This window comes from Pseudomonas sp. GW821-FHT10C09 (assembly GCF_059415465.1).
In genome coordinates this window covers 168,772-218,535 of the sequence record NZ_JBWKNG010000007.1, presented here as the reverse complement: position 1 = coordinate 218,535, position 49,764 = coordinate 168,772, and the positions used below count along the sequence as shown (strand labels likewise).

The following is a 49,764-nucleotide window of genomic DNA, read 5'->3' as shown; positions in this document are numbered from 1 at the left end:
CCTATGGAGACTGCACTTGGGCCCGTGCCATCAAAAATCTCCACCTGCTGGCCGTTGCTGGCCGTGCCCTTCAGTTTCAAGGTGGTGCTGGTTGTGGTTCCAGCGTTGGGGATTTCCTTGCCGCTGGCGTCCTGGACGTTGGTGAGCGTCGGCACAATCAACGCGATGACCGTCAAAGTTCGCACGTTCGAGTAGACCGGGTTGCTGTGATAGAGCGATTGGGCGGCGAATCGGTGTGCCCCCGCCGCTACGGTTGCGGTGAGCTCCCAGATACCTGTCGTCGCATGGGCCGTCGCTTTCCCTATGGAGACTGCACTTGGGCCCGTGCCATCAAAAATCTCCACCTGCTGGCCGTTGCTGGCCGTGCCCTTCAGTTTCAAGATGGTGCTGGTTGTGGTTCCAGCGTTGGGGATTTCCTTGCCGCTGGCGTCCTGGACGTTGGTGAGTGTCGGCACAATCACCGCGATGACCGTCAAAGTGCGCACGTTCGAAAAAACATAACCGCTGTGATAAAGCGATTGGGCATACAAACGGCGCGCGCCCACCTCGACGGTTATGCTCAGTTCCCAGTCGCCTGTCGTGGCGTGGGCAGTCGCTTTTCCTTTGGAAACGGCACTTGGGCCAGTGCCCTCAAAAATCTCGACTTGCTGGCCGTTGCTGGCCTTGCCCTTCAGTTTCAAGGTGGTGCTGGTTGTGGTTCCAGTGTTGGGAATTTCCTTGTCGCTGGCGTCCTGCACGTTGGTGAGCGTCGGTACTGTCACCGCCACGACTGTTAAAGTGCGCACGTTCGAATAGACCGGGTTGCTGTGATAGAGCGATTGGGCGGCGAAGCGATGTGCACCTATCGCTACGGTTATGGCGAGTTTCCAGATGCCTGTCGCCGTATCGGCAATCGCTTTCCCTACGGAGACTGCACTTGGGCCAGTACCGTTATAGATCTCCACCTGCTGACCTTTGCTGGCAGTGCCGGTCAGTTTCAAGGTGGTGCTGATCGTGGTTCCCGTGTTGAGAATTTCGTTGTCGCTGGCGTCCTGCACGTTGGTGATCGTTGGCACAATCGCCGCGATGACCGTCAAAGTGCGCACGTTCGAAAACACATCACCGCTGTGATAAAGCGACTTGGCGTACAAGCGGTGTGCACCCGCTGTTACGGTGATGGTGAGCTCCCAAACGCCTGTCGTTGTATCGGCGGTCGCTTTGCCCTTGGGCACCGCGCTTGGACCGCTGCCGTCATAGATCTCGACCTCTTTACCTTTGCTGGCCGTGCCCGTCAGTTTCAAGGTGGTGCTGGTCGTGGTTCCAGCGTTGGGGATTTCCTTGTCGCTGGCGTCCCGCACGTTGGTGAACGTCGGTACAGGCACAACCACGGCGAGGTGAATATCCAACCGTTTGGTCGGCGACTGAGCGGAGTTGCCCAACTGATCGAACACAACAAAATCGGCCGAGGTGCTCGGGTTATCGCCCACTTTCTGAAAGGTGTCGGTGAAGAGTTTTTGGACAACCGGCGCCGGCGCGTCGGGTACTTCCCATTGAATCGTCTCATCGCCCAATTGAAAGCGGATACGGTCGTAAGCGCGCCGGTTGGACCAGGTGAACCCGAATTCAACACCCAGCGCCGCTCGGGCGGCATCGACGCCGTTGGTGATCACGTCGGGCGGGATCACCAGATCCAGGCTATCCGGGGTGCGCAGGTGATACAGCACCAACAGATCGCGAGACGGTTCGACGTTTCCACCAGGGCGCGTGACCTTGTAATGCAGGCGATTCACACCCTGAATCAAACGGCCGTGTGGAATGTACAGACGTATGCGCTGTGTTTCTTCTCCCGGCGCAACGGTCCGTCCCGTCACTGGGGTGGGATCGTCGTTGACATACACATCCACCCGATCATCGACGGACATGGTCGAAGAGCGCATCTGCAGCTCGGTCCACGGATCGACCAGGCACTCAAGGCCTTGCGGATTGCCATCGTAAAGCGCCTTGGGAATGCCGCCGTGCGCAATATCGGCCGGTTTCACCGGGGACACCCAGCCCTGGATGATCAGGGAATAAAGCACGAATCGCTCGTTCAGCACGGATGACTGGATGTCCATCTTTCTCTCCTGGTTGTGATAAGCCTCAAGTCCTCTCGGGACAAGGGCCATCACACACGGGAATGAACGGACTGACTACTGTCAGAAATAACAGGTTGAAGCGGTTTTCAGACCAATGGTCGAAAGGTCTCACCCAGAGTACGACTCGCGAACCAGCGCACCTTCTCTGTGGAGGCGAGCCTGCTCACGATGAAGCCCGATCAATCTCCACAAAACTCTACGGCCAACCCGACCATTGTGGCGAGGGGGCTTGCCCCCTCGCCACAGGTCGGGGGCTCGCCCTAAACCGTGTTAGCTATGCGGATCGACGTTATCCAGCATCCGGTTCACCGCCATTTCCCCCAACATCACGGAGTTTTGAATGCCCAGCAGCGTGTGGCGCTGTGTGCCGTTCAACTGCCCCGCAAAATCACTCAACATGACACTCGCCGACGCCAACGTCTCACAGGCGTTCACCAGCAACGTTTCGTTATCGGTATCAGGCCCGACGAAGTAGATCGTGCTGGGTTTGCGTGGCGTGTCTTTGGGAATGACCGGTTTGAGGTAGTAGTCGAGGGCGCGGTCGGCGGCGGTGTTGAGCTTTTTGGAGTCGGTGGATTCGTAGGGGGAAACGTCGTCGGTGTCGGTTTCTGGCGGGTTGGGTGTGATTTTGAACATGGTGAAACTCCTACAGAAAATGGAGCCACCAAAACTTGTCGCTAAACAAGTGAGGGTGGCGGCTGCACGCAGGTTAGCGAACCGGGTGTAGGCGCCCGGCAGATCCGAAGATCTCCCGCGCACAGCCGCCATGACAACAATTGCAAACATGAACAGTCTGCAAGGGAGTTTGGAGCGCTGTTGCGCCTACAAAGGTTCGGGTCGCTAAACCCGATCGCTGATTTGTCAGCGACCGGGAAACAATAGAGCCCGGCCCTGAGGCGCACAAGCCGGCGGATTCTGGCGCAGTCGTAGGCAACGGCGCAAGAATATGTAGCCTGAGTGCGTGTCTGGAGGTGTCTTTTAAACACCGGTGTTTACTGCCCAATCATCGCGTCCGTCTACATCGGCTCCGGCGGCCCGATCAACCTCCCCATCACCCCAAACAACCCCAGTTCCCGAATCACCTCCAACTCCCCCTGCGTCTCCACCATCTCCGCAATCAACGGCAGATCAATGCTGTTGGTCGCCCGATAAATCGCATCTATAAACAGCCGCTTGTCAGGCTGCACATCAATGCTGCGGATGTACGCGCCATCGATTTTCAAATACGCCAACCCGAGCTGCGTCAGGTTGCCGATCTGGCTGAAGCTGCCACCAAAGTGTTGCAAGCCGATGCGATAACCGGTGTCGAGCAGGCTATGGCTCAGGCGTTGCAATTCTTCGGGTGGCGGCAATTGGCGTTCGTCGATTTCCAGGGTCAGCAGCGGTGCCAGTTCCGGCAGTGAGTCGAGCAAGTCGATGATCTGTCGCAGCTGCGCCGGATCGCGCAGGGTGCTGCCGGACAGGCTTAACGCCAGGGGCCAGCGATTGACGACGAGGTAGTCGAGGGTCGCTTCGAGCATCGCCAGATCGAATCGTGCGGACCAGCCGAGGCGCTCGATCCATGGCAGAAAATGGCCGGCGGCAATGGCTTCACCGCTCGGGTCGAGCAGACGCGCGAGGACTTTGTGGTGCAGCACCTGGCTGGTGTCGGCGCATTGCACCACGGGTTGGAAATACAGCTGCAGTTTGCCGTGGGTCAGGGCGTCGTCGATCCAGGCGCGCCAGTCATGCTGGGAGTGGTTGTTCGCGGTGCTGGTATCGGCCAGATGCACCCACGGCCGCTCGGGGTGTTGCCGGGCTTGCGTCAGCGCCTGATCGAGGCGCAACAGCACGTCGCTGGCCGGTTCGCCGGGGTGGTAGGGGACAATGCCCAAATGCGCCACCGGCATGCAATCGCTGGCACCGGTCAAGCGCAGGTTTTCCAGGGTCGCACTGATTTCCGAGGCCAGGCGTTCGGCGTCGGCGTCATCCAGGCCCGGCGTCAGCAGGCTGAACTCCCCGCCGCGGTTGCGCGCCGCCAGCCAGGTACGACGTTCTGGCAAATGCGTCAGGCGTTTGAGCAGTTCGCCGACGGCGCTGATCAACGCGTCGGTGCGCTGACCACCCAGACGCTGGTTGAGGCCGATCAGGTCGTTGACCCGCAGCATCAGCAAATGGCCGGTGCTGCTCTGTTCGCTGATCAGCAGCTGATCGGCCAGTTGTTCATCCAGCAAACGGCGATTGGCCAGACCCGTGAGGCTGTCCTGGTAGGACTCGGCCCGCAGTTTTTCACTGCGCGTGGCTTCTTCGGCGAACAGTGCCTTGAGCTTCTCGACCATCTGGTTCATGGCCAGCACCACGCGCCGCAATTCCGGGGTGCGCGGCAGTTTTGGCAGGCTCAGGAACTCGCGTTTGCTGATGGCTTCGGCCTGTTTGACCATTTTGTCGAGCGGGCGCAATTGCCGACGCAACAACCAACCGCCGAACACCGCGCTGAGCAGTCCGCAGACCAACAGCCAGAGCAGGCTGCCGAGCGTGCTGTCCCAGAGTTTGGCCAGGGCGAATTGCGGATTGCTCAACACTTCGACCCGCGCCACCTGTTCCCAGCCGCGCATGATCAGTGCGTCGCCACCTTCGGGACGCAGGTTGACGAGCCTGACGAACCAGCCCGGAACGCCGTCGATTTTTGCGGGGGCGCTGCGTTCCACCAACACCTGTTCATCGACGATATTGACCACGCGGATGCTGCGGAAATAACCGCTGTCGTAAATCGAACTGACCATCAGCTCGATCATGGCCGGGTCGTCGATTTGCGCGGTCAGCGACAAACCCAGTGCGGTGGCGGCGTCCTGGGCATGGGAGCGCAACTGGCCGAGCATCTGTTCGCGGGAGCTTTCCAGGCTGACAAAAAAACTGCCGCTGAAGGCCACCAGCAGGAACAGGCAAATGGCGAGAAACAACTGTTTGCGCAGTGACATAAATCGCTCCTTGCTATGACGGCTAGCCTTCGCCCACGGCGAATCCTTCGGCTTGCATCTTTTTCAACACGTCTTGCCAGCGCGACAGTTTTTTGGTGTCGCCGCTGCGTTTGCCGCCGTTGGCCCCGGGCAAGTACAGGCCTTCGGCGTTGAAGGCGTACACCGGCAACAGGTCTTTACGCTGGGACGCGGGGCGGATTTCGCCGATCAGGTTGTCCAGCACCAGCGGTTCGGCCGTGGGGCTGCTGTAGAAGGTCAACACCATGTGCGCCTGGTTTTGGGCAAGTGCCTTGACGTAGGTGATGCGCAGTTTTTCGCTGGGAACGCCGAGGTAACGCAGGCTGAAATATTTCGCCAGCGCGTAGTCTTCACAGTCGCCGGCGCCTTTGATCAGCGATTCTTCTGGCGTGGCCCAGTAATCGGTCTGACGCCAGATGCGCATGTCGTCCTGAAAATTCAGCTGTTGATTGAAGAACTGATTGACCGCATTCAGTTGCTCGCGCTCGGGTTGCTTGAGTTCGCTTTTGAGCATTTGACTCCAGGCCTCGATTCTTCCTTGAGCGGGGCCGAGAGGGCCGTAGCGTTTTTCGGCGGTTTGCAGAATCAGCGAAAAGTCCCAGTCGGCGAGGACACTGCCCAACCCTGTCAGCAGAAAACTGACCAACAGCAGCCACCCGCCGAGCCGAAGTCGGAGCGTTGACCATCCTGGACTACGCGGACGACGTGACATGTCTGGCTGCTCGCGTGCAGATGACTGAAGTCTAGGCGGTGTTTTCAGCGAGGGCGGACAAATTGTCGGGTGGGTACTGGCTACCTGTGGTGAGGGGGCTTTTGCAGGGTTTTTTGCTTGAGGATGTAGAACGTGACGAGCACGGCGCTGGTCAGCATGAAGCCGCGGGCCCACGGCAGGGGCACCAGGTAGCAGGAGAACAGGATGCTCGCCCACATCAGCCCGATGGCGTAGACCTTGCCCTTGAGGGGGATGCCGTTGCCGTCGAGGTAGTCACGAATCCACGGGCCCAGCCGTGGATGCTCCACCAGCCACTGATAGAAACGCGGCGAACTGCGGGCGAAGCACGCGGCGGCCAGCAACAGAAAGGGTGTGGTGGGCAATACCGGCAGGAAAATCCCGATCACCCCCAGCGCTACGCTCAGCCAGCCGATGGCCAGCAGCACGTAACGCAACATCAGGGAGCGGTTGCCTATGGGGTTGTCCATAGGCAAGACCTTAGTGGTGACGTGGCTTGAGGATCGCCGGTTTTTCGTCTGGCGCGTTGCACAGCAGGTACAGCGCGGTCAGGGCTTCCGGGATCTGCACGATCATGTCGTCCATCAGGTTGGCATCTTTGGCGATGTCTTCGAACTCTGGCTGTTCGTCGAACAGGCCCGAACCGACCATGATCGGCAGGAGCATTTCGCTGACTTCGTCTTCGGCCGTTTCGAACCAGGCGGCTTCGCGCAGGAACACGCCTTCCATGAAACCGATGCACCAGCCGCGCAGGTCGGAGTCATCCGGCTCTTCACCCAGGTCCAGGTCGCACGGCAGCTCGAACTCTTCATCGGACGCCAGTTGGCGGGCGATGTGGGCCTTGAGGGCCAGCAGGGTGGATTCGATGGCTTCACGCTCGGTGTCGTCGGCGTAGTGCGGCTCTTCGGCGAAGAGGGCGTCGATCCATTCACGGTCCGGCACTTCTTCGGAACAGATCGACAGCGCGGTGAGGTAGCCGTGGGCGGCCACGTAGTCCAGCGCCTCGTCATGCAGTTCGTCGGCGTCGAGGAAGACTTGCAAACGGGTTAGTTGCTCAGCGAAGGACATTAAAGGGCTACCTTGGGAAATAAACAGATGCGGGAATTCTAGGCCTTCTTGAGCGCTCAGGCCAGCCGCGCGGGATATTTGCAGCCATGGGAGGGATTCTCTGGTCACCCGTACTGTTCGGTCAGACTCAATCCCTGTGGGAGCGAGCCTGCTCGCGAAAGCGGTGGGTCAGTCAACATTGCAGTTGAATGTGGCGCCGCCTTCGCGAGCAGACTCGCTCCCACAGGTTCTGCGCTGAATTGGTTTTCATGTGTCTTATCAGCGGTGCCCTGCGCAGTGGAGGCCTCGGGTATACTCGCGCGTTTTGTGATGCCCTGCTGGCGTCGCGGCTGAGATGTGAAGCGTCATGCAACGCGCACTTACGATTTGTCAGTGCAGCGTGCATGGTTCTGAACCAGCCTTGCAGGGATGTTTTTGTGATTTTTGGAGTTTTTATGCTCGAACAGGCTCAACGCGTCCTCAAGGACATCTTCGGCTACGACAGTTTTCGTGGCCGTCAGGGTGCAATCATTGAGCGCGTGGCCAGCGGTGGCGACGCCCTGGTACTGATGCCTACCGGTGGCGGCAAATCCTTGTGTTTCCAGGTGCCGGCGCTGTTGCGCGAAGGCCTGGCCGTGGTGGTGTCGCCGCTGATCGCACTAATGGACGACCAGGTCGCCACCCTCGAAGAGCTCGGCGTCGCGGCCGCAGCCTTGAACTCCACGCTGAGCGCTGAACAACAGCGCGACCTGGCGGCCCGCATCAAGCGCGGCGAAGTGAAGATGCTCTACCTCGCGCCCGAACGTCTGGTCCAGCCGCGCATGCTGGCCTTCCTGCAAAGCCTTGAAATCGCCCTGTTCGCCATCGACGAAGCGCACTGCGTGTCGCAATGGGGGCATGACTTCCGTCGCGAATACCTGCAACTGGGGCAATTGGCGGAGTTATTCCCGAATGTCCCGCGTATCGCCCTGACCGCCACGGCCGACAAGCGTACCCGCGAAGAAATCGTCGACCGCCTGCATCTGCAAGACGCCGAGCGCTTCCTGTCGAGCTTCGACCGCCCGAACATTTTCTACCGCATCGTGCCCAAGGAGCAGCCGCGCAAGCAGTTGCTCGCGTTCCTCGCCGAGCGGCGCAGCGATGCCGGCATCGTTTATTGCCTGTCGCGCAAGAAAGTCGATGAAGTGGCCGTGTTCCTCAGCGAACAAGGCTTTCCAGCGCTGCCGTATCACGCGGGTTTGCCCAACGAAACCCGGGCCCATCACCAGAAGCGCTTCCTCAACGAGGAAGGCCTGATCATGGTCGCCACCGTGGCGTTCGGCATGGGCATCGACAAACCCAACGTGCGGTTTGTCGCGCACCTCGATTTGCCGAAATCCCTTGAAGCCTATTACCAGGAAACCGGTCGTGGTGGCCGTGATGGCCTGCCGGCAGACGCCTGGATGGCTTACGGCCTGCAAGACGTGGTGATGCTCAAGCAAATGTTACAGAACTCCGAAGGCGACGAGCGCCACAAGCGTCTGGAGCAGCACAAGCTCGACGCGATGCTCTCGCTCTGTGAAGAAACCCGCTGCCGTCGCCAGACGTTGCTCGCCTACTTCGACGAAGACATGCCCGAGCCATGCGGCCATTGCGACAACTGTGTTGACGGCGTGCAGACCTGGGACGCCACCGAGCCGGCCCGTCAGGCGCTCTCGGCGATTTATCGCACCGGCCAGCGTTATGGCGTCGGGCATCTGGTCGATGTGTTGCTGGGCAAGGACAACGAAAAAATCCGCAGCATTGGTCATCAGCATCTTTCAGTTTTCGGGGTCGGCAAGGCGATGGGCGAGAGCGAATGGCGCTCCCTGTTCCGACAGCTGGTTGCCCGTGGTCTGGCCGACATCGACCTCGAAGGCTACGGCGGCCTGCGCTTGAGCGACACCTGCCGGCCGCTGCTCAAGGGCGAAGTGACCCTGGAACTGCGCCGCGACCTCAAGCCGCAAACCACCGCCAAAAGCAGCAAGAGCCAGGCGAGCCAACTGGTGCGTGGCGAAGAGCGCGAGCAGTGGGAGGCGCTCCGTGCCTTGCGGCGCAAACTGGCCGAAGAACATGGCGTGCCGCCGTACGTCATCTTCCCCGACTCGACGTTGCTGGAAATGCTCCGCAGCCAGCCGACGTCGCTGGCAGAAATGGCCACGGTCAGCGGTGTGGGGGCACGCAAGCTCGAGCGTTATGGCGAGGCCTTCCTCGAAGTGCTGGGCGGTCAGGTCGAGGCACCGAAAGTGGTGGCCGACGTGCGCCACGAGCTGATCACCCTGGCTCGCGCCGGCATGACTCCAGTGCAAATCGCCGGCCAGCTGCAATGCTCGGAAAAGAACGTCTACACCATGCTCGCCGAAGCAATTGGCAAGCAGCAGCTGTCTTTGGAGCAAGCGCTGGACCTGCCGGAAGAATTGATGGGCGAAGTCCAGGATGCGTTCCTCGACGGCGAAGGTGAATTGCCAGCGGTGTCAGAGATCGCCGCACTGTTTGCCGGTCGAGTGCCGGAAGGCGTTTTGTACTGCGTGCGTGCCGCCCTGCAATCGGAATTTGAGGTTTAAGCGGGCCTGTAGGTTGATGTAACGATTCACTACAGACCAAACCTTGCCTCAAGCCAACGGCCATGCTTAGCTGACTAATAATTAGTTTTAATTAATTTCAGTCTAATCATGAGTGTTTTATGCCGTTAACCGATCAACACCGCTTTGGCATGCAACTGGCCCAGATGTCGCGTGGCTGGCGTGCCGAACTGGACCGTCGTCTCGCCGGTCTGGGGTTGTCCCAGGCGCGCTGGCTGGTGCTGCTGCATCTGGCCCGTTTCGAGGAACCCCCGACCCAACGTGAGCTGGCGCAAAGCGTCGGTGTCGAAGGGCCAACGCTGGCCCGTTTGCTCGACAGCCTTGAAAGCCAAGGCCTGGTACAGCGCCAAGCCGTGCTGGAAGACCGTCGGGCGAAAAAAATTGTCCTCTGCGCGCCGGCCCTTCCCCTGATCGAACAAATTGAAACCATTGCCACGCAATTGCGCCACGAGTTGTTCGCCGGCGTCGATGAGGCGGACCTGAAGGTGTGCATGCGGGTTCACGGGCACATTCTGGGCAACCTGGAAAAATCTTGAGGCATAACCACTCGCCAGACTTTTGAGATACCCCGTTGGGCAGACTATAAAGAACTACTAGGCAATATCGTGTTCGTACCGGATGTGCAAACACGCATAGGTTGGTTCTGTTATTTAAGGGATGCTCATGCTCGAGAGTTGGCGGTTGGTTTTACGGTGTGGCGTCAGGTCGATTCTGGTCAGTGGCGCTATCACCTACTCGACATTGGCACCTGCGCTGGGTTTGGGGGACATCACGCTCCACTCCGCGCTGAACCAGCCGTTGAGTGCCGACATCGCCCTGGTGGATGTCGGTGGCCTGGAGGAGGGCGAGTTGTCCGTCAGCCTGGCGACGGCGGATGAGTTCAGCCGTGCCGGTGTCGAGCGGGTGCTCTTCCTCAACAATCTGAAGTTCAGCCCGATCCTGCGAGGCAATCGCAACCTGATCCGGGTGACCTCCAGCAAAGCGGTCAAAGAACCTTTCCTGAATTTCGTGGTGCAGCTCAATCAGCCCAACGGGCGCTTGCTGCGCGAATACACGGTACTGATTGATCCGCCGGGTACTCCGGGGATTGAACCTGTCGCTGATGAGCCGGTTGCCGAACCTCAGCCTTCTGCGTTTCCGGCCGTCAAACCGGCCAGTGCGCCAGTAGCGCCTGCGAAGAAACCCGCACCCCCGCAACCTGCCGCCGCGCCTGTGAGTGATCCCGTTGTGGCTGAGCAACTGGCCGCCTCTGTCCTGCAAAACCAGCAACTGCAAAAAACCATCGATGAGTTGAATGCGAAGCTGGCGGCTCAGGATGAGCAGATCGCCGGTCAGAAAAAACAGATCACCGAACTGCAAACCCGATTGGCTGAAGTCAGACAAACGCCAGCCGAACCCGCTGCGCCGGTGGCGGCCGTGCCCGCGCCTGTGGTTGTCGAGGAAGCATCCAATTGGCCATTGATTATCGGGCTGCTGGCACTGGTGGCTTTGGTGCTGCTCGGGTTGTTCCTTCGTCATCGACGTCAGCAGGTCGCGGCCTTGCCCGAGGCTGCCCCCGATTTGTCGTTACGGCAGGAGCCGATGCTTGATCCTCCTGCGCAACCGTTAGTCCAAAAGACCCAGCTCAAACCCGCGTCCGATCATCGTGAAGACAGCTCAGCGGGCGATGTGCTGGAAGGGGTCGGCATCTACCTGACTTATGGCCGATTTTCCGAAGCCGCCGCCATGTTGCGAGACGCGCTGGTCAAGGAGCCTCAGCGCACGGATCTGGCGGTGCAACTGCTGGAAGTGCTCGGCAAACAGGGTGATGTGACGGCCTATGATGCGCAGGAAAGCAGCCTGCGAAACGCCGGGTTCGACCCAGAAAAACTGCAGGACATCCGCGTCAGCCATCCGAAACTGAGCAGTGCTGCACCCGCGGCGGCCGCGCCCGTAGTCGCCCCGGTTGAAGCTGTGCCCAACGATGAATTTCAGTTGAACCTGGATGAATTGTCGATGGATTCAAATTGGGATCTGGTCAGTCCTTTTGACACTCCGCCGCCCGCCGCCAAACCTTCAGACGAGCTGACCTTTACCTCGAACCTGCACGTGATGCCCGACGTGTATGAACTGCCTGACGAGTCGTCGCAGCAAGCGCCCGAACTGGAATGGGACCCCGTACCAGATACGCCATCACTGGATGACGACTTCCTGGATGAATTCAACGATGCGCCTCAATCGCTGGAACTTGAACCGCTGAGCCTGGCCCCGGCGGCGCCCTCCAATGCCGGGAAACTGGAACAGGCCCAGACCTGCATCGACGATGGCGACCTCGACCGCGCGATCAAGCTGCTCAACGAATTGCTCAAGGACGGCGACGAACCGCTCAAGCAGACTGCCCGCAGTCTGTTGGCCGGTATCGGCTGAGGCACTATGATGGCTGCGCTCCCAGACCCAGAGAATTGTCCGTCATGACCGCGCACAAACCGGAAATCGTCATCACCTATTGCACGCAATGCCAATGGCTGTTGCGTGCCGCCTGGCTGGCCCAGGAACTGCTCAGCACCTTTGGTGATGACCTGGGCAAAGTGTCGCTGGTGCCCGGCACCGGTGGGGTGTTCCATATTTTTTGTGATGACGTGCAACTCTGGGAGCGTAAGGCCGATGGCGGCTTCCCTGAAGCCAAGGTGCTCAAGCAGCGGGTCCGCGATCAGATCGACCCGGACCGCGACCTGGGCCATAACGACCGCACTCAGTGAGACGCCGCTTCAGCCGCTACAGTCTTTTTGCTTGAACCACCGGACAGCCGGCTGGAAACCACGATCGCGACGATGATCAGCGCGCCACCGATCAGCATCCGCAACGTCGGGTTTTCATTGAACAACAGCCAGGCCATGGTGATCCCGTAAACCGGTTCCAGGGCAAACACCACCGCCGCCGTGCGGGCCTTGATCACCGCCAGGCTGGCGACGAACAGACTGTGGGCGACGCCGGTGCAGAACACTCCAAGCAGGCCGATCCATAGCCAGTCGATGCCACGCACTTCACTCAATTGCGGTGCCGCCACGGGCAGCAGGCACAGCGCGACCACCACGTTTTGACACAGCGCGGCCTGTACCGGCGGGATCCGTCCGGAACTGGCCCGGTTGGTCAGCGACAGCAGGGCAAACAACAACCCGGAACCGACGGCCCAGAGCAGGCCGGTGGTGGCGCCGCTCGCCAGATCGAAGTCCGGTGTGACCAACACCAGCCCGACACTGACCAACACCACCAGCAGGATTTCATTGGCGCGAATCCGCTCGCGGAAGATCAGCCCTTCGAGGATTACGGTAAATGCCGGGAAACTGGCAAAACCCAGGGTCGCAATCGCCACGCCCGCCACCTTCACCGCAATAAAGAAACTTACCCAGTGCCCGGCCAACAGCAAACCGCTGAGCAGCAGGCGGCGCCAGTCCACGGCTTCAAGCTTCTGCCAACGGGTGTTGCTGGCGAAACGCGCAAAACCCGCGAGAGCCAGCACCGCAAACGCGGCCCGGCCAAAGACGATGACAGCAGGGGAGGCGGCGGCGAGTTTGCCGAACACACCGGTCAGGCCAAACATCAATGCGCCGATATGCAGGGCGCCAAGGGCGGTACGGGGTGTCATTGCAATCCTTGATCAATACAACCAACAGAGGGGCAGTCTAGAGCGCTGGCGGCGCACCTGTCTGTCGTCAGACTCGCCTCATTTGTCGCCAGCCTCGCGCCGCAGTTTGCCGGGGGAGGCGCCAAACTCGCGCAACACTGCGGCGGCGAAGGCGCTCTGTGAGCTGTAGCCGACCCGACTGGCAATCTCGCCGATGGGCAATGACGAATCCCGCAGCAATCCCACCGCGATATGCAGCCGCCGACTGCGGATGTAATCCATCGGCGTCTGCCCGCATTCAGCGACAAACCGTGCATGCAACCGGGCGCTGGACAACCCGGCGACACCGGCCAGGTCCGCCACTTGCAGCGGATACGCTGCATGCCGGTCGATGTGTGCATTCATCGCCGCATACGGCAGGCGTCGTCCTCCCACGCTGGCCGGTTTGGCGTTGTTGAGGCTGGCCAACAACAGCACGGCGCCTTGTTGCGCGATCAAGGGATCGTTGACCTGACTGCTCGCCAACCAACTGACCAATTGGCTCTGCCCGGCATCCAGAGGCAAGCGTCCGGCGTTGTCGAGCAGTCGGCGACTGGCCTCGGCGTGCTCGCCCAGCGACTGTGAAACCCATTGATCACTCGGCACATCCAGCACCAGGCAGCGGCTGCCATTGCTGCTGCCGCAGGCGTGATGGAAACCGGACGGCACCACCACGAAACTCTGCTGCACCACCTGACTGCCATGCCCGTCGACTTCGAAATCCAGCGCACCCGACAAGCCGAACACCAGTTGGGCGTGGTCGTGGCTGTGGACGATCAGGTCGTGGGTGTACTGGCGAAGTGTGAGGATCGGTCGCATCACCGCTCTCCTGGGCAAGATGACGCCAGTCTACACCGGCCGGTTGCTGTCACAGGAATGACTCAGCACTGTCATGGCCGATTAACCCGACCGGCGCAAGCTTGGAAAAACCATCGCAGAGGGTTGCCCATGACCAGCGCCGAGCTCGCCAAACCCAGTCGTAAGCAACGTGTGCGGACCTTGTGGATTTCTGATGTGCATCTGGGCACTCGAGACTGCCAGGCCGAGCACCTGTCGCAGTTTCTCAAGGGCTACCACGCGGACAAGATTTACCTGGTCGGCGACATCATCGATGGCTGGAAACTGCGCGGCGGCATGTACTGGCCTCAGGCGCACACCAACGTCATTCGTCGTTTGCTGACCATGAGCAAGCGCGGCACCGAAGTGATCTACGTCACCGGCAATCACGACGAGTTCCTGCGTCGTTATTCCAAGCTGATCCTGGGCAACATCCAGTTGGTCGACGAAGCCGTGCACGTCACCGCCGATGGCCGTCATCTGCTGGTGATCCACGGCGATCAGTTCGATGTCATCACCCGCTATCACCGCTGGCTGGCGTTCCTGGGGGACTCGGCCTACGAATTCACCCTGACCCTCAACCGCTGGCTCAACCACTGGCGCGCCCGTTATGGCTACGGCTATTGGTCGTTGTCGGCGTACCTCAAGCACAAGGTGAAGACCGCGGTCAGCTTCATCAGCGACTTCGAGGAAGCCATCGCCCACGAATGCGTGAAGCGCGAGTTGCATGGCGTGGTGTGCGGACACATTCACCATGCCGAGATTCGCAAGGTGGGCGAGGTGGATTACCTCAATTGCGGGGATTGGGTGGAGTCGTGTACGGCGTTGATCGAGCATTGGGACGGGTCGATCGAGCTGTATCGACTGGCGGATGCGCAGGCGCGGGAGGCGGAGTTGAAGGCGCTGAAGGTTGCTGAGCCTGCGTAGGTATGGCCTTTGTGGCGAGGGGGCTTGTCGGACCGCCGCATCGCCCCGTTCGGCGGCGAAGCCGTCGTAAACCGACGAATGAGGTCTGTCAGGAGTAACCGGCTGAATGGTTTTGGGGGGCGCTTCGCACCCCAACGGGGGCAAGCCCCCTCGCCACAGGGTCCTGTGAGGGGCATCAGGCCGGCGAATATTCTTCCATCGCCGCCCTGTAGATCGAGTTCTTCGGCTGCGCAAACAACCGTTCCATCATCGGCGTAAAGAAACTCAGTGGCAGCGTGTCATACGCCGGGTCAAAGGCCGCCGCATCGTATTTGGCACAGAACTCGATGGTCGCCTGATACTGCGGATGGTCCTTGAACTGCTCGCGCAAGTGCCGATCCATACCCAAATGATGGAAAAAGTAATAACCCTGGAAAATCCCGTGTTTCTCCACCATCCACAGATTCTCGGCACTGACAAACGGCTTGAGAATCGCCGCGGCGATGTCCGGATGGTTGTAGGAACCCAAGGTGTCGCCGATGTCATGCAGCAACGCACAGACTACATATTCCTCGTCACGGCCATCGCGCCAGGCGCGACTGGCGGTTTGCAGGGAGTGCGTGAGACGGTCCACCGGGAAGCCACCAAAATCGCCCTCCAGCAACTTCAGGTGCGCCACAATCCTGGAAGGCAATTGTTTCGCGTAGGCACTGAAATCCGCGGCGATGATCGCCCAGTCTTCCTGCGTGCCATCCTTCATGTGGGTGAAACGGGCGTTGGCATTCATCGACTATTCTCTCTTCGTGTTCTGGACGCTTGGTTAGAACGGTACGCGACCCAGAATCATGTCTCGGTACATGACAAAGTCGCCGAGCAGGCTATAAAGAGGATGCTGGAAGGTCGCAGGCCGATTCTTCTCGAAAAAGAAATGCCCGGCCCAGGCGAAGCTGTAACCCGCCAGCGGCAGGGCCCACAACAGCAGCCATGCGCCTTTGCCGATGGTCAGGGCAAGAATGAAGATGACCAGCGTCGTGCCGATGAAGTGCAGTCGTCGGCAAGTGCTGTCGCTGTGCTCGCTGAGGTAATACGGGTAGAACTCAGCAAAGCTGTTGAAACGTTTGATGTTTTCCACGACAGCGATCTCTGTGGTTATTGTTCTGATTGCAAGATGTTCTGCGGGTAGCTTATTTGAGTCTAGAGTGATCATTGGTATCAGCCAGTGACAATAGGCGCCACTTTAGTATCCTTCGAAAACTAGCCGCGTCAGACGGCTCACTGAACAGTAAGCAAACGCCATGAGCGAACGAACGACTTCTGCAAGCTGGGCGATGGGGATTGTCAAAGCACTGGAGATGGACGGCCTGGATTGCCGGGCACTGTTCAAGCAGCTAGGGCTCGACTACGCATCACTGGATGATCCGGATGCGCGATTCCCGCAAGATTCCATGACGCGGCTGTGGCAGCGCGCGGTCGAGCTGTCCGGCAACCCGGCGATCGGCCTGAACATGGGCAAGGTGGTGCGACCGGCGTCCTTCCATGTCGCCGGTTACGCCTTGATGTCCAGCCAGACCCTGGCCGAAGGCTTTCAGCGCCTGGTGCGCTATCAGCGGATCATTGCCGAAAGTGCCGACCTGAGTTTCCGTCTGCTGGATGAAGGTTATGCGCTGATTCTGACCGTCCACGGCGACCACCTGCCGCCGACCCGGCAAAGTGCCGAGGCTTCACTGGCCTGTGCGCTGGCGTTGTGCGGCTGGTTGACCGGGCGCACCTTGCAACCGCGCAAGGTGCTGATCCAGGGCGACCAACCTGTCGACCTCGAACCCTATAAACAAGCCTTTCATGCGCCGTTGCTGTTCAACGCACCTTACGACGCATTGATCTTCGAACGGGCCGACATGGAAGCGCCACTGCCGACCGCCAACGAGGCGATGGCGCTGTTGCATGACCGGTTTGCCGGTGAGTACCTGGCGCGGTTTTCCGAGAGCCGCGTGACGCACAAGGCGCGGCAGGTGTTGTGTCGTCTGCTGCCCCAAGGCGAACCCAAGCGCGATACCGTGGCGCAGACGCTGCACCTGTCGCAACGCACCTTGCAGCGACGCTTGCAGGAAGAGGGCACCAGTTTCCAGGCCTTGCTCGATGACACCCGGCGTGAATTGGCCGAGCAATACCTGGCCCAGCCGACCATGACGCTGCTGGAAACTGCCTACCTGCTGGGGTTCGCCGACCCGAGCAATTTCTTCCGCGCGTTCCGCCGCTGGTTCGATGCCACCCCCGGTGAGTACCGGGCGCACATGACCGAAGCGGCGGCGCAGGTCAGTGGCGCCAGAACGCAGGAATGCACAGAACAAACACCGTAATGATCTCCAGTCGGCCGAGCAGCATGCCGAACGAGAGAATCCACTTGGCGGCGTCCGGCAACGACGAAAAGTTACCCGACGGCCCGATGGTCGGACCCAGCCCCGGCCCGACACCCGACACGGTACTGGCCGCACCAGTCAGGGCGGTCATCCAGTCCACGCCGAGCAGTGAGAGCAGCAACGCGATGACGCAGATGGTGATGGCGAAGAAGAACGAAAAGGTCAGGATCGAACGCACGATTTCTTCGTCGAGACGGTGACCGTTGTACTTCTGCTTGATCACCGCGCGCGGGTGAATCAATTGGTTAAGGTTGGCCTTGAGCAGGATATAGGCGACCTGGAAGCGGAATATCTTGATCCCGCCCGCCGTCGAGCCCGAGCAGCCGCCGACAAAGCCCAGGTAAAAGAACAGCATCAGCGAGAAATTGCCCCACAGGCTGTAATCCCCCAGCGCAAAACCGGTGGTGGTGACCACCGATGTCACGTTAAACGCCACATGCCGCAAGGCGTCGAGCCAATGCAGTTGGGTGGTCCACCAGTACCAGGTGCCAAGCACCAGCCAGGTCACCAGCAACATGCCGAGCATCCCTTGAACCTGTTGATCCTTGATCAAGGCCCGACGGTTGCCGCGCAAGGTTGCGACGTACAGGGTGAAGGGCAGGCTGCCGAGAATCATGATGACAATCGCCACCCAGTGCACCGCCGGCTGCGTCCATTTGGCCAGCGACTGGTCCGAGGTGGAAAAGCCGCCGGTGGAGATCGCTGACATCGCGTGGTTGATTGCATCAAACAGGCTCATCCCGGCCCACCAGAGCGCCAGGCTGCCGATAATGGTGATGCCGACGTAAGCCGCCACGATCAGACGCGCCACCATGTGCGAGCGAGGCATGACCTTTTCCGAACGGTCTGAGGACTCGGTCTGAAACAGGCGCATGCCACCGATGCGCAGCAGCGGCAGAATCGCCACCGCCATGCCGATAAAACCAATGCCGCCTAGCCAGTGCAGCAGCGAGCGCCAGATCAGGATGCCGGGGGACATGGTGTCCAGGCCGCTGAGGACCGTGGAGCCGGTGGCGGTGATGCCGGACATGCTTTCGAAGATCGCGTCGGTGAAACTGACGTGTTGAGCCAGCATAAAAGGCAGCGCGGCGAAGAAGCAGACCACCAGCCAACTGCTGACGGTCAACAGATACATGTCCCGTGGCCGCAGGTGGATGTGCTCGGGACGACCGGGGATAACCATCGCCAGGCCGGCGACAAAGGTAATCATGCTCGACCACAGGAACGAGGGCAGCTCGTGGGTGCGCTCGAAGATCATCAGGGTCGCCATGGGCACGACCATGGCAATGGCCAGCGTGATCAGGAAGATGCCGATGATAAAACCAATGATCCGTAAGGTCGGCAACGCCATGAAATCCGCTCGGGCTGTGGTGGGAGTGGGCGCCATTCTACCTGCGGGGCAGGGCATGTAAACCGACGCCGCGTGCGCACTTGCAGCTAGAATAGCCAAACATTTTTCCAGGAGGTGGCCGATGCAGGCTCTCGACGCTTTGCTCAACCGTGTTTCCGTTCCACGACTGCTTGACCCGGCGCCAACTGCGGCGCAACGCGAAGTGCTGTTTGGCGCCGCCATGCGTGCCCCGGACCATGGTCATTTGCAGCCTTGGCGCTTTCTGACTGTCGAGGGCGCGGCACGTGAGCAAATGGGCGAGCTGCTGGCTGAAGCGGCGAAGCTGCAAGACAGCGAGGTGTCCGAAGCGGCACTGGACAAGGCGCGAAACGGCCCGCTGCGTGCCCCGTTGGTGGTGGTGGTGATTGCGCGGGTGCAGGATCACATCAAGTACCCGAAATCCGAGCAACTGTTGGCGGCGGGCTGTGCGGCGCACGGAATTTTGCTGGCGGCGTATGCGCAAGGGATTGGCGCGGTATGGCGCACCGGTGAACTGGCCTACTCGGCGCATGTGGCCAAAGGGCTGGGGTTGGCGGAAGGAGAAGAGGTGATTGCGTTCCTTTACCTCGGCACACCGCAGAAAGAACCGCGGGTGGCCGAGAAAGTCGACCTCGCCGAATTCGTCAGCGCGTGGCCCGGCAAGGCCTGAGTACACCCATCAAAATGTGGGAGCGAGCAGGTTCGCTCCCACAGGGGGGTTACGGTTGGACGACGACCCCCGGCACCAACGGCAATTCCAGACTGGCCACAAACCCGCCCTGGGGATGATTGGCCAGCACCAGACTACCGCCATGGCGCTCCGCCGCACGCCGCGCAATGGCCAATCCAAGGCCATGCCCGGCGGCTATCTGCCCCGGCGCTCGATAAAACGGCTCACCCAACTGATTCAAATGCTCGGCGTCCACGCCCGGCCCATGGTCACGCACGCTGACCACAATGCGCTCACCCTGACGCACGGCCTGCACTTCAATCGACTGCCCCACCGGGTTAAAGCGCTGGGCGTTGCGCAGCAGATTATCGACAGCGCGCTCGATCATCGTCGGCCAGCCCTTGAGGTTCAGTTGCGGCTCCGCCTCCAGGCGTACATTCTGTTCCGGTGAACCCAGTTGCGCATCCTTTTGCAGCGTATGAAGCAACGCGTTGAGGTCGACCTCTTCGGCACTGGCGTTGTCGGCATCGACCCGCGCCAGCACGAGGATTTCGCTGATCAACGCCTCCAGCCGGTCGCATTCGCGGGTCAGGCGCGGCCAGAGTTTTTCCCGTTCTTCAGGGTTGGCCCGTTCCGCCAATGCCAGGGCAATGCGCAGTCGGGCGAGCGGGGAGCGCAATTCATGCGACACATCGCGCAGCAACTGCCGCTGGCTGCCGATCAAGCTTTGCAGGCGTGAGCCCATGCGGTTGAAGTCATTGGCCAGCACGCCGAACTCATCGCGCCGGTTGGCCAGTTTCACCAGGCTGTTCTGCTGATATGTGGTTTGCCCCAAGTCATGCACGGCACCGCGCAAACGGCTGAGCGGGCGGGTGATCGACAGCGTGACGAACAGGCTGAACAAGGTCAGCACCACCAATGCGATGCCCAGCGCACTCAACGGCCACAGCAGGCTTTCGCGGTGCCAGGAATCCAGTTCAGGGTGCGGGATGCGATAAATCAGCAGGTAGGTGTCGCCGGTTTTTTCGCTGGTGTATTCCGCGGTCAAACGGCGCCATGGCAGACGCCGATCATCGTTGTTCTGCCGGGCTTCGAACGCGGCTGCGCGACGCGGGAAGGTGCCGCGGACGACCGGGTCGCCGCTTTCGTTCAGCACCTGAACGTCGATGTGATATTGACGTTTGCGCTGTTCCAGAATGTCCTGGGCGGCTTCTTCACCTTGGGATTCGTAGGTTTGCGTCCACTCTTGCGCCAGGGTATTGAGGCCCGGATGGCGGCTGAGGATCCACGCGTCCTGGTTGAGCATGTGCCCCAGCAGAATGGAAAGCCCTGCCACCAGAGCGATGGCCAGCCAGAAGCTGGCCAGGATACGCCAGAACAATGAACGCACAGAAAATCCTCAAGCTGACGCAAATCCCTGTGGGAGCGAGCCTGCTCGCGAAAGCGGAGGGTCATTCAACAATGATGTCGATTGACACTCCCTCTTCGCGAGCAGGTTCGCTCCCACATTAGATTGGGGGGTAACAGACCCAACGGGTTGGCCGTTGGGTCCGGGGTCAGCGCATTATTGCGCTTTTTGCGGTTGTTGCGCTTTCCAGGCCTTGAACTCGGCCCACTCGGCGCGACGCTCAGCCTGCTTTTTCTGGATCTCGTCGAATTTCTTCTGTTGATCCGGTTTCAGCACGGCGCGTACATCGGCTTCGGCTTTCTGATGCTTGGCGGTCATTTCGTCTTTCAGGGCTTTCTGGTCGGCTGGCGAGAGTTTCTCCAGGTACTTGTCGACCAGTTGCTTACGCTCGTGCATCTGCTCGCCCATGATCTTGCGGATCTGCTCGCGCTGTTCGCGGCTCAGGTCCAGCTGACTGTACGGGCCTTTGCCGTGCATGCCGTGCATCTGACCGCCGTGGCGCGAGCCGTCCATCGGCCCACCCATCGGGCCGGTGCCTTCAGGCATGGCCATGGCAACGGTCGGCAAAGCGGCGGCGAACATCAGAGCGATAAGAGTCTTGCGCATGGTGAATCTCCTTGTCTCGTTCCCGGTACGTTCCGGATGAGTACAGATTACGCAGATCAAGGTCAGCGGCAGTCAGCGGAGCGTAAAGCTTGGGTAAAGACGATTTCTCGCCAACCTGACAAAACGGCCTGCTGGACACAGGTTGCACCTGGCTAGTTACAGGCTGTAGTAGTAACCACGGCTGCGCAGCGCAACGATGCGCGGGCGGCCGTCGGGGTGCGGGCCGATTTTCTTGCGCAGGTTGCTGACGTGCATGTCCAGGCTGCGGTCGTACAGGGTCAGCTTGCGGCCGAGGGCGATCTGCGCCAGTTCCTGTTTGTCCAGCGGCTCGCCGGGCTGCTTGAGCAGGGCTTCAAGCAGACGGCTTTCGGAGACGGTGAGGGTGAATTCCTGTTCATCGATGCTGACCACGCCGCGCACCGGGCTGAAACACAGATCGCCCAGTTCCAGTTGGCTGGACACTGCCGCCGGATGGCTGCGACGCAATACGGCGCGCAGGCGGGCTGTCAGTTCACGTGGGTCGCAGGGTTTGGCCAGGTAATCGTCGGCGCCCAGTTCCAGGCCGAGGATGCGGTCCAGTGGCTCGCCGCGAGCTGACAGCATCAGCACTGGCAGGTCCGGGTGATCGCTGCGCAATTGCTTGAGCAACTCCAGACCGCTGCCGTCCGGCAGCATCACGTCCAGCACCACGGCGGCGGGAGAGGTTTCAGCCAACGCGCGGCGGGCACTCTGGCCATCGTGGCAGGCACGGACCTGAAAGCCTTCCTGGCTCAACCAACTGCTCAGGAGCTCGCACAGCTCCTGGTCATCATCAATTAGTAACAGCTCGCTCATGAATCACTCAATTTAGCCATTGCCGACGTTTTCTGGTGGCACCACTGGCGAAGATACCGCAGAGCAGGGCCAATAGCGCTACTCCACCGCCGATAACAAACCATTGCTGCTGATCAGTCAGCAGACGTGGCAACGGGCTACTGGCCTGCACTTCCTTGAGTTGCAGCTTGAGGCGCTGATTCTCTTGGCGCAACCGGCTCAGTTGAGCGCTTTCGCGTTCGGCATCGGTATTTTGCAGTTGCTTGTTCAATTCTTCCCGTTGCTGCTCGCTGACCTTCAAGCGTTGCTGCAACTCGCTAATCTGGCTGCCGGCGCTCAGGGACAGCGGCGTCGAATTACCGCCCTCGGCACCTTCTTCACCGTGGGCCGGGGCCATGATCGACAACGTCACCAACAACAGACACAACGGACCCTTGCGCATCGCGACTCCTGATTCCAATCGAGTATTGGGCAGGTTGTCGGCAGGCAAACGAGAATAATGAGCGTTGAGAGCGCGATGAACCGACAAGGTTCACCGCGCGGGGGCATTTTGGGGGGAAAGTTATGGCAGGACTTGCTTGAACGGCTTGACCGAAACGTTGGCGTAGACGCCTGCGGCGATATACGGATCAGCGTCGGCCCAGGCCTGTGCGGCGCTCAGGGAATCGAATTCGGCGACGATCAGGCTGCCGGTGAAACCCGCGGCGCCCGGATCATTGCTGTCGACTGCCGGGTTCGGACCGGCCAATACGATGCGGCCTTCGCCCTTGAGCACTTGCAGGCGCTCAAGGTGGGCAGGGCGCGCGGCCAGTCGGGCTTCCAGCGAGTTGGCGACGTCTGTGGCAACGATTGCGTAGAGCATGTCAGTCCTCGGTTTTTGGCGTAGTGGTGTCGGTATCGTGCAGGTGGCGGGACAGGTAGATGCCCTGGCCGACCAGGAACAGCAGCGTCATGCCCAGGCTGCCGAAGACTTTGAAGTCGACCCAGTAGTCCTGGAAGGTGAACGCGACGAACAGGTTGGCGGCGCCGCAAAACAGGAAGAAAGCGATCCAGGCGATGTTCAGGCGCGTCCAGACGGGCTCCGGCAGGGTCAGCGCGTGACCCATGATGCGCTTGATCAGCAGGCTGTCACCGACGAAGTGGCTGCCAATGAATGCCAGGGCGAACAACCAGTTCACCACCGGCGCTTTCCACTTGAGGAAGGTTTCGCTGTGGAACGCCAGGGTCAGGCTACCGAAGACCAGGCAGGCAATGAGGGTCAGCCACTGGCTCTTCTCAAGCTTGCGCTGCTTGAAGAACAATGTGCCGTAAACCACCAGCGAACTGATGATCAACATCGCGGTGGCGCTGTAGATACCGCCTACAGTCAACTCATGACCGCCGATGTCGACGACCCGTGGGTCAAGTTTGAAGACGATGAAAAACAACAGGAGCGGGATGAAATCGATGAATTGTTTCACAGTGGCAGCCAGAAGCAGGATGTGGCGGCATAATAACAAACATATGGGCGCGCGATAGCGCCAGCTGATTTGAGGTAACAAAGTCCCGTGAATGTTGATTTGCACTGCCATAGCACGGCCTCCGATGGCGCCCTGGCGCCTGCGGTACTGGTTGCGCGTGCGTTCGAGAAAGGCGTGCGAGTCCTGGCCTTGACCGATCACGACACCCTCGAGGGCCTCGATGAGGCCCGCACAGCCGCGACGGCGCTGGGGATGCAACTGGTCAACGGCGTCGAATTGTCCTGCACCTGGGGCGGCGCGACCATTCACGTTTTGGGTTATGGATTTGATGTCACGGCGCCGCCGTTGGTCGAGGCGATTGCAAAATTGCACGATGGCCGTTGGCTACGGTCCGAAGAAATAAGCCGCAAGCTGGCGTTGAAAGGCATGCCGGGGGCGCTGGAAGGGGCCCGTGCCCTGCAGCAGGAACTGGGCGACAGCGGCAACGCGCCGGCCCGCCCGCACTTCGCCGACTGGATGGTGCGTGAAGGGTTTGTAAAGGATCGCGCCGAAGCCTTCCGCAAATGGCTGGGCGCCGGCAAGCTGGGCGACGTCAAGCAACACTGGCCGACCCTGGAAGAGACCGTCGAAACCCTGCGCGCGGCGAAGGCCTGGGTCAGCCTGGCGCATCCCTGGCACTACGATTTCACTCGCAGCAAGCGTCGCCGCCTGATTTCTGACTATATTCAAGCCGGGGGCCACGCGATTGAAGTGGTCAATGGCCATCAGCCCGCCGAACAAGTGGGCAGCCTGGCGATTCTTGCTCGTGAGTTCGGTCTGCTGGTCAGCGCCGGCAGTGATTTTCATGGCCCTGGAGGCTGGTCCGAGATTGGCGAATATCGCCCGCTCCCGGAGGATCTGCCACCACTGTGGTGTCGATTCAAACATGACCCAATTATTGCCGCCGTCTGAACAGGTAGAGAATGTGAGTCAATTTTTCCAGATTCATCCGGAAAACCCGCAAGCGCGCCTGATCAAACAGGCAGTCGAGATCATCCGCAAAGGCGGGGTGGTGATTTATCCCACAGACTCGTCCTACGCCATTGGTTGCCAGATCGGCGACAAGAATGCCGTGGAGCGCGTGCGCCGGTTGCGTGGGCTGGATGACAAACACAACTTCGCGCTGATTTGCAGCGACCTGTCGCAGCTGGGGGTGTTTGCCAAGATCGATACAGGCACGTTCCGCCTGCTCAAGGCGCACCTGCCAGGGCCGTACACCTTCATTCTCAACGCCACCCGCGAAGTCCCGCGGCTGTTGTTGCACCCGAAAAAACGCACCATCGGCCTGCGGGTCCCGAGCCATCCAATCGCCCTGGCGCTGTTGGAAGAGCTCGGTGAGCCGCTGATGAGCGTGACCCTGATCATGCCGGGCGACACCGACCCGCTGACCGACCCGTTCGAAATGCGTCAGTTGCTTGAACATCAAGTCGACCTGATCATCGATGGCGGATTCGGCGGGATCAAGGCCTCCACCGTAATCAATCTCGCCGACGGCGAGCCGGAAGTGATCCGTGTCGGTTGCGGCGACCCTGCGCCGTTCATGGCCGAGGCATAGATGTCCGCAGTAGAACCCGCAGTCGACAGTCAGGCCGGAGCCCAGCAAGAGCTGCCCTTCGCGATGGTGTATGGCCAGGCGGTACTGGAAATGCCGCTGGACCTGTACATCCCGCCGGATGCGCTGGAGGTGTTTCTCGAGGCCTTCGAAGGTCCGCTCGACCTGTTGCTGTACCTGATCCGCAAACAGAACATCAACATCCTCGACATCCCGGTGGCGGAAATTACCCGCCAGTACATGGGCTATGTCGAGTTGATGCAATCGGTGCGCCTGGAGCTGGCCGCCGAGTACCTGGTGATGGCCGCGATGCTGGCCGAGATCAAGTCGCGGATGCTGTTGCCCCGCGCCGAAACCATCGAAGACGAAGAAGATGACCCGCGCGCCGAGCTGATCCGGCGCTTGCAGGAATACGAACGCTTCAAGGCGGCCGCTGAAGGCATCGACGGCCTGACCCGTGTCGGTCGTGACGTCGTGGTACCCAAGCTGGATGCCCCGGAAGCCCGGGCGCGCAAACTGTTGCCGGACGTGCGCCTGTCTGAGTTGCTGTTGTCCATGGCCGAGGTCCTGCGCCGTGGCGACATGTTCGAAAGTCACCAGGTCAGTCGCGAGGCGCTGTCTACCCGCGAACGCATGAGCGATGTGCTGGATCGGCTCAAGGGCGGCGGTTTTGTGCCCTTTGTCGAGCTGTTCACCGCCGAAGAGGGGCGACTCGGGGTGGTGGTGACCTTTATGGCCATCCTCGAACTGGTCAAGGAATCCTTGGTCGAGCTGGTGCAGAATGAGCCGTTCGCAGCGATCCACGTGCGGGCCCGAGCCGAATAACGAGTTGAATCATGAACCTGACTGAACCCCGCGAGCTGGCGCCATTGCTTGAAGCCTTTTTGTTGGCCTCGGGAAAGCCGCAATCGCTTGAACGCCTGTTCGAACTCTTCGAAGAGGGCGAGCGGCCGGAGCCGCCGGTTTTCAAGAAAGCGCTGACGATCCTGGCCAAGTCCTGTGACGGGCGCGCTTTCGAGCTGAAAGAAGTTGCCTCCGGCTACCGCCTGCAAATCCGCGAAAAGTTTTCGCCGTGGGTCGGGCGTTTGTGGGAAGAGCGGCCGCAGCGATATTCCCGCGCCATGCTCGAAACCATTGCGCTGATCGCCTATCGCCAGCCGATCACCCGGGGCGAGATCGAAGACGTGCGGGGCGTGGCGGTCAACAGTCAGATCGTCAAGACGCTGATGGAGCGTGAGTGGATCCGCATCGTCGGTTACCGCGATGTGCCCGGCAAACCGGCGATGTTCGCGACCACCAAGGCGTTTCTCGATCACTTCAACCTGAAAAACCTCGACGACCTGCCGCCGCTGGCTGAACTGCGCGAGCTGGAACCGGACCCCGTGCTCGATTTCGACGACGCGCCCGTGCCTGCCAGCCTGCAAGAGTTGGCGGACGCCAGCGCCGAGCCGGAAGAACCCAAGGAAGAAACCAGTTTCCACACGTTGTTGCTGGAGCTGGACACCATGGAGGAGGGGCTCAAGACCGACTTCGACGATTTGTTACGCGATGGCGAGATGACCGCGTTTGAACCTGAAGTCGGCGGTGAACTTCAGGTTGAGCCCGAGGCAACAGCCGAAGCAGAGCCGGAACCGGAGCTCGAAGACGACGTTCTGGGCGTCGCCGAGGCTCGCGAAAAACTATTGGCCGCCGTTGCCGCCCTCGAACAACCGAAACCCGAGCCCGAGCCCGAGCCCGAATTGAGCGACGAAGAAGCCGAAGCCCGGGCGCTGGCCGAAGCCATCGAAGCCGAACGCCGCGAGTTCGACGACTGACCCGGATTTTGTAGACACTACAACCCCCTGTGGGAGCGAGCAGGCTCACTCCTACAAAAGGGGGCTTGTGATGCCACCGGTCGGCGGAAAAACAGGTAACTCTGTGTTCATCAGCTAGTCTCTGATGCGCAAATGCCCACATGAGCGTATGATTCGCGACCCTTCGGCGATCCCTTCGCCCAAGTTGAACAGATTTACATCGCTTCAGGCCCCTCACTCAGAGCTGCCTGAACAGACCACACCGGGAGGTGCCCAGATGAGTATCAACGACCAGAAAGACGACCAGGAAATCGGCCCAGCAGGCGAAAAACTGCAGAAAGTCCTCGCCCGTATCGGCGTCGGCTCTCGCCGTGACGTAGAAGCCTGGATCAGCCACGGCCGCATCAAGGTCAATGGCAAAGACGCCACGCTCGGTCAGCGTGTCGACATGCATGACGCCATCACCATCGATGGCCGCGTGATCAAGCGCGAAGAAGCCGCCGAGTCGGTACGCCGCGTGATCATGTACAACAAGCCCGACGGTGAAATCTGCACCCGCCTCGACCCGGAAGGCCGTCCGACCGTATTCGACAAGATGCCGAAACCGAAAGAAGGTCGCTGGATCAACATCGGCCGTCTGGACATCAACACCACCGGCCTGCTGATGTTCACCACCGACGGTGAACTGGCTAACCGCCTGATGCACCCTTCCTACGAAATGGACCGTGAATACGCGGTACGTGTGCGTGGCGAAGTCGACGACGAGATGATCGAGCGTCTGAAAGCAGGCGTCGTCCTCGAAGACGGCCCGGCCAAGTTCACCGACATCAAGCAGGCACCAGGCGGCGAAGGTTTCAACCACTGGTACCACTGCGTGGTAATGGAAGGTCGCAACCGCGAAGTTCGTCGTCTGTGGGAATCCCAGGGCCTGGTGGTCAGCCGTCTGAAGCGCGTGCGTTTCGGTCCGGTGTTCCTCAACTCCGACCTGCCGATGGGTCGCTGGCGCGAAATGAGCCAGTACGAAGTCGACATTCTGAGTGCTGAAGTTGGCCTGACGCCGGTTGCCATGCCGCAAATGAACGCGAAGAGCAAAGACAAGCTCGACCGTATGCAGCGTAAATCGTCGCGTCCGATGGGCAAGACCGAGCGCGTGCGTTCGTTGCGTCCAGCCATCGGTAACCAGACCGCTGCTACGCCGCGTGATACCCGCGAGCCGCATTTCGAAGGCGAGCGTCCAGCCCGCAAGCCAGCAGCACCTCGTGCTGATGGCGAGCGCGGTCCACGCACGCCACGTCCGGCCAACGGTCGCACCGAGCGCGGCGAAGGCCGTGGTGCGCCAAGCGGCGGTCGCAGTGATCGCGGTGCTCCGGCAGGTCGTGGTGAGTCGGGTCGCGGTACGCCAGTGGCCGACCGTCCTGGCGATACCAAGCGCCCGGCCAAGCCAGCGCCGAAGAAACGCCCAGGTATCGTCCTGGTCGACAAGGACGCGCCATCGGGCAAGCGCCGCGGTGCGCCAGCCGGTTCGGGCCAGCGTCCGGGCTTTGGTCGTCGCAAGCCTGAGTAATCGGTAAGCGCCACATAAAAAACGCCATCCCTCGGGATGGCGTTTTTTTTGGCTTGGCTTAAGTGCGGGGTTGAATGACCGGGCGTCTTCGCGAGCAGGCTCGCTCCCACATTTGATCGCATTTCCCCGAGAGAACTCGGTCACCTGTGGGAGCGAGCCTGCTCGCGAAGACGCCAGTTGCAGCACCTCCTTTTCAACGGCTAGAACACAAACCGCCCATCAAACACCGGCTCGTCATCCAGCGCCAACACGCCACCGGAGAAGATCAAATCCAGATGATGGCTACCCTTGGCGCCACCGCCCAACCCAAGGTGCAGCCCGCAATGGCGCTCCTCGAACCCGGCATTGCGCGCATACAAGGCTTTCACGCCCTCATTGGTGCCAATCCCCAGTTCTTCAATCCGTCGATTCGACGGATTGGCCTCCAGGTATTTATTGAAGTCATGTTCCAGCCCCGGCACCTCGGTGGCGATTTTGCGGATGGTCGAGTTCTCGATCCATAACTCCAGCGGTGATTCCAATACTCCGTATTTGCGGGCAAACGGAATCGTACTGAGAAAAGTCCCCATGAACTTCACCTGCCCATTAATCGCTTCGCTGTGCGTGGCGATTTCACCGGGTGCCAAATCAAAGTTGCCGATGCCATTGATGTCAGTCCACTTTTTAATGCTGTTCAGCGGAGCGTCAAACCAGGAGCCGTGTTCATCTTTGAAGCTTAACGTCGTGGCCTGGGACAGGCGCTGGATCAAATGGCTGTTCAACCCGGCAATGCGTTGCGGGGTGACGCTGAAGGTGTCGTAGAAGTAATCGCCGTAATCCTTGAATAGCAGCGACTTCTTCCAGTTCTCGGCCATCACGCCATGCAGTGCGCGGACAAACTCCGGGCCTTCGGGGCGTGGGTTGGGCAGGGTGGAAGAGTCGTAGAAAAAAATGTACAGATCGCAGTCGGCGATGGCCTGGGCCAGTAAAGCCGGGGGCTCCAGATCAAGGCGTAGCGTGTTGAAGCGCAAGGGGTGGCGGTCACCGGCGTGTTCGGCAATAGCGCCGGTCAGCGCCTCGTAATCGGCGGTGTGGCCAAGCAAGACCTTCGCCGGGTTGATGCCGGCAAGGGCTGGGTGCTGTTCGAGGTAGTAGAGAAAATGCGTAATGGCGCGATGCTTATCCATGCTGTCCTCCGTGACAAACCGGTAAAAAGTGGCAGGCACAACCGGCCGGATTACGCCTGCCGGGAGGTCTTACAGAGGCCACATCGCCGTGCCGAACGGAACTACCGCGTCGGCTTGCATCATTTCTACGGCGGCTTCATGGGTCGGTGCTTCAAACCAATCGTCCAGTTGCAGTTCAGTTTCCAAGTCTTTATCCAGTGCTTGCATGGTGAAACTCCTTAATGACTTTTGAGTAGAAACAACTTGCCGGTCGATGCGGCTCGGCAAGTCGCTGCAAACCTAGTTGAGGGATTTTTATAATGCAAAAAAATAATCAAATAAGATGTTCAGTGAACTGTTTAGTTTGTTTCTTTTAAGGGTTATTTATTAATAGAAAACAAAAACTAACTCGGCTTTTTCCTTAGGAAGCTTCCTATCGTCAATTTGCAGTCGTCCTACAGATAAATCCGATTTGGAAAAATATCGTTACGCCGTGTAAAGAAATGCTGACGAAATATCGCCTGAAACCCCGTGGGTTGACGCTTACGGAACGGGTGTAAGGAAAAGCTGCCGAAATCAATCCGATCAACCATCGCCCAAGGCTCTGGGCCGCTTGTTTCAGCGTCGCAGGAAGGGTCAGATGCGCCCCATGCCTGTCGTGCAGGTGCATAACAAGAAGGAGGCGCAATGTACGCCGTGATTCAAACCCAACTCTCCCCGTGGGGCGATTTTTCAATCGTTCCCGTCAATGATCCGCAAGGGTCTGACTCTTTATTTGCAGCCGCCCGAGATACTCGGGGCGGACACCGGCAATCCCGGCTTACAACACGCTGATCCAGCGGGTCTGGCAGCAGGGGGTTAGCGGTGTACAATGCGCCGCGTTTTACCTGTGACCTCCTGCGCAAATGCGCAAACCTCAAGGCTATCCGCCTTGTTCACTCCGCCACGCCACGAGTGTGCCGGGTTCGATTTCGTCACAGATAAAAACAAACAGGTGACGCATGAACGTTGTAACGATGCAGAACGTGAGACCCTTTTCATGAGTGGACAAAACTCGCAGTCAGGCGAGCTGAAGCGCGGCCTGAAAAATCGCCACATTCAATTGATCGCCCTCGGTGGTGCGATCGGTACCGGTTTGTTCCTCGGCTCGGCCGGGGTCCTGAAATCCGCTGGCCCGTCGATGATCCTCGGCTACGCCATCTGCGGCTTCATCGCGTTCATGATCATGCGCCAGCTCGGCGAAATGATCGTTGAAGAGCCCGTCGCCGGTTCCTTCAGTCACTTTGCGCACAAATACTGGGGCGGTTTCGCCGGCTTCCTGTCAGGCTGGAACTGCTGGATCCTGTACATCCTGGTGGGCATGTCGGAGCTGACCGCGGTCGGCAAATACATCCACTACTGGGCGCCGGACATCCCGACCTGGGTCTCGGCAGCCGGCTTCTTCGTGCTGATCAACCTGATCAACCTGGCCAACGTCAAAGTCTTTGGCGAGGCCGAGTTCTGGTTCGCGATCATCAAGGTCGTGGCCATTGTCGGCATGATTGCCCTGGGCAGCTATTTGCTGGTCAGCGGTAACGGCGGTCCGCAAGCGTCGGTCAGCAACCTGTGGTCCCACGGTGGGTTCTTCCCGAACGGTGTCAGCGGTCTGGTGATGGCCATGGCGATCATCATGTTCTCCTTCGGCGGCCTGGAAATGCTCGGTTTCACTGCGGCTGAAGCCGACAAGCCGAAAACCGTGATCCCGAAAGCCATCAATCAGGTGATCTACCGGATCCTGATTTTCTACATCGGCGCGCTGGTCATTCTGTTGTCGCTGACGCCATGGGACAGCCTGCTGGCGACCCTCAACGCGTCCGGTGATTCCTACAGCGGCAGCCCGTTCGTGCAAGTGTTCTCGATGCTCGGCAGCAACACCGCCGCGCACATCCTCAACTTCGTGGTACTGACTGCGGCGTTGTCGGTGTACAACAGCGGCACCTACTGCAACAGCCGTATGCTGCTGGGCATGGCCGAACAGGGCGATGCGCCGAAGGCCTTGTCGAAGATCGACAAGCGCGGCGTGCCGGTGCGTTCGATCCTCGCTTCGGCGGCGGTGACGCTGATTGCGGTGCTGTTGAACTACCTGATCCCGCAAAACGCGCTGGAACTGCTGATGTCGCTGGTGGTTGCGACCCTGGTGATCAACTGGGCGATGATCAGCTTCTCGCACTTCAAGTTCCGCCAGCACATGAACAAGACCCAGCAAACGCCGCTGTTCAAGGCGCTGTGGTACCCGTACGGGAACTACATCTGCCTGGCGTTCGTGGTGTTCATCCTGTGCGTGATGCTGCTGATTCCGGGGATCCAGATCTCGGTGTACGCGATTCCGGTGTGGGTCGTGTTCATGTGGATCTGCTACGGCATCAAGAACAAGCGCAGTGCGCAGCACGCGTTGCAGGCTTCGGTGAAATAACGCCGTACGCAGAAACGACAAACCCGGCCAATGCCGGGTTTGTTGTTTTCATCGCGAGCAGGCTCGCTCCCACAGTTGATCTGCGGCGTGCCGGAGAGCTTATTCGCGGTATCCTGCGCACTCTGAATACGGACGCTTTTCCATGCTGGTGATTTCCAACAACGTGCATCTGCCGGATGCCGAGATCGAGTTGACGGCCATTCGCGCGCAAGGCGCCGGCGGGCAGAACGTCAACAAGGTTTCCAGCGCCGTGCACCTGCGCTTCGACATTCCTGCCTCGTCCTTGCCTGAGTTTTACAAGGAGCGGTTGCTGGCGCTGCGTGACAGTCGCATCACCAGCGAAGGCGTGTTGATCATCAAGGCCCAGCAATACCGCACACAGGAAGCCAATCGCGCCGATGCGCTGGAGCGCTTGACCGAGCTGATCATCAGCGCGACCAAGGTCGAAAAGAAGCGTCGCCCGACCAAACCGACGCTGGGTTCAAAAAAACGTCGACTCGAATCGAAGACCAAGCGCGGCAGCATCAAGGCCGGACGCGGCAAGGTCGATTTTTAACGCGCCCGCGCTTCGCGTTGCTTCGGCGCTTGCCGGTACAAGTAAACGCTCAATGCCAAACCGCTGAGTGCGGCAATCGCGGCAAACAGAAAGATCGACGCAAAACCAAACCCGGCCGCAATGGCACCGGCCAATGGCCCGGTAATCCCCAGCGACAAATCAATGAACAGCGAATAAGCCCCGACCGCCGCGCCACGGCTGGAGGCCGGCACCAGGTTGACCGCCTCTACGCCGAGCGCCGGAAACACCAGCGAAAATCCGAAACCGCTCAGCGCTGCACCGGCCAACGCCCAATGGGCATCCGGCGCGAGCCACAGCAGCAGCAACCCCAGCGTTTCCACGGACAGGCAGGCAATCGCCACGCGAAACCCGCCGAGGCGGTTGATCAGGTTGCCGAACAACAGGCGCGCACCGATGAAGCTGGCGCCGAACAGGCTCAGGCACAACACCGCGTTGTCCCAGTGTTGCGTGGCGTAATACAAGGTGATGAAAGTGGCGATGGTGCCAAAGCCTATGGAGCCCAACGCCAGACCGCAGCCGTGTGGCAGCACCCGCCCCAGCACATGCATGAACGGCAAGCGTTCACCGACCACAATCGGCGCGGCGGTTTTTGGCCAGGCCAGCGCCAGGCCCAGCACGGCCAGCAGCACGATGCTCACGCCCATGCTCCACAAGCCCAACTGATGAACCAGCAGCACCCCCAGCGGCGCGCCGACGGCCAGTGCGCCGTAGCTGGCAATGCCGTTCCAGGAAATCACCTTGGCGGTGTTGGCCGCGCCGACCCGGCCGATACCCCAGCCAATCGATCCCGAGCCGACCAGGCTTTCCGCGCTGCCGAGCACCAGGCGGCCAATCAACAGGCTGATCAAGCTCACGGTCGGCAGGCTCTGCGTCCAGGCCGAAACCAGCATGAACACACCGCTCAAGCCGCAACCGGCCAGGCCGTACATCACCGCCAGTTTGCTGCCCTTGTTGTCGATGATTTTCCCGGCGTAAGGACGGCTGAGCAGGGTGGCCAGGTATTGCACGCTGATCACCAGGCCGGCGATGACCGCGCCGAAACCCAGGTCGCTGTGGACGTAGCCGGGCAATACGGCCAGGGGAATGCCGATATTCAGGTAGCCGATGAAGGTAAACAGAACGATGGAAACGACTTGCAGCGTGACCGCCAGGGGGCGCTGGTTTTCAGACATGGGTAAAGGTCCACGGGAAAGCAGGATAGATAGGCTGCTTATGATAGCGGCGCGAGCGCTCGCGGGTCGTGGAAAAAGTAAAACTATTTGCCGGGCGGCGTGGTTCAGGGCTTGGCGGGGGCAACCAGTTGCGTCGTGACCAGGGCGGCCAGGGCGTTTTCCTGAGTGCCGAAGCGGGCGAGCAGTGCGGCTTGTTTCTCGGGGGAGAGTCGGTTCCAGATCTCGATCATCTTCTCGGCAGTGCCGATCAGGACGCTGGCTTGGGTCTCGCTGAATTCATCGGTCATGGTGTGAAGCTCGGGGTTCAGGCGGTGTGGAAAGCGCATGTTAGCGCTTTCCACACGGTCTGGCATTGCAGGTGTTTCAGTCTTCGCTGTCGGCCTGGCGGCGTTCAGTGGCTTCTTTGGGCTCGGGCTGTTGGGCGCCGGCTTGTTGCGTGGTTGTCTGCTCAGTTTCGTGCAGGCTTGGGAAGGGGAGATTAGGGATCTCGTGCATGGTTCGCGCTCCTCGCAAAGTCTGTTGATAGATCTGGTAGATCCGCGCTTTTAAAAAGCTTGGGCAGGATACAGCACTGAAAATGACAATCAGACTTTTATATCCATTTGTTGCGACGGATGGGATTGTCTAGACAGGTCTGGAAGAGGGAACAACACAAAACAACAGTGGGAGCGAGCCTGCTCGCGAAAGCGGTGGATCAGTCAATGTTGATGTCGACTGACACACCGCTTTCGCGAGCAGGCTCGCTCCCACAGTTGATGGTGCAATGGCTGGGGTTATTTGCAGACTTCAGCAATCGCCTCAGCCAGCAAATCCAGACGCGTTGCATCAATCCCGGCCACGTTGGCCCGGCCGGAGTTGACCATGTACACGCTGTGATGATCGCGCAGATGTTTAACCTGCTCCGCCGTCAACCCGGTGTAAGAGAACATCCCGCGTTGCACGCCAATGTGCGCAAAACGCTCACGCAAACCATGGGGTTCCAACGCCTCGACCAAGCCACTGCGCAACTGGGCGATGCGCAACCGCATGGCTTCCACTTCGTCGGCCCAGAGGCTTTTCAGTTCCGGGTCGCCAAGAATGGTTGCGACCACGGCGGCACCATGATCCGGCGGCGTCGACCACAGATTGCGGGCGATGTTGGCCAGCTGGCTGCGGATGTCCACAAGCTTGTCAGCGGTTTTTGCGCAGACAATCAGCGCGCCGGTGCGGTCGCGGTACAAGCCGAAGTTCTTCGAGCAGGAACTGGTGATCAGCACTTCCGGCAACGCGTCAGCGAACAGACGGGTCGACCAGGCATCCTGTTCCAGGCCATCGCCGAAGCCTTGGTAGGCGAAGTCGATCAATGGCACCAGGTCACGACTGCGCACCACGTCCAGCACTCGGCGCCAGTCGTCATGGGACAGATCGAAACCGGTCGGGTTGTGGCAGCAGGCGTGCAGCAACACCACGTCGCCCTTCGGCGCTTCGCTCAGTACCGCGAGCATGGCGTCGACGTCGAGGCGATTGTCGCTGCCCACGTACGGGTAATGACTGACCTTGACCCCGGCCGCCGCGAAAATCGTCTCGTGGATCGGCCAGGTCGGGTTGCTCAACCACACGCCACGGCCCGGCAGGCACTGGGCGATGAAGTCGGCACTCAAGCGCAATGCGCCGGTGCCGCCCGGGGTCTGGGTCGCGCCAGCGCGTTGCTCGGAGATCAGCGCGGAGTCCGCGCCGAGCACCAACTCACTGATGGCTTTGCCGAAGGCCGGTTCGCCGTGACCACCGATGTAGGTCTTGGTGGTCTGGCGATCGACCAGACGCTGCTCGGCCAGCTTCACCGACTGCGGAATCGGCGTCAGGCCCTGGGCATCTTTATAGACGCCCACGCCGAGGTCGAATTTGCGCGGGTTCGGATCCTGCGCATAGGCTTCCATCAAGCCGAGAATCGGATCGCCGGGAACTCGACCTATGGCGTCGAAATGCATTATTTGCGGCCCTCGGCGTCCTTGGCCACTTCGTCAGTGCGCGCGGCCATGATGAAGTCGTTGCGGTGCAGACCCTTGATGGAGTGGCTCCACCAGGTGACAGTGACTTTGCCCCACTCGGTCAGCAGGCCCGGGTGGTGACCTTCAGCCTCGGAGATTTCACCGACGGCGTTGGTGAACGCCAGTGCGTGTTTGAAGTTTTTGAACAGGAAGACTTTTTCCAGCTGCATGATGCTGTCGCGTACTTCGATGTTCCAGTCCGGGATTTGCTTGATCAGGATCGGCAACTCTTCGTCGCTGACTTGAGGGGCACCGGCTTGGCAGGCTTCGCAGTGGGCTTGGTTCAATGTGGACATGATGTGTTCCTGAAATCGAATGATTGGACATCGGCCGTCAGTGTCACCACGCTAAACCAAAGCGTCGGCTCATGACAGGCTCACTTGATTCTAAAAGCTGCGGATCACGCAGCCTTTGGTGGAAATTTCGGGGTGTGCAAGCCCAGCTGCATGCCTTGCTTGACCATGCTCATGATGTCTTCATGAGCCACATCAAACAGACGCTTGAGGTTCGGCAAGACAAAGTACAGCGGCTGCAGGATATCGATGCGATACGGCGTGCGCATGCATTCCAGCGGATCGAATGCCTGATGCTCAGGTTCGTTCGACAGGCAGTAAACGGTTTCTTTTGGAGAGGAAAGAATGCCGCCGCCGTAAATGCGCAGGCCATCAGCGGTATCGACCAGGCCGAACTCGATGGTCATCCAGTACAGACGCGCCAGGTAAACGCGTTCTTCCTTGGTCGCTTGCAGGCCAAGTTTGCCGTAGGTGTGGGTGAATTCAGCGAACCAGGGGTTGGTCAGCAGCGGGCAGTGGCCAAAGATCTCGTGGAAAATGTCCGGCTCTTGCAGGTAGTCCAGCTCTTCGCGGGTACGAATAAACGTTGCCACTGGAAACTGCTTGTTCGCCAGCAACTCGAAAAACGTCTGGAAGGGGATCAGCGCTGGAACTCGGGCCACTCGCCAACCGGTGGTTTCACCGAGGACTTTGTTGATTTCACCGAGTTGCGGGATGCGGTCGTGGGGCAGACCGAGTTTTTCGATACCGTCCAGGTATTCCTGGCACGCACGGCCCTCGATCACTTTCAGTTGACGAGTGATCAGCGTGTTCCACACCGCATGTTCTTCAGCGGGGTAGTCGATAAAACCTTGCGCATCGGGCTCGCGAGCCACGTACTGCGTCTGCTTCATGCTGCTCTCCTGCGAGGGGATTTCGTTCTTGTTATGTGCTGCTATGGACCTAGAAATACCCCAAGGCGTGCGGCGTTGCAGCAGGTGTGCGGCGCGCTTTGTAGGAAAAATCGGCGTTTTACGTAAAGTTTTCGTTACGGATTGCGGAGAAAGTCGTGTCTGCGGCGATTTCCGGGTTTGAAAAGGTCGATGGGTGTCACATAATCTTGACGACTATCTTCACGTTCGACTGAAAAATTCTGCAGGGCACGTTCAATTGAGCGCTGCGATTCCCTGTGGGAGCGAGCCTGCTCGCGAAAGCAGTGGATCAGTCAATGTTGATGTCGACTGACTCACCGCGTTCGCGAGCAGGCTCGCTCCCACAGGGAATGTGTGCAGGCATTGACCTCATTTATCGTTTTTCGGGCCATTTATATGCGTATCAAAGTCCACTGCCAGAACCGCATCGGCATCCTGCGTGACATTCTCAACTTGCTGGTGGAGTACGGGATCAACGTTGCCCGGGGTGAGGTCGGCGGTGAGCATGGCAATGCGATCTACCTGCATTGTCCGAACCTGATCAACATTCAGTTCCAGGCCCTGCGTCCGAAGTTCGAATCGATTGCCGGGGTGTTTGGCGTCAAGCGGGTAGGGCTGATGCCCAGCGAACGTCGGCACATGGAGCTCAATGCCTTGCTCGGCGCCCTGGAGTTTCCGGTGCTGTCGATCGACATGGGCGGCTCCATCGTCGCGGCTAACCGTGCGGCGGCGCAGTTACTCGGGGTGCGGGTGGATGAGGTGCCGGGGATTCCGCTGTCGCGTTACGCCGAGGATTTTGATTTGCCGGAACTGGTGCGCGCCAACAAGTCGCGAATCAACGGGCTGCGGGTCAAGGTCAAGGGGGATGTGTTCCTGGCTGATATCGCGCCGCTGCAATCGGAACATGACGACAGCGAGGCGATGGCCGGAGCGGTGCTGACGCTGCACCGTGCGGACCGGGTAGGGGAGCGCATCTACAACGTGCGCAAGCAGGAACTGCGCGGGTTCGACAGCATCTTCCAAAGCTCGAAAGTCATGGCCGCGGTGGTGCGCGAAGCCCGGCGCATGGCACCGCTGGATGCGCCGCTATTGATAGAAGGCGAAACCGGCACCGGTAAAGAATTGCTGGCGCGCGCCTGCCACCTCGCCAGCCCGCGCGGGCAGTCGCCGTTGATGGCGCTCAATTGCGCCGGTTTGCCGGAATCGATGGCCGAGACCGAATTGTTCGGCTACGGCCCTGGCGCCTTCGAAGGCGCACGCGCCGAAGGCAAGCTTGGGCTGCTGGAACTGACGGCGGGCGGTACGCTGTTTCTCGATGGCGTGGGCGAAATGAGCCCACGCTTGCAGGTTAAATTGCTGCGCTTTTTGCAGGACGGATGCTTCCGTCGTGTCGGCAGTGATGAAGAGGTTTATCTGGATGTGCGGGTGATCTGCGCCACTCAGGTGGATTTGTCCGAGCTGTGCGCCCGGGGCGAGTTTCGCCAGGATTTGTATCACCGCTTGAACGTGCTGTCGTTGCACATTCCGCCACTGCGTGAGTGCCTCGACGGCTTGACGCCGCTGGTGGAGCACTTCCTCGACCAGGCCAGTCGGCAGATCGGTTGCCCGCTGCCGAAATTGGCCCCGGCCGCGATGGAGCGGCTCAGTCATTACCACTGGCCGGGCAATGTCCGGCAATTGGAGAACGTGCTGTTCCAGGCGGTTTCGCTATGTGAAGGCGGGACGGTCAAGGCCGAACATATTCGTCTGCCGGATTACGGTGTGCGTCAGCCGCTTGGCGATTTCTCGCTGGAGGGCGGGCTGGATGCGATTGTCGGGCGCTTTGAGAAAGCGGTGCTGGAGCGGTTGTACTCCGAGCATCCGAGCAGTCGGCAACTGGGCAAGCGGTTGGGCGTTTCGCATACGACCATTGCCAACAAGTTGCGTGAGTACGATGTCGGCAAAGAGCCCAATGCCTGACGCACGGCGGGTCTTTTGTGGCGAGGGAGCAAGCTCCCTCGCCACAGGTTGCCAAGCGCCAGTCATGAAGGCCGACAGTTGCCACCCACCGGCATGACACCGCCGGTTTTTCGACTTTGACACAATCCCCCATTCCCCTCTGAAACCCCTCAAGTCCTTTGTTTGCCGGGCCCGGCGCCGCCAAAAAAAAGTTGGTCTGTAAATTGCTTATCGCTCATCAGTACAGCGGTGGGCGGCAAACGTCCGGCATGCAGAGGAAAGAGTGTGGACAAGTACCTTTATGTGGCAATGACCGGCGCCAGCCAGAATGCACTGGCGCAGAAGGCTCATGCCAACAACCTGGCAAACATCTCCACCAACGGTTTTCAGAAGGACCTGGAACAGGCCCGTTCGATGCCGGTGTTTGGTGACAGCTTTCCGGCGCGTGCGTTTGCGATGACCGAACGCCCGGCCACCGACTTCTCCCCTGGTTCGCTGGTTGAAACCGGTCGTGATCTCGATGTCGCGGTGCAAGGCAACGGCTGGATCGCCGTGCAGACCCCCGATGGCGCTGAAAGCTATGTGCGCACCGGCAGCCTGAACATCGACGCCCTGGGCGTGCTGCGTGCCGGCAACGGCATGCCGGTGATGGGCAATGGCGGTCCGATCGCCGTGCCGCCCGAGCAGCAGATCGAAGTCGGCGAAGACGGCACCATCAGCATCCGTGCGATGGGCGAAGGCCCGCGTGTGATGGCTGAAGTCGACCGCATCAAACTGGTCAACCCTGACCTGAAGAACATGACCAAGGGCCTGGATGGTTCGATCCACACCAAGGACGGGAAGCCGGCGCAAGCCGACTCCGGCGTCAAACTGGTGTCCGGGTTCCTTGAGTCGAGCAACGTCAATGCCGTGGAAGAAATGACCTCGGTATTGGCTTTGTCGAAGCAGTTCGAGCTGCACATCAAGATGATGAACACCGCCAAAGACGATGACCAGGCCATGGCTCGGGTCTTGCAGATCAGCTAATTATCAGAACGTCGCGCCGTAAAACAGGCGCACGAGGAGAATCGAATGCTTCCGGCTCTATGGGTTGCCAAAACAGGTCTGTCCGCCCAGGACACCAACCTGACCACTATTTCCAACAACCTGGCCAACGTGTCGACCACGGGTTTCAAACGTGACCGCGCCGAGTTCCAGGACTTGCTCTATCAGATCAAACGCCAGCCTGGCGCCCAGTCGACCCAGGACAGCGAACTGCCGTCCGGTCTGCAAGTGGGTACGGGTGTGCGCATCGTCGGCACTCAGAAAAACTTCACCGCCGGCAGCCTGCAAACCACCGAGCAGCCACTTGACCTGGCGGTCGACGGTCGCGGTTTCTTCCAGATCCTGCAGCCGGACGGCACCACGTCGTACACCCGTGACGGTACGTTCCACCTCGACTCCAACGGTCAGATCGTGAATGCCAGCGGCTTCGCCCTGGAGCCGGCCATTGTGATTCCGAACGACGCACAGACCTTCACGGTCGGTCGCGACGGCACCGTGTCCATCACCGTTCCGGGTAACCCGGCCAACCAGGTGATCGGCAATCTGCAAACCGCCGACTTCATCAACCCGGCCGGTCTGCAGGCCGTGGGGAACAACCTGTTCCTGGAAACCGCTGCTTCCGGTGCGCCGCAAGTTGGTACCCCGGGCCTGAACGGTTTCGGCACCACGCTGCAGAACACCCTGGAAACGTCCAACGTCAGCACCGTTGAAGAGATGGTCAACATGATCACCACTCAACGCGCTTACGAGATGAACTCCAAGGTGATCTCCACCGCCGACCAGATGCTCTCGTTCGTAACGCAGAATCTGTAATCAAGTCTATGAGGCGACCATGAGGTCGCCTGCAACACCGTGAGGTAGGGTCATGAATCGCTTTGTATCTGTTCTGGCACTGAGTGGGGCTGTTGTGCTCGCGGGCTGCGTCCCATCGACGCCCAAGCCCAATGACCCGTATTACGCGCCGGTGTTGCCGCGCACGCCGTTGCCGGCTGCCGCAAACAATGGCTCGATTTATCAGGCCGGTTTTGAACAGAACCTGTACAGCGACCGCAAGGCGTTCCGGGTCGGTGACATCATCACCATCACCTTGAACGAGAAGACTCAGGCGAGCAAAAACGCCAACTCGCAAATTGGCAAGAACAGCAAGGCCAGCATCGGTCTGAGTTCGCTGTTCGGCTCCACGCCCAACACCAACAACCCGTTCGGCAGTGGCGACCTGAGCCTGGACGCCAGCTATGAAGGCGACCGCGCGACCAAGGGCGACAGCAAGGCGGCGCAGGGCAACACCCTCGTCGGCTCGATCACCGTCACCGTGGCTGATGTGCTGCCCAACGGCATCATCGCGGTACGCGGCGAGAAGTGGATGACCCTCAACACCGGCGACGAGCTGGTGCGGATTGCCGGTCTGGTGCGCGCCGATGACATTGCCACCGACAACACCGTGTCGTCGACCCGCGTCGCCGATGCACGCATCACCTACTCGGGCACCGGTTCGTTTGCCGATGCGAGTCAGCCAGGCTGGTTCGACCGTTTCTTCCTCAGCCCGCTGTTCCCTTTCTAGGTGGCCAGTTTGAATCTTAAACACCTCATGGTGGCCGCCCTGATGCTGTCCGCCGCGTTCAACGCGCAGGCCGAGCGGCTGAAGGATATCGCCAGTATTTCCGGCGTACGTTCCAACCAATTGATCGGCTACGGCCTGGTGGTCGGGCTTAACGGCACCGGTGACCAGACGACGCAGACGCCTTTCACCCTGCAGACCTTCAACAACATGCTCTCGCAGTTCGGCATCAAGGTACCGCCGGGTTCGGGCAACGTGCAGCTGAAGAACGTCGCAGCGGTCTCGATCAGTGCGGACTTGCCGGCGTTTGCCAAGCCGGGTCAGCAGGTCGATGTCACCGTGTCCTCGATTGGTAACTCCAAGAGCTTGCGCGGCGGCACCTTGCTGCTGACCCCGCTCAAAGGTATCGACGGCAACGTCTACGCCGTCGCCCAGGGCAACCTGGTGGTTGGCGGTTTTGATGCCGAAGGTCGTGACGGTTCGAAGATCACCGTCAACGTTCCGTCGGCCGGTCGAATCCCTGGCGGTGCGTCGGTCGAACGTTCGGTGCCAAGTGGTTTCAACCAGGGCAACAGCCTGACGTTGAACCTCAACCGTTCGGACTTCACCACTGCCAAGCGCATCGTCGACAAGATCAACAACATGCTCGGCCCTGGCGTTGCCCAGGCCATTGACGGCGGTTCGATTCGCGTCAGCGCGCCGCTTGATCCGAGCCAGCGTGTCGACTACCTGTCGATCCTCGAAAACCTTGAAGTCGATCCGGGCCAGGCGGTGGCGAAAGTCATCATCAACTCGCGCACCGGCACCATCGTGATCGGCCAGAACGTCAAGGTGTCACCAGCTGCCGTGACCCACGGCAGCCTTACCGTGACCATCACCGAAGACCCGATCGTCAGTCAGCCAGGCCCTCTGTCCAATGGTCAGACGGCTGTTGTGCCGCGCTCGCGGGTTAACGCCCAGCAAGAAGCCAAGCCGATGTTCAAGTTCGGTCCGGGCACCACCCTCGACGAAATCGTCCGTGCGGTGAACCAGGTCGGCGCGGCGCCGGGCGACTTGATGGCAATCCTCGAAGCACTGAAACAGGCTGGCGCATTGCAAGCCGACCTGATCGTGATCTAAGGGACCGTCGTCATGGATATGCGCAAGAGCGGTCTGGTCAGCAGCAGCGACTCCGGTTCCTATTCGGACTTGAATCGCCTGAACCAGCTCAAGGTGGGCGACAAGAACAGCGACGGCAACATGCGCAAGGTAGCGCAGGAGTTCGAATCGCTGTTCCTCGGTGAGATGCTCAAGTCCATGCGTTCGGCCACCGAAGCGCTGGGCAAGGACAATCCGCTCAATACGCCGGCGGCCAAGCAGTACCAGGAAATGTACGACCAGCAGTTGGCCATTTCCATGTCCCGCGAAGGCGGTGGTATTGGTCTGGCAGACGTGCTGATGCGGCAGATGTCGAAGAACAAACCGCTGGCGCCGGGCGAGGCGGCAGCGATGTCCGCGGCCAAGCAGGAAGCGGCGAAAGCCGCCGTGCCGACGCCAATCGCGGCAGGCACTGTGGCCACTGATGGTCCGCTGTCGCGGCTCAATGGTCAGCGTCCGTTGTGGGCTTCGCGTTCAGTGAAAGCGCCGGCAGGCGAGGGCACGCATCGCAATGACATGGAGCTGATCAACCAGCGCCGTCTGGCCTTGCCGCCGAAACTGGCGGATCGCTTGCTCGCCGGTCTGGTACCTTCAGCCACGACAACTGCGGCAGCGGCGCCGAGCAAAACCCTGTTGCCTGAACGCGCCACGACGACGGCCACCACCGGTGCTGGCCCGCTGTTCAACGGCGATTGGCTGGCCTCGCAAACGGACAACAAGTCCAGCGGGCAGATGCAGATTTACGGCCGTGCGATGGCGCAGATTCCTCTCGCGCCACCGAAGAAAGCCTTCAGCTCCGCCGACGAATTCGTCAACACCATGCTGCCGATGGCCAAGGAAGCCGCCGAGCGCATTGGCGTCGATCCGCGTTATCTGGTGGCCCAGGCTGCGCTGGAAACCGGTTGGGGCAAATCGGTCATGCGCGCCCAGGATGGCAGCAGTAGCCACAACCTGTTCGGCATCAAGGCCGGCACCAGTTGGAAGGGTGATTCGGCGCGAGCCATCACCAGCGAATTCCGCAATGGCGAGATGGTCAAGGAGACGGCTGAGTTCCGTTCCTACGACTCGTACAAAGACAGCTTCCATGACCTCGTGACTTTGCTGCAAACCAATAATCGCTATCAAGATGTTGTGAAGTCGGCCGATAACCCAGAACAGTTTGTACGCGAGTTGCAGAAAGCCGGGTATGCAACCGACCCGGATTACGCAAGCAAGATCTCGCAGATAGCCAAGCAGATGACGAGTTACCAAAACTACGCTGCGGCGGGCGCTTCCACCACGCCTCTATAGGCACAAGGCATAAGGTCTGAACCATGAGTTTGCTCAATATCGGGATGTCGGGTCTGGCCGCTGGCCAATCCTCGTTGATGACTACCGGCAATAACATTGCCAACGCCGACACCGCCGGTTATTCACGCCAGCAAACCGTGCAGGGCACCAAAGCCTCGAATCAGTTCGGCAACGTCTACATCGGCAGCGGCACGACCCTGGCCGATGTGCGTCGCGTCTACAACAGCTACCTCGATGCGCAATTGCAGACCACCACTTCGCTCAATAGCGATGCGGCGGCCTATGCCGGACAGATCAGCCCGCTCGACGCCTTGCTGTCGGACAGCGGCACCGGCCTCAACGGCGCGCTGACCAAGTTCTTCGCCTCGGTGCAGAACGTCAACGCCAAGCCGGGTGACGATGCGTCCCGTCAGTTGCTGCTCAGCGATGCCCAGGCCTTGAGCAACCGTTTCAACTCAGTGTCCGCCCAGTTGACCGCGCAGAACGCGAACATCAACGGCAACCTGACGAACATGGCCGATCAGGTCAACAAACTCGCCGCCACCGTGGCGCAGTTGAACCAGAAGATCTCCGAAGTTTCCAAGTCCGGCGGCATGCCGAACGAGCTGCTCGACGCGCGCAACGAAACCGTGCGTCAGCTCTCCACATTCACCGGTGCGCAAGTTATCGAGCGCGACGGCAACCTTGATGTGTACCTGGGCAGCGGCCAGCCGCTGGTCATGGGCGGCACCGCCAGCACCCTGCAAATGGTGCCGAGCCAGGCTGATCCATCGCGCATGGGCATTCAGCTCAACCGTGGTTCGAGCACCGTCGACATCACGTCGGTGATGACCGGTGGCGAAATGGGCGGTCTGCTGCGCTATCGCAGCACCGTGCTGGACCCGGCCATGAACGAACTGGGGCGCGTGGCCCTGGTTGTCGCCGACCAGATGAACAGTCTTCAAGCCCAGGGCATCGACAAGAACGGTGCGTTCGGTTCGAACCTGTTCAACAGCATCAACAGCGCTGCGCAGATGGCCGACCGCAGCGTGGCCACTGTCGGCAACAGCGTCGGTTCCGGCGACTTCGATGTGAGCATCGAGGACAGCGGCAAGCTGACCATCAACGATTACAAAGTCACCTTCACCAGCGCCACCAACTACACAGTGCAGCGCCTGCCTGAAGGTACCGCGATGGGCGCTTTCAGCACCCTGACCACGCCGCCGCCAGTGATTGACGGTTTCTCGTTGAAGCTCAGCGGTGGTGGGGCCGCGGCCGGTGACACGTTCAAGATCACGCCGACCCGCAACGCGGCGACGAACATCAAGACCGAGATGACCGACTCCAAGCGTCTGGCCATCGCTGCACCGCTGAGCGCGGCGATTGCGCCGGGCGGCAGCGGCACCCTGACTATTTCGTCCAGCGGCCAGCCAACCCTGACCACGCAGTTCGACATCTACGACACGGCCACGACCGCCCTCATTCAGAGCGGCATGAACACTTCCATGCCGGTCAAAGTGGTGTTCGGTGCCGCAGCGGCCGACGGCTCCAGCCAGCCTTACCAGTTGCTCGACGCCAAAGGCGTGCAGATCAGCACCGGCACCATCAAGCCGAACCAGAACAACACCCTGAGCCTGACCGTGCCTCTGAAGGACGGCACGGGTGCGCCGATCATGGACCCGGGCCCGCCCGCCGTGCAGCGTACCGTCAGCTTCGACATGACCGTGGCCGGTTCGCCGGGCACGGGCACTGCGATCGATATCAACATCGCGCAGCCAGGCACCCTGGACAACCGTAACGGCACCGCACTGGCAGGCTTGCAGACCAAGCAGGTGGTGGACACCGGTACCGCCAGCAAGGGTATTTCCCTGACTGACGCCTACGGCAAACTGGTTGAAGGTGTCGGCGCCAAGGCGGCCCAGGGCAAGCTCGACAGCGCGGCAACCGGCGCCATTCTGGACAACGCCAAGAATGCCCGCGACTCGCTGTCCGGTGTCGACCTCGATGAGGAAACCGGCAACCTGGTCAAATACCAGCAGTACTACACCGCCTCTTCGCAGATCATCAAGGCTGCGCAAGAAATCTTCAGCACACTGATCAACAGTCTTTAAGGAGTCGTAGCCCATGCGCATTTCTACCGCCCAGTTTTACGAGTCCTCTGCTGCCAACTATCAGAAGAACTTCTCCAACGTGGTCAAGAGCAGCGAAGAGGCGAGCAGCCTGGTTCGCGTCAACACCGCGGCCGATGATCCGGTCGGTGCCTCGCGCCTGCTGCAATTGGGTCAACAGGCCTCGATGCTTGATCAGTACAAAGCCAACACCAACACCCTCAAGGCGACCCTGGGCCAGACCGAGTCGGTCATGACCAGCATCACCAACGTGCTGCAGCGCGCCCAGGAACTGGCCATCGGTGCCGGCAACGCCGGTTACACCGACGCCGACCGTCAAGCCAACGCTTCGGAACTGGGCGAGATCGAAGGTCAGTTGCTGAGCCTGATGAACAGCAAGGACGAGAACGGCAAGTACATCTTCGCCGGTTCCAAGGGCGACACCGTCCCGTTCACGCAAAACGCCGACGGCACCTACAGCTACAACGGTGACCAGGTAACGCTCGACTTGGCAGTCGGCGACACCATGTCGATGGCCACCAACAGCACCGGTTGGGAAGTGTTCCAGCAGGCGATCAACACCAGCCGCAGCCAGGTCACCATGACCGCACCGGCGGTGGATGACGGTCGCGTGGTCCTGTCCAATGGTCAGGTGTCGTCGAACGTGACCTACAACAACAAGTTCCGCGCAGGCGAGCCGTACACCGTCGATTTCGTCAGCGGCACCCAGCTGAAAATCACCGATTCGGGCGGCAACGACGTGACCGCCGAAGCGAGCCAGGGCGGTGCGTTCGACCCGACGACCAAAGCCGGCCAGACCGTGTCGTTCCGTGGTGTCGACCTGAACCTGAACATCAACCTGGCGGCCGGTGATACCGCTGCCACCGTGTTGCCGGGCCACACCTTTACCCTGGCGGCCAAGCCTGACACCTTCACGGCGACCCGCAGCCCGGGCAACCCGACAGCGACTCAGGTCACCGCGAGCAACATCACCAACCCGGCGAATTACCACGCCAGTTTCCCGACCGGTTCGGCGGTGATGAAGTTCACCAGCGCCACCGCGTTCGACCTGTATGCCGCACCGTTGACGCCTAACAGCCAGCCTGTGTCTTCCGGCACTGTGGTTGCCGGCGTCGCCACTGCCTCGGGCGTGAGCTTCACCCTGGCCGGCACGCCGGGTGCGGGCGATCAGTTCAGCGTGGCTGTGAATACTCACGAAACCCAGAACATTCTGGACACCGTGAACCAGCTTAAAACCGCACTGAACACGCCAATCAACGGCAACCCGATCGCGATCCAGAAGTTTCAGGCAGCACTGGCCTCCGGCATCGGCAACTTGGCGAGCGGCAGCGATCAGTTGTCGACCTCGCTGAGTTCGGTGGGCGGTCGCGGCTCAGCCCTCGACACCCAGAGCGAAACCAACCAGAGCCTGGTCCTGGCCAATACCCAGACCCAGTCGGCGATCCGCGATTCCGATCCAGCCGAAGTGATGACCCGCCTGACCTTGCAGCAAACCATGTTGCAAGCGTCGCAACTGGCCTTCAGCAAGATTGCTCAACTGGGCTTGTTCAACAAGATCTGAGTCTGTGTCTGTCGAGCTACCAACCGTCTTTTCCTAAGCGGTTACGCAGTCTCTGCCTGAAAGGGCAGAGGCGCGCCGCTCGAGAGTTCTGTCGTGAATCAACGCCCTCTAGTCAGCATCGTCATCCCCGCCTTCAACCCGCGCTTCTTCAGTCAGGCGCTGGAAAGTTCGCTCGCTCAAAGCTATGAGAACGTTGAAATTGTCATCTGTGACGATTCGTCCTCCGACGAGATCCAGAAGATCGTCAAGTCGTTTGCCGACCCTGCACACCCTGTTCGTTACCTGCGCAACCCCAAGCGCCTGGGTTTGCAAAAGAACGTGCTGCGTTGTGTCAAGGAAGCGCGAGGCGAGTTCATCAAGGTGCTGTGCGATGACGACCGGCTGTTCACGCCGAGCATCGAGTTGCAAGCCCAGGCGCTGATCGACTTTCCCGAGGTCACCCTCGTGTGCGGTTTGCGCATGATGAGCGATGCCAATAATTTCATCCTGCCGCCACGCATTGATAACTGCCGCTTTTCGCCCCTTGATGCAGTGCTCAAGGGCGACGACATGTTGGAGATTTTCGAGAACACGCCGAAGAACTTCATCGGCAATTTCAGCTCGACCCTGATGCGCCGTGCCGATGTGCTGGAGCTGTTGCCGGCGCTGACCCAGGAAGGCACGGGTTTTGTCGCGACGCTCGATTTCGCCTTGTTCGTGTGCCTGCTGCGCCGCGGCAACATGGCAGTGCTGAACACCGTGCTGAGCACTGAGCGCCTGTACCCGGAACGCCTGAGCAAGACCACGGAAATGACCCGGGCCGCCGTGCAGGAATGGGAATGGCTGATGCAAATGCTGACCTCGCGCGGAGGCGAATCGGCCCCTGCGTCAGGTTGGGTGCGCTGCGTCGAACTGAGCAAGGCGCTCGAAGAACCGCGCCAGTGGGAAGAGTTGTGCGTGGTGCGCGTGCTGGGCAGTCGCAACACCGTGGTCAACGGCCGAGTGGGCGGGAACAGCGACAGCTATGCCGAGTTCTATCGCGAGTGGCTGGCGAGCCGCCAATTCACTCCGGCGGAAACCCGGCACATGCCGGAAACGATAAGCCGTTGGGCCGTGCGTGCGAACCTGGTGCCGATCATCATCGACACCGAGTCTGACAACGTCGCCCTGAACGCCACGCTGGCCAGCCTTGGCACGCAACTGTATGCGCCGCAAGCGGTGGTGGTGCTGTCCAACGCGAACTGCGATGGCGCCGATAACGTGCTGCAATTGCCGCTTGAGGATAATTGGGCACACCAGCTCAATGGCGTGATTCCGCAACTGGAAGGCGCACATTGGTTCTACCTGCTGCGCGCGGGCGACACCTTGCGCGAGTCGTCGTTGCTGGTGTTGGCCGAGCGCATTGCCGGTACGCCGGGCATGCTCTGCGCCTACAGCGATGAAGGCGCATTGGTGGAGGGTGAGTCCGCCGAGCCGGTGTTCAAGCCAGGCTTCAACCTCGACCTCATGCGTTCCTACCCATACGTCGGGCGCACCTTGGCGTTCGAGCGTCAGCGCTTTTTGGCGGTGGGCGGTTTTGATTCGGCTCACGGCGAATTGGCCCCGCACGATTTGCTCTGGCGCCTGGCGGAAGAAGCCGGGTTGCACACCATCGAGCACATTGCCGAGATTCAGGTGGAGTCGGCGCAGACCTATGCCGATTGGCTGTCGTTGCCTGAGGTGATCGAGGGCAGCGAAGCCGTCGTCAGTGCGCACCTGGACCGCATCGGTCTCGAACACCAGATTCGCAACGGCGATTTGCCGCTGCTCAAGCGTATCGATTATCTGCACGCGCACCGGCCGGTGGTTTCGATCATCATTGCCGCAGGCGCTTCACTGGGCGCTTTGCAGCGCTGCACCGAAAGCCTGATCGAGCAGACCTCGTACACCGAGTACGAAATCCTGATTGTCGATGAAGGACGCGGTGATGCGGCGATGGCCGAGTGGCTGGGCGCGATGTCTCAGCTGGGCGCCGCGATGCTGCGCGTGC

At 60.2% G+C, this 49,764-nt stretch carries 48 protein-coding genes (1 of these 48 only partly in view); 23 read left to right on the top strand and 25 right to left on the bottom strand.

What is annotated here, in order from left to right; all coding sequences use genetic code 11:
- The 6 genes from AC07N8_RS09480 to AC07N8_RS09455 form a co-directional block, all read right to left on the bottom strand.
- Positions 1 to 2,093 (bottom strand): hypothetical protein (locus AC07N8_RS09480; RefSeq protein WP_495065924.1); only part of this gene is annotated, 2,093 nt, incomplete at its 3' end.
- Between the two features lie 291 nt (positions 2,094 to 2,384).
- On the bottom strand, positions 2,385 to 2,750 hold the full coding sequence (locus AC07N8_RS09475) for a DUF6124 family protein (protein WP_493143217.1): 366 nt from the start codon (positions 2,748 to 2,750) through the stop codon (positions 2,385 to 2,387).
- Positions 2,751 to 3,130: 380 nt separating this feature from the next.
- Complete coding sequence (lapD, locus tag AC07N8_RS09470) at positions 3,131 to 5,071, bottom strand: cyclic di-GMP receptor LapD (protein WP_493143215.1); 1,941 nt, start codon at positions 5,069 to 5,071, stop codon at positions 3,131 to 3,133.
- A gap of 22 nt (positions 5,072 to 5,093) precedes the next feature.
- On the bottom strand, positions 5,094 to 5,801 hold the full coding sequence (lapG, locus tag AC07N8_RS09465) for a cysteine protease LapG (RefSeq protein ID WP_483840708.1): 708 nt from the start codon (positions 5,799 to 5,801) through the stop codon (positions 5,094 to 5,096).
- Positions 5,802 to 5,881: 80 nt separating this feature from the next.
- Positions 5,882 to 6,289 (bottom strand): YbaN family protein, encoded by a 408-nt coding sequence (locus AC07N8_RS09460; protein WP_493143214.1) that lies wholly within the window; start codon positions 6,287 to 6,289, stop codon positions 5,882 to 5,884.
- Between the two features lie 10 nt (positions 6,290 to 6,299).
- Positions 6,300 to 6,887 carry a UPF0149 family protein gene (locus AC07N8_RS09455; protein WP_483840710.1) on the bottom strand — a complete coding sequence of 196 codons (588 nt, stop codon included), beginning with the start codon at positions 6,885 to 6,887 and terminating at the stop codon, positions 6,300 to 6,302.
- 434 nt (positions 6,888 to 7,321) lie between these two features.
- Here AC07N8_RS09455 and recQ point away from each other — a divergent pair, with 434 nt between their 5' ends.
- From recQ to AC07N8_RS09435, 4 genes are all read left to right on the top strand, one after another.
- The gene (recQ, locus tag AC07N8_RS09450; RefSeq protein ID WP_123433986.1) at positions 7,322 to 9,448 is read left to right on the top strand and encodes a DNA helicase RecQ; all 2,127 of its coding nucleotides are present in this window, start codon (positions 7,322 to 7,324) and stop codon (positions 9,446 to 9,448) included.
- A gap of 119 nt (positions 9,449 to 9,567) precedes the next feature.
- A complete protein-coding gene (locus AC07N8_RS09445; RefSeq protein ID WP_493143212.1) occupies positions 9,568 to 10,002 on the top strand; it encodes a MarR family transcriptional regulator in 435 nt (144 codons plus the stop codon).
- 127 nt (positions 10,003 to 10,129) lie between these two features.
- The gene (locus tag AC07N8_RS09440; protein WP_493143210.1) at positions 10,130 to 11,872 is read left to right on the top strand and encodes a motility hub landmark protein FimV; all 1,743 of its coding nucleotides are present in this window, start codon (positions 10,130 to 10,132) and stop codon (positions 11,870 to 11,872) included.
- Positions 11,873 to 11,916: 44 nt separating this feature from the next.
- Positions 11,917 to 12,204, top strand: a complete 288-nt coding sequence (locus AC07N8_RS09435; RefSeq protein ID WP_140666852.1) for an Rdx family protein — start codon at positions 11,917 to 11,919, stop codon at positions 12,202 to 12,204.
- Here the strand turns inward: AC07N8_RS09435 and AC07N8_RS09430 are convergent.
- Both AC07N8_RS09430 and AC07N8_RS09425 read right to left on the bottom strand, forming a co-directional pair.
- A complete protein-coding gene (locus tag AC07N8_RS09430) occupies positions 12,198 to 13,091 on the bottom strand; it encodes a DMT family transporter (RefSeq protein ID WP_483840713.1) in 894 nt (297 codons plus the stop codon). The genes AC07N8_RS09435 and AC07N8_RS09430 overlap by 7 nt on opposite strands.
- A gap of 78 nt (positions 13,092 to 13,169) precedes the next feature.
- The gene (locus AC07N8_RS09425) at positions 13,170 to 13,928 is read right to left on the bottom strand and encodes a helix-turn-helix transcriptional regulator (RefSeq protein WP_493143207.1); all 759 of its coding nucleotides are present in this window, start codon (positions 13,926 to 13,928) and stop codon (positions 13,170 to 13,172) included.
- A gap of 129 nt (positions 13,929 to 14,057) precedes the next feature.
- On the opposite strand from AC07N8_RS09425, the gene AC07N8_RS09420 reads away from it, so the two are divergent.
- On the top strand, positions 14,058 to 14,873 hold the full coding sequence (locus AC07N8_RS09420; protein WP_027922292.1) for a UDP-2,3-diacylglucosamine diphosphatase: 816 nt from the start codon (positions 14,058 to 14,060) through the stop codon (positions 14,871 to 14,873).
- A gap of 175 nt (positions 14,874 to 15,048) precedes the next feature.
- On the opposite strand, the gene AC07N8_RS09415 is transcribed toward AC07N8_RS09420, so the two are convergent.
- Both AC07N8_RS09415 and AC07N8_RS09410 read right to left on the bottom strand, forming a co-directional pair.
- Positions 15,049 to 15,639, bottom strand: a complete 591-nt coding sequence (locus AC07N8_RS09415; RefSeq protein WP_493143206.1) for an HD domain-containing protein — start codon at positions 15,637 to 15,639, stop codon at positions 15,049 to 15,051.
- Positions 15,640 to 15,672: 33 nt separating this feature from the next.
- Positions 15,673 to 15,984 carry an Mpo1-like protein gene (locus tag AC07N8_RS09410; protein WP_027922294.1) on the bottom strand — a complete coding sequence of 104 codons (312 nt, stop codon included), beginning with the start codon at positions 15,982 to 15,984 and terminating at the stop codon, positions 15,673 to 15,675.
- Between the two features lie 163 nt (positions 15,985 to 16,147).
- Here AC07N8_RS09410 and AC07N8_RS09405 point away from each other — a divergent pair, with 163 nt between their 5' ends.
- On the top strand, positions 16,148 to 17,209 hold the full coding sequence (locus tag AC07N8_RS09405) for an AraC family transcriptional regulator (protein ID WP_483840717.1): 1,062 nt from the start codon (positions 16,148 to 16,150) through the stop codon (positions 17,207 to 17,209).
- Here AC07N8_RS09405 and AC07N8_RS09400 read toward each other — a convergent pair.
- A complete protein-coding gene (locus AC07N8_RS09400) occupies positions 17,166 to 18,620 on the bottom strand; it encodes a TrkH family potassium uptake protein (RefSeq protein ID WP_483840718.1) in 1,455 nt (484 codons plus the stop codon). The two genes, AC07N8_RS09405 and AC07N8_RS09400, sit on opposite strands and share 44 nt — an antisense overlap.
- Before the next feature lie 121 nt (positions 18,621 to 18,741).
- Here AC07N8_RS09400 and AC07N8_RS09395 point away from each other — a divergent pair, with 121 nt between their 5' ends.
- Complete coding sequence (locus AC07N8_RS09395) at positions 18,742 to 19,308, top strand: nitroreductase family protein (RefSeq protein ID WP_483840719.1); 567 nt, start codon at positions 18,742 to 18,744, stop codon at positions 19,306 to 19,308.
- Between the two features lie 49 nt (positions 19,309 to 19,357).
- Here AC07N8_RS09395 and AC07N8_RS09390 read toward each other — a convergent pair whose 3' ends face one another.
- The 6 genes from AC07N8_RS09390 to AC07N8_RS09365 form a co-directional block, all read right to left on the bottom strand.
- Complete coding sequence (locus AC07N8_RS09390) at positions 19,358 to 20,698, bottom strand: sensor histidine kinase (protein WP_483840720.1); 1,341 nt, start codon at positions 20,696 to 20,698, stop codon at positions 19,358 to 19,360.
- Positions 20,699 to 20,872: 174 nt separating this feature from the next.
- Complete coding sequence (locus AC07N8_RS09385) at positions 20,873 to 21,322, bottom strand: Spy/CpxP family protein refolding chaperone (RefSeq protein ID WP_483840721.1); 450 nt, start codon at positions 21,320 to 21,322, stop codon at positions 20,873 to 20,875.
- Between the two features lie 156 nt (positions 21,323 to 21,478).
- Positions 21,479 to 22,156, bottom strand: a complete 678-nt coding sequence (locus tag AC07N8_RS09380) for a response regulator transcription factor (RefSeq protein ID WP_027922300.1) — start codon at positions 22,154 to 22,156, stop codon at positions 21,479 to 21,481.
- A 7-nt stretch (positions 22,157 to 22,163) separates the two neighbouring features.
- A complete protein-coding gene (locus tag AC07N8_RS09375; RefSeq protein WP_483840722.1) occupies positions 22,164 to 22,577 on the bottom strand; it encodes an SH3 domain-containing protein in 414 nt (137 codons plus the stop codon).
- A gap of 120 nt (positions 22,578 to 22,697) precedes the next feature.
- Positions 22,698 to 22,997 carry a YciI family protein gene (locus AC07N8_RS09370; protein ID WP_084320523.1) on the bottom strand — a complete coding sequence of 100 codons (300 nt, stop codon included), beginning with the start codon at positions 22,995 to 22,997 and terminating at the stop codon, positions 22,698 to 22,700.
- 1 nt (position 22,998) lies between these two features.
- Positions 22,999 to 23,595: a septation protein A gene (locus AC07N8_RS09365; protein ID WP_483840723.1), complete on the bottom strand. Its 597-nt coding sequence runs from the start codon at positions 23,593 to 23,595 to the stop codon at positions 22,999 to 23,001.
- Between the two features lie 87 nt (positions 23,596 to 23,682).
- Between AC07N8_RS09365 and AC07N8_RS09360 the strand changes: the two genes are divergently transcribed.
- The 5 genes from AC07N8_RS09360 to rluB all read left to right on the top strand — a co-directional run bounded on the left by AC07N8_RS09360 (position 23,683) and on the right by rluB (position 28,543).
- A complete protein-coding gene (locus tag AC07N8_RS09360; RefSeq protein ID WP_483840724.1) occupies positions 23,683 to 24,546 on the top strand; it encodes a PHP domain-containing protein in 864 nt (287 codons plus the stop codon).
- Positions 24,547 to 24,559: 13 nt separating this feature from the next.
- A complete protein-coding gene (locus tag AC07N8_RS09355) occupies positions 24,560 to 25,189 on the top strand; it encodes an L-threonylcarbamoyladenylate synthase (RefSeq protein ID WP_140667231.1) in 630 nt (209 codons plus the stop codon).
- A complete protein-coding gene (locus tag AC07N8_RS09350; protein WP_487247653.1) occupies positions 25,190 to 26,011 on the top strand; it encodes a segregation and condensation protein A in 822 nt (273 codons plus the stop codon).
- 11 nt (positions 26,012 to 26,022) lie between these two features.
- Entirely contained in the window at positions 26,023 to 27,000 is a 978-nt protein-coding gene (gene scpB / locus AC07N8_RS09345; protein ID WP_493143200.1) for an SMC-Scp complex subunit ScpB, read from the top strand.
- Positions 27,001 to 27,256: 256 nt separating this feature from the next.
- A complete protein-coding gene (gene rluB, locus AC07N8_RS09340; protein ID WP_483840726.1) occupies positions 27,257 to 28,543 on the top strand; it encodes a 23S rRNA pseudouridine(2605) synthase RluB in 1,287 nt (428 codons plus the stop codon).
- Between the two features lie 200 nt (positions 28,544 to 28,743).
- Here the strand turns inward: rluB and AC07N8_RS09335 are convergent, their stop codons facing one another.
- Together AC07N8_RS09335 and AC07N8_RS09330 are read right to left on the bottom strand one after the other, a co-directional pair.
- Positions 28,744 to 29,709 carry a M29 family metallopeptidase gene (locus AC07N8_RS09335; RefSeq protein ID WP_493143198.1) on the bottom strand — a complete coding sequence of 322 codons (966 nt, stop codon included), beginning with the start codon at positions 29,707 to 29,709 and terminating at the stop codon, positions 28,744 to 28,746.
- A gap of 69 nt (positions 29,710 to 29,778) precedes the next feature.
- Positions 29,779 to 29,916 carry a hypothetical protein gene (locus AC07N8_RS09330; RefSeq protein ID WP_170219177.1) on the bottom strand — a complete coding sequence of 46 codons (138 nt, stop codon included), beginning with the start codon at positions 29,914 to 29,916 and terminating at the stop codon, positions 29,779 to 29,781.
- Between the two features lie 811 nt (positions 29,917 to 30,727).
- Between AC07N8_RS09330 and AC07N8_RS09325 the strand changes: the two genes are divergently transcribed.
- Both AC07N8_RS09325 and arfB read left to right on the top strand, forming a co-directional pair.
- Entirely contained in the window at positions 30,728 to 32,140 is a 1,413-nt protein-coding gene (locus AC07N8_RS09325) for an amino acid permease (protein WP_493143196.1), read from the top strand.
- A 142-nt stretch (positions 32,141 to 32,282) separates the two neighbouring features.
- Positions 32,283 to 32,696, top strand: a complete 414-nt coding sequence (gene arfB / locus AC07N8_RS09320) for an alternative ribosome rescue aminoacyl-tRNA hydrolase ArfB (RefSeq protein WP_493143194.1) — start codon at positions 32,283 to 32,285, stop codon at positions 32,694 to 32,696.
- On the opposite strand, the gene AC07N8_RS09315 is transcribed toward arfB, so the two are convergent.
- From AC07N8_RS09315 to phhA, 6 genes are all read right to left on the bottom strand, one after another.
- Positions 32,693 to 33,889, bottom strand: coding sequence for an MFS transporter (locus tag AC07N8_RS09315; RefSeq protein WP_493143192.1), 1,197 nt, complete (start codon positions 33,887 to 33,889; stop codon positions 32,693 to 32,695). The two genes, arfB and AC07N8_RS09315, sit on opposite strands and share 4 nt — an antisense overlap.
- 104 nt (positions 33,890 to 33,993) lie before the next feature.
- Complete coding sequence (locus AC07N8_RS09310; protein ID WP_483840850.1) at positions 33,994 to 34,176, bottom strand: hypothetical protein; 183 nt, start codon at positions 34,174 to 34,176, stop codon at positions 33,994 to 33,996.
- A gap of 76 nt (positions 34,177 to 34,252) precedes the next feature.
- Positions 34,253 to 34,384 carry a hypothetical protein gene (locus AC07N8_RS09305; RefSeq protein WP_010461912.1) on the bottom strand — a complete coding sequence of 44 codons (132 nt, stop codon included), beginning with the start codon at positions 34,382 to 34,384 and terminating at the stop codon, positions 34,253 to 34,255.
- A gap of 278 nt (positions 34,385 to 34,662) precedes the next feature.
- Positions 34,663 to 35,856: an amino acid aminotransferase gene (locus tag AC07N8_RS09300; protein WP_493143190.1), complete on the bottom strand. Its 1,194-nt coding sequence runs from the start codon at positions 35,854 to 35,856 to the stop codon at positions 34,663 to 34,665.
- A complete protein-coding gene (locus tag AC07N8_RS09295; RefSeq protein ID WP_322221475.1) occupies positions 35,856 to 36,212 on the bottom strand; it encodes a 4a-hydroxytetrahydrobiopterin dehydratase in 357 nt (118 codons plus the stop codon). Before AC07N8_RS09295 ends, AC07N8_RS09300 begins: the two co-directional genes overlap by 1 nt.
- A 104-nt stretch (positions 36,213 to 36,316) precedes the next feature.
- Positions 36,317 to 37,102 carry a phenylalanine 4-monooxygenase gene (gene phhA, locus AC07N8_RS09290; protein WP_493143187.1) on the bottom strand — a complete coding sequence of 262 codons (786 nt, stop codon included), beginning with the start codon at positions 37,100 to 37,102 and terminating at the stop codon, positions 36,317 to 36,319.
- 414 nt (positions 37,103 to 37,516) lie between these two features.
- Between phhA and AC07N8_RS09285 the strand changes: the two genes are divergently transcribed.
- From AC07N8_RS09285 to AC07N8_RS09245, 9 genes are all read left to right on the top strand, one after another.
- Entirely contained in the window at positions 37,517 to 39,079 is a 1,563-nt protein-coding gene (locus tag AC07N8_RS09285; protein ID WP_483840731.1) for a sigma-54-dependent transcriptional regulator, read from the top strand.
- A 264-nt stretch (positions 39,080 to 39,343) separates the two neighbouring features.
- On the top strand, positions 39,344 to 40,084 hold the full coding sequence (locus AC07N8_RS09280) for a flagellar basal body rod protein FlgF (RefSeq protein WP_483840732.1): 741 nt from the start codon (positions 39,344 to 39,346) through the stop codon (positions 40,082 to 40,084).
- A gap of 45 nt (positions 40,085 to 40,129) precedes the next feature.
- Positions 40,130 to 40,915 carry a flagellar basal-body rod protein FlgG gene (gene flgG / locus AC07N8_RS09275; RefSeq protein ID WP_027922324.1) on the top strand — a complete coding sequence of 262 codons (786 nt, stop codon included), beginning with the start codon at positions 40,130 to 40,132 and terminating at the stop codon, positions 40,913 to 40,915.
- 52 nt (positions 40,916 to 40,967) lie between these two features.
- Positions 40,968 to 41,663: a flagellar basal body L-ring protein FlgH gene (gene flgH / locus AC07N8_RS09270; RefSeq protein ID WP_493143185.1), complete on the top strand. Its 696-nt coding sequence runs from the start codon at positions 40,968 to 40,970 to the stop codon at positions 41,661 to 41,663.
- A gap of 27 nt (positions 41,664 to 41,690) precedes the next feature.
- Positions 41,691 to 42,779, top strand: a complete 1,089-nt coding sequence (locus tag AC07N8_RS09265; protein WP_493143253.1) for a flagellar basal body P-ring protein FlgI — start codon at positions 41,691 to 41,693, stop codon at positions 42,777 to 42,779.
- A 12-nt stretch (positions 42,780 to 42,791) separates the two neighbouring features.
- Complete coding sequence (gene flgJ, locus AC07N8_RS09260; RefSeq protein WP_493143183.1) at positions 42,792 to 44,087, top strand: flagellar assembly peptidoglycan hydrolase FlgJ; 1,296 nt, start codon at positions 42,792 to 42,794, stop codon at positions 44,085 to 44,087.
- Positions 44,088 to 44,110: 23 nt separating this feature from the next.
- The gene (gene flgK / locus AC07N8_RS09255; RefSeq protein ID WP_483840735.1) at positions 44,111 to 46,177 is read left to right on the top strand and encodes a flagellar hook-associated protein FlgK; all 2,067 of its coding nucleotides are present in this window, start codon (positions 44,111 to 44,113) and stop codon (positions 46,175 to 46,177) included.
- Between the two features lie 13 nt (positions 46,178 to 46,190).
- On the top strand, positions 46,191 to 47,756 hold the full coding sequence (locus AC07N8_RS09250; protein ID WP_483840736.1) for a flagellar hook-associated protein 3: 1,566 nt from the start codon (positions 46,191 to 46,193) through the stop codon (positions 47,754 to 47,756).
- Between the two features lie 93 nt (positions 47,757 to 47,849).
- Positions 47,850 to 49,764, top strand: partial view of a glycosyltransferase gene (locus AC07N8_RS09245; protein WP_493143181.1) — the 5' portion only. 1,658 nt of this gene lie beyond the right edge of the window; only the first 1,915 of its 3,573 coding nucleotides appear in the window; it begins with the start codon at positions 47,850 to 47,852; its stop codon lies beyond the right edge, outside the window.

Bases quoted from the DNA above. Each gene is read 5' to 3' on its own strand.
- lapD (WP_493143215.1), bottom strand. From the start codon at position 5,071: ATGTCACTGCGCAAACAGTTGTTTCTCGCCATTTGCCTGTTCCTGCTG.
- AC07N8_RS09305 (WP_010461912.1), bottom strand. From the start codon at position 34,384: ATGCACGAGATCCCTAATCTCCCCTTCCCAAGCCTGCACGAAACTGAG.
- AC07N8_RS09440 (WP_493143210.1), top strand. From the start codon at position 10,130: ATGCTCGAGAGTTGGCGGTTGGTTTTACGGTGTGGCGTCAGGTCGATT.
- AC07N8_RS09445 (WP_493143212.1), top strand. From the start codon at position 9,568: ATGCCGTTAACCGATCAACACCGCTTTGGCATGCAACTGGCCCAGATG.
- scpB (WP_493143200.1), top strand. From the start codon at position 26,023: ATGAACCTGACTGAACCCCGCGAGCTGGCGCCATTGCTTGAAGCCTTT.
- AC07N8_RS09285 (WP_483840731.1), top strand. From the start codon at position 37,517: ATGCGTATCAAAGTCCACTGCCAGAACCGCATCGGCATCCTGCGTGAC.
- AC07N8_RS09310 (WP_483840850.1), bottom strand. From the start codon at position 34,176: ATGACCGATGAATTCAGCGAGACCCAAGCCAGCGTCCTGATCGGCACT.
- AC07N8_RS09250 (WP_483840736.1), top strand. From the start codon at position 46,191: ATGCGCATTTCTACCGCCCAGTTTTACGAGTCCTCTGCTGCCAACTAT.
- flgK (WP_483840735.1), top strand. From the start codon at position 44,111: ATGAGTTTGCTCAATATCGGGATGTCGGGTCTGGCCGCTGGCCAATCC.
- AC07N8_RS09380 (WP_027922300.1), bottom strand. From the start codon at position 22,156: ATGAGCGAGCTGTTACTAATTGATGATGACCAGGAGCTGTGCGAGCTC.
- AC07N8_RS09405 (WP_483840717.1), top strand. From the start codon at position 16,148: ATGAGCGAACGAACGACTTCTGCAAGCTGGGCGATGGGGATTGTCAAA.
- AC07N8_RS09475 (WP_493143217.1), bottom strand. From the start codon at position 2,750: ATGTTCAAAATCACACCCAACCCGCCAGAAACCGACACCGACGACGTT.
- AC07N8_RS09300 (WP_493143190.1), bottom strand. From the start codon at position 35,856: ATGCATTTCGACGCCATAGGTCGAGTTCCCGGCGATCCGATTCTCGGC.
- AC07N8_RS09385 (WP_483840721.1), bottom strand. From the start codon at position 21,322: ATGCGCAAGACTCTTATCGCTCTGATGTTCGCCGCCGCTTTGCCGACC.
- AC07N8_RS09400 (WP_483840718.1), bottom strand. From the start codon at position 18,620: ATGGCGTTGCCGACCTTACGGATCATTGGTTTTATCATCGGCATCTTC.
- AC07N8_RS09430 (WP_483840713.1), bottom strand. From the start codon at position 13,091: ATGACACCCCGTACCGCCCTTGGCGCCCTGCATATCGGCGCATTGATG.
- lapG (WP_483840708.1), bottom strand. From the start codon at position 5,801: ATGTCACGTCGTCCGCGTAGTCCAGGATGGTCAACGCTCCGACTTCGG.
- AC07N8_RS09335 (WP_493143198.1), bottom strand. From the start codon at position 29,709: ATGGATAAGCATCGCGCCATTACGCATTTTCTCTACTACCTCGAACAG.
- AC07N8_RS09425 (WP_493143207.1), bottom strand. From the start codon at position 13,928: ATGCGACCGATCCTCACACTTCGCCAGTACACCCACGACCTGATCGTC.
- flgJ (WP_493143183.1), top strand. From the start codon at position 42,792: ATGGATATGCGCAAGAGCGGTCTGGTCAGCAGCAGCGACTCCGGTTCC.
- AC07N8_RS09350 (WP_487247653.1), top strand. From the start codon at position 25,190: ATGTCCGCAGTAGAACCCGCAGTCGACAGTCAGGCCGGAGCCCAGCAA.
- AC07N8_RS09370 (WP_084320523.1), bottom strand. From the start codon at position 22,997: ATGCTCTACGCAATCGTTGCCACAGACGTCGCCAACTCGCTGGAAGCC.
- phhA (WP_493143187.1), bottom strand. From the start codon at position 37,102: ATGAAGCAGACGCAGTACGTGGCTCGCGAGCCCGATGCGCAAGGTTTT.
- recQ (WP_123433986.1), top strand. From the start codon at position 7,322: ATGCTCGAACAGGCTCAACGCGTCCTCAAGGACATCTTCGGCTACGAC.
- AC07N8_RS09375 (WP_483840722.1), bottom strand. From the start codon at position 22,577: ATGCGCAAGGGTCCGTTGTGTCTGTTGTTGGTGACGTTGTCGATCATG.
- AC07N8_RS09435 (WP_140666852.1), top strand. From the start codon at position 11,917: ATGACCGCGCACAAACCGGAAATCGTCATCACCTATTGCACGCAATGC.
- AC07N8_RS09455 (WP_483840710.1), bottom strand. From the start codon at position 6,887: ATGTCCTTCGCTGAGCAACTAACCCGTTTGCAAGTCTTCCTCGACGCC.
- AC07N8_RS09415 (WP_493143206.1), bottom strand. From the start codon at position 15,639: ATGAATGCCAACGCCCGTTTCACCCACATGAAGGATGGCACGCAGGAA.
- AC07N8_RS09295 (WP_322221475.1), bottom strand. From the start codon at position 36,212: ATGTCCACATTGAACCAAGCCCACTGCGAAGCCTGCCAAGCCGGTGCC.
- AC07N8_RS09325 (WP_493143196.1), top strand. From the start codon at position 30,728: ATGAGTGGACAAAACTCGCAGTCAGGCGAGCTGAAGCGCGGCCTGAAA.
- rluB (WP_483840726.1), top strand. From the start codon at position 27,257: ATGAGTATCAACGACCAGAAAGACGACCAGGAAATCGGCCCAGCAGGC.
- flgH (WP_493143185.1), top strand. From the start codon at position 40,968: ATGAATCGCTTTGTATCTGTTCTGGCACTGAGTGGGGCTGTTGTGCTC.
- AC07N8_RS09460 (WP_493143214.1), bottom strand. From the start codon at position 6,289: ATGGACAACCCCATAGGCAACCGCTCCCTGATGTTGCGTTACGTGCTG.
- AC07N8_RS09420 (WP_027922292.1), top strand. From the start codon at position 14,058: ATGACCAGCGCCGAGCTCGCCAAACCCAGTCGTAAGCAACGTGTGCGG.
- flgG (WP_027922324.1), top strand. From the start codon at position 40,130: ATGCTTCCGGCTCTATGGGTTGCCAAAACAGGTCTGTCCGCCCAGGAC.
- AC07N8_RS09395 (WP_483840719.1), top strand. From the start codon at position 18,742: ATGCAGGCTCTCGACGCTTTGCTCAACCGTGTTTCCGTTCCACGACTG.
- AC07N8_RS09330 (WP_170219177.1), bottom strand. From the start codon at position 29,916: ATGCAAGCACTGGATAAAGACTTGGAAACTGAACTGCAACTGGACGAT.
- AC07N8_RS09315 (WP_493143192.1), bottom strand. From the start codon at position 33,889: ATGTCTGAAAACCAGCGCCCCCTGGCGGTCACGCTGCAAGTCGTTTCC.
- AC07N8_RS09265 (WP_493143253.1), top strand. From the start codon at position 41,691: ATGGTGGCCGCCCTGATGCTGTCCGCCGCGTTCAACGCGCAGGCCGAG.
- arfB (WP_493143194.1), top strand. From the start codon at position 32,283: ATGCTGGTGATTTCCAACAACGTGCATCTGCCGGATGCCGAGATCGAG.